Genomic DNA, 47715 nt, shown 5'->3' with positions numbered 1-47715 from the left:
GGTATGATTGGACGTCCACATCCATGCTACTTACCTTCGAGGTGCCTTGGATGCTATTATTAAAAAATGTTGTGGATATTTACAGAGAGAAATTCAGGACTTCTAAGTTCAAAACGCGGAATGTGGGATCTTGGGATCGTTGCAGCGTTGAGGCGATAGAGGGGATTAATCACCTTCTGCTGCCCTTCACACCTCCCCCGCCGCCTCCACCAGCTTCTTTGTGCAGGCGTCCATCAGCTCCGCCGCCTCCCGGACCCTCGCCGCAGCCTTTGGGCTTGTAGCCTCCATCTCATCCGCCCTCGCCCGGAAGCTCTCGCTGTGGCTCCTGTTGTGCTCGATCCAGTGCTCGATGAGGTGCTCGACCTCGTGCTTCTTCAGCCCGTCTCCATGCTTCTGCGACCCGTGCTCGTGATTATGCTCGTCCAATTTGAACGCCTCCTCCCATCCTGCAACTTTATTCCACCGCCGCCGCGACCCCGACGGCGCTTCAGCTACGAATCCCGTCTGTCGTTTGAGAGATTAATAACTTCTGCTTATCATGTAGTCGGAGAGCTTCATCAGCAGACTCTTCGCCTCGGAGTCGGCGAGAACGCCAAGAGCCCCCTTTCCCTCCTCCACCAGCCTCACCGCCCTCTTCCTGGCGTAATCGATGGAGCCGCTCGCCCGCAGGATCGCCAGCGCCGCCTCGATCTCCTCGGTGGAGGCGTTCTTTTTGGCGAATATGGGGATATCGACGCCTTTGGATATCGCATCGATCATGATCAGGGTCTTCTTCCCCTCGGCGAGGTCCCCGCCCCGGGGCTTTCCAAGGATTTCGGCCGGGGCGGTCAGGTCGAGGACGTCGTCCTGGATCTGGAAGGCCATCCCCACCAGCCGGCCGAACCTCTCCAGCCCCTCGACCTCTTCATCCGAAGCTCCGACGAGGCGGGAGCCGATCCAACCGGCGGCACCGTAGAGGACCGCCGTCTTCTTCTCGACCATCTCCAGGTACTCCTCCTCTGTGACCCGCTCTCTCCTCTCAAACTCCATATCCAGCCACTGCCCCTCGCAGATGGCGGCACAGGTCCGGGCGAGCATCGCCACCGACGCGACCATATCCTGGGGGTCGACTCCGCCGACGGCGGTCAGGATCTCGAAGGCCTTGGAGTAGAGGGTGTCCCCAGCGAGGATGGCACCGGCCTCGTCCCACTTGACGTGGACCGCGGGCCTGCCGCGGCGGGTCGCGGCGTTGTCCATGATGTCGTCGTGGATCAGGGTAAAGTTGTGGACGAGCTCTATAGAGACGGCGGCCGGAACTACGGCCTTCGGATCGCCGCCTACGGCCTCGGCCGCCAATAGAAGCATGCACGGCCGGAGCCTCTTTCCCCCGGCATCCACGAGATGCCTCCCGGCAGAGTAGAGCTCCCTCGGATGGACCACGGGCAAGAGCTCCTCGATGGCCCCAGATATCATCCCGGCCCGCCTTCTCAGTTCCTCGTCAAGGATCGCCATAATCTTGTCACGCCTCCTCCTTCCTTCGCATTATTCCTTCGTCTTCCTCTCCCCGTCCTTCTCCCCTCGCCTTCATCCCCGGGATCCCTTCCCCCCTTCTTCGCCATCCTCTCCCGCCCATTCAGGGGAGGACGAGCTCCTGGCCGTTCCTCATGATGTGGAAGGTGTAGCCGAGCTCGTAGCCGGTATCCTCGGCCATGGAGAGGTACTTTCCGTGGCTATCGAAGTTTCCGTGGCTGGGGATGATGTGCTCGGGGTTTACCATCCTCAATAGCTCCCAATGGTCTTCGATGCAGGCGTGGCCCGATACATGGACGTTGTCGTAGACCCTCGCCCCCTTCATCTTCAGCTTCGTCTCCACAATGTGGCGGTTGGACCTGTTGAGGGGCTGGGGTATCACCCCGGCGCTGAATATCACCTTGTCTCCGGACTCGAGCTGATAGTCGGTCTCGCCGCTGGCGAGCCGACTCAGAACCGCTCCCGACTCTCCCTGATGGCCTGTCATGATGGGGAGGTACTTGTCTTTGCCCTCCTGCATCATCCTCTTGAAGAACTTGTCGACGCTCTTTCTCCTGCCGTAGACCTGGAGGTCGTCGGACTTGGGGGCGTACCCCGTCCTCTTCGCCGTACCCCAGTACTTCTCCATCGATCTTCCCAGGAGGACCGGCTTTCTTCCCATCTCGTTGGCTGCCTCGATGATCGACCTGATCCGAGCGATGTGAGACGAGAAGGTGGTCAGGAGAACCCCCGACTTCGTCTCCTCAGTCCCCATCAGAACGTCCCAGACCAGGTCCTTTGCGATCTGCTCCGAGGGGGTCTTCCCCGAGACCCCGGCGTTGGTCGTCTCCGTTATCAGGGCGATGACCCCTTCAGAGCCCAGCTTCTTCAGCCTCGCGAAGTCCGGGGGCTGGCCCAAGGTGGGGCTCCTGTCCATCTTGAAGTCGTTGGCGTAGAGGATCACCCCTTTGGGGGTATGGATGGCGGCGAAGACGCAGTCGACTATGCTGTGCTGAACCCTGATGAACTCCAGCTCGATGTCGGGGGAGATCTGCCTCCGTTTGCCCGCGTTCATCGTCACCACCTCGTTCTTTGTCTGCTGGAGCTTCTCCCCCTCTATCTCCTGTTTGATCAGATCCGCAGTATAGGGGGTCCCGATGATGGGCGCCCTGTACTTGTTGGCGAGCTTCGATATCGCACCGATGTGGTCGAGGTGGCCGTGGGTGCAGGCTATCGCCCTCACCCGACCGTCCACGTCCTTCATGACGCTGTCGTTGGGGATCGCCCCCAGGGATATGAGCTCAGAAGGGCGCAGCCTCTCCAGGTCCGTATCTTCGTGGATCTGAACCCGGTCCAGCCGGATACCCATGTCCATTATCAGTATTTCATGACCGACCCTGATGGCGGTCATATTTCTTCCTATCTCTTCGTAGCCACCGATCGCTACAATTCCAATATCCTTCATCTCGACATCTCTCTATGAACAGCAAACTTTTTCGCACTGAACCCTCTCTGCTCCAGGATCTCCCTCGTCCTCCCAAGGACGACGATCGGCGCGGATCGAAGGTCCGAGACGTCCTTGGAGGCCGTGAGAAACATGGCGGTCAGAAAGGCCCTTCTGTAGACCCGGAGGGCCTCCACCACTTCGGAAGACCCCTCCGTTGCAGGAGCGAGGAACGGGAGAGCAGCCCCCGCCATCATCGCCCCTAGGGCTATGCTCTTTGCAACGTCTATCCCGCTTCGGACACCTCCAGAGGAGATGACCTGTGCTCCGGAAAATGCGCATTCTACGACGCTGACGGGGGTTGGCACCCCCCAGTTCCAGAATACGCGTCCCATCTTAGCGGACTTTAGGTCACCCCGTTCCTCCGCCCGATAGGCTTCAACCCCAGACCAGCTCGTCCCGCCGAGCCCCCCTACGTCGATGATCTCCACCCCCGCCTCCAGCAGGGCGCGGGCATCCTCGCCGGAGATCCCCGCCCCCGTCTCCTTGGCGATGATGGGGACCCTCAAATCGGATGCAGACCTGATGGCCTCGATGGCGCCCTCTGCCTCGGTCTCCCCCTCGGGCTGGACGCTCTCCTGGAGGAAGTTAAGGTGGACGGCTATGGCGTCGGCGTCTATCATCTCCGCCAGCCTGTCTATCACCTCGGCCCCCCCCCGCCGGAGCTGGACAGCCCCGATGTTCCCGACGATGGGGATCATGGGTGCCGCCTCCCTCACCGCCGAGAAGGTCTCCTCCACCTCGGCCCTCTCGAGGGCCGCCCTCTGGGATCCGACCCCCATGGCCACCCCCACCTCCTGGGCCGCCAGAGCCAGGTTGACGTTGATCTCTTTGGTATCGGGATGGCCCCCCGTCATCCCGGAGATCATAAAGGGAAATGCAAGATCCTTCCCGAGAAATCGACAGCTGGTATCTATATCGTCGGCGTCGATACCCGGCAGGGCTCTGTGGACGAGGGAAAGGTCGTCGAAGGGGCGCCATCCCCCCTCCACTTCCTTCTCCAGACAGATCCTGATGTGGTCGAGCTTCCTTTTGGCTGTGGTCACGCCCTCCCCTCCACGAAAGTTCCCGCCCTCTCGCCTCGGAGGGCCCTCTCGATCATCCCCGGCTTCTCGGCGTTGAATATCGTTGAAGATACCCCGTCGTCGGCCAGGTCCAAAAGCTCCTGGAGCTTCCCCCTCATCCCGCCGGTGACATCCACCCCCGCCGAAGGACCCAGATCCGAGCCGATCTTCGATAGGTCGGACCTTCTCACCTCGGCGAGGAGCTCGCCGTTATGGATCACCCCGTCGACGGCGGTCCCGAGGCCCACGATCTCAGGCTTCAATGCCCTCGCCAGATGTGATACCAGCTGATCTCCCGATACGATCCCCGCTCCTTTAACCCGGTCCATGGCCACGTCGCCATGGAGGACGGGGAGCAGGCCCCTATTCACCATCTCCACCACCGGCCCGATCTCCATGAGATCTATCCTCCCATCTTTGAGGATGGTGGAGCTGAGGGGGTGGACGGGGACGGGGTTCGACCCGGCCCCGGTGAGGCTCTCGACCACCAGGTCGTTGAGCCTGACCACAGACCTGTGGGTCTGCAGGACCCCCTCGGGGCTGAACATCTCGACAAGACCAAAATTTTTCGCGTGGATGTGGCCGAAGGATCCGGCACCGTGGACGAGTATCAGCCCTTCTCCGGCCCCGGCGATCTCGGCGGCGATCCTCTCAACAACCTCAAACCTCGCCGATTCCAGGCGGGCCTTGTCGGTGAGGACGCTTCCCCCGATCTTAAGAATTTTGATCCCGGTCATATCTCGCCCGCCGGATCTTCTACCCTCAGCCCCTGGCAGCCCGTCACCACGGAGAAGGGAACCCCTCTCGCCTGAGAGATGGAGGTCATCGTCCTCAGCACGTTCTCCGGATCTGGTCGGGGGAGGGCTATCATGCATCCGCCGCCGCCCGCTCCCGTCAGCTTGGCGCCGAAGGCCCGGCCCGCGCCTCGGGAGGCGTAGACGAGCTCGGAGAGCTCCCGGGTCCCGACTCCGATCGCCTCCAGAAGGCCGTGGTTGGCGTTCAACATCCCTCCCAGCTCCTCCAGGCGACCGTCTCTGATGCACCCGGGCGCAAGCCTCGATATCTCGCCCATCGCCCGAAATATGGGGTCGACGAACTCCGGATACCTGGACCTGAACCTCTGAACCTTCTCCACCTCGGCCCGGGTGTCGTGAGATCTCCCGGTGAACCCCACCACCAGCCTGATCTCGGGGAGGTCCATCGGCCTCGCCGACCCCTCTACGAACTGATATCCGCCCCGGGCTGCGAGGGCGGTGTCAGTCGGCGAGCCTAGCCCGTCCTGGACCTGCCTCTCGATCCTGTAGGCCTCTTCTGCTATATCGTCTATGGAGAGGTCGAGAGCCAGATGGCAGCTCAGAGCACCCAGGGTGGCAACGACTACGGAAGCCGACGACCCGAGGCCCGAGGCGGAGGGGATCTCCGACACCAGGGTGACCCTGAGATCTTTCGCCCCAAACTCCTTCAAAACGGCGGAGACGTACCTTGTGGCATGAGACGCCCTTCTGCTGACCTCTTCTGTAAGGACGGCAGCTGACATGGGGTCTATGGATATCCCCTCCAGAGCGATCCGAAGGTCCGGCGCCGATATCTCAAGCCTTCCCGGAAGATCTTCGACGGTGGCTCTGACCCTCAGATCCACCGCCGCGCCCAGGGCAGCAGCTCCGGAGACGACGGCGTGCTCCCCGAAGAGGATCACCTTGCCGGGGGCGGAAGCGGTGGTCAGATCTTCGCCTCCTAGATGAAGGCTATCGCCCCATAGCCCACCACCTGGCCATAATCTCCGGTGACGTCGCCGCTGGTGGAGTATCGGAGAAGCTTGCCGCTCTCTGCCCCCAGGATCCTGGACGCGGTTATGGCTGCCGATATGGGGCCGTACCCACAGGATGTGAGGTTCAGACCATAGACGGTCCTGTAGATGGCGGGGACGTCCATCCTCAGGATCGCCTCGATCACCTGGGAGTCCTTCCTCCTCGCATCCTCCTGGGGCTCATAATGGGTGAAGTCGCTGCTGGCGATGATGGTGCAGTCTCTGCCGAGCCTCTTCACCGCCTCGCCGACCGCCTCGCCCACCTCAATGGCCGTCTCTTCGTCCTGCAGTCCCATGGATATGGGGAGGATCTTGAACCCCTGGTACCTGGCCTGGAGGAACGGTATCTGGACCTCCAGGGAGTGCTCGTAGAGGTGGGCCGACTCGTCGACCTCGATGATGCCGCCCAAAAGCTCATCCGCCAGCTCCAGGTCGCATCCCACCTCCCCCAGAGGCGTCATCCACGACTCTTTCGAGAGGGCGACGGGAAGGCCGAGGCCGTGGTGGTTGGGGCCGATGAGGACGTAGGTCTCCCTCTCCGGGAGGATCGAATAGACCTCCGCCGCCACGCCTCCAGAGTAGGTGTAGCCAGCATGGGGGACGACCGCCCCCCGGATCGGGAGAGGGCCTCCTCCGGCGGCATCCCTGAAGGCCTCCTCCAGCGCCTTTACCAGGTCCTCGGGGTGGCGGGGGTAAAACTGGCCTGCCACTGCCGGACGTCTCATCTAATCAAAACTCCATCTCGAAGTCTGAAACCGAGTATCTGAACCTATCTTCCTCTCCCCTCTCCTTGAGGACCTCTTTCGCCAGGAGCCAGTAGATCAGAGTGAGGGCCTTTCTCCCTTTATTGTTGGTGGGTATCACCAGATCGACGTTGGAGGTCAGGTTATTGGTATCGCATAGGGCCACCACGGGAATTCCGACGTCGATCGCCTCGTTTATCGCCTGGCTGTCGCCGCTGGGGTCTGTGACCACCACCACGTCGGGCTCGACGTAGTCATAGAATGTGGGGTTTGTCAGAGTGTTGGGTATGAACCGCCCTACTATCGCCCTGGCTCCGACGGATTTGGAGAACATCGTCGCAGGACGCTGGCCGTACTGCCTCGCCGAGACGACCAGAATCCTGCTCGGATCGTATTTGGCGAGGAACTTGGCCGCGAGCCTTATCCTCTTGTCCGTCGACTGGACGTCGAGGACGTAGAGGCCGTCGGTCCGGACCCTGTAGATGTAATCCTTCATGCTCTTCGTCTTCTGCTGAGTGCCTATGTGTATGCCCGCCGCTAGATACTCGTCTATGGGAATAAGGGTCTCGTATTCTTCCGTTGGCGTTATCACTTCATCATCCAAAAATTTCACCTACCTTGAGGTTCTTCGATCCCGTTTTACGGTTATGGGAACAAATCCCAATCTCATCTCTTCAAGAGCAATTTCGAGGGGGTCTATGGACTCGGTCTTGATCAACACCGGGGCGCCCATCAAAATCTGTAAAGCTCGAGCCCCCACAATTCTGGCGCGTTCGTATCGCGTATATTCTTTATCCATCGAATCCGTCAAGTGGCCACCTCAAAAGAAAGGTTGATGGTGGGGTTGCTGAGATTCGAACTCAGGTTACGGCGTCCCGAACGCCGAGGGATGGACCAGGCTACCCCACAACCCCACACCTTTTTACTGGTACCGCCGAAGCACGTCAACGATCTCCACGTGGGTCAGGAGCATACGACGACAGCAGTAACTTTCGATGCCGAGATCGTCCATCACCTTGCCCGGTGGCTCAGAGTTGATCCGCTCCTTGTACTCCTCCCATACATCAGAAATGACGTTTCCGCACGTGAAACATCGGACAGGAATCAAGCTTCTTCACCTGTAAGACTTCTGATATTTGGCTCTTGCACCGGGGCCGCCGACCTTCTTGCGCTCTTTCTGCCGGTGGTCGTTGACCAGAAGAGACCTGTCGTACTCCATATAAGCCTCTTTGAGGGCGGTGTCCCCGGTCCATTCCACTATCCCACGAGCGATGGCGGTCCGTACAGCGGCAGCTTGACCCATGAACCCGCCGCCGCGTACTTTGACGTCAATGTCGATCCCTGAGACCTTGTCCAGGGCGATCATCACCGGCTCTGCGATCTTCTGTCTGACGAGCTCGGGCTCATAGATCTCCAGAGGTTTGCTGTTGATTCTGATCCTGCCCTTCCCTTCCGTCAATGTGGCCCTGGCGATCGCCGTCCTGGTTTTACCCGACGTGTTGGTTATCTTCATGCTGATCCTCTCAGAATTTGGACCCGAACTTTCGGCTCACGTCGCCGAGTTCCACGTATTTGGCGGTGCCCAGCCGCGTCATCTTTGCAGCCTCGGGCCGCTCGATCTTCATCCCCTCGAACTCCGAGGGAACGCCCACGTATATCTTCAGCCTGGACATCGCTTCGCGACCGCGCTTCGTCTTGTGGGGGAGCATCCCGCGGACCGTCCTCTTCATGATCCTCTCGGGCCGCTTGGGGTAGTGAGGTCCTTTCTCTGTGGAGCCCTTGCCCTTCATCTCTTCGTACTCCCGATAAACGCTCTCCCTTCGACCTGAGATTATGGCCTTCTCGGCGTTGACTATGGCGATCTCCTCTCCGGCGAGGAGCTTGGTGGCGGCGAGGCTTGCCAGACGTCCCAGGATCATCCCAGATGCGTCGATAATCATCAGATCACCTTAAAATAATTATGCCGGAACCCTTTGGATTCTTTTCGGCCAGCTCTTCTATCTTGAGACATTCGCCACCGGCCGACTTTATCTTCGATGCTGCCTGCCCACTGAAATGGAGGGCTGCAACTGTCACCTTGTGATCGATATCTCCCGACCCCAGCACATTCCCCGGGACGAGAACCAGGTCATCGGGGACGGTGTGCCTGTTGATCTTGCTGACATTTACGGCGGCGTAATTCCGCCTGGGCTTCTCGAGCCTCGTGGCGACGTCGCGCCAGATCGGCGTCCCGCTCTCCCGGGTGGCGGCCTTGAGATGGCCGATGAGGGCGACCAATCTCGGGTTTGTCTTCTTTATCATCTTCATCCTAATCCTCCGCAAATAGCCTCCTTTCGGGAGGCCGACTCACGCGCTAAGCCCGCGTTCGGACGATCAAGTCCATGCGCCAGAGAGGGGACGAGAGCTCGCTCCCTCTGCGGATCGCTACAACCACCTGATTAACAGTATTTAAGGGTTTTCACCCCCAAAACCCGCCGCACCTCCGGACAGAAGCCGACCGGGCAGAGTACCGAAATTATTTTATCTATATCGAGCGTTAACTTCTACATAAAATGGCTGACATAATCCTGGCATTATCGGTGGCTTTGGGCTTCCTCCTCGGGGTATGCAGCGGCCTGACACCGGGGCTTCACACCAACAATTTTGCAGCCCTGATGCTCGCCCTATCCCCCGCCTTCCTCGAGATGGGTTTTCATCCCTTCGACCTCGCGGCGGCGATCCTGGCGGCTAGCGTAGCCCACACCTTCCTCGACATAATCCCCTCGATATTCATAGGAGCTCCAGACGCCGATACGGCCCTCGCAGTCCTTCCCGGCCACCAGATGATGCTCGACGGGAGGGGGATAGAGGCAGTCCGCCTCTCGGCCCTGGGGAGCGCCTCCTCAATCCTGGTGGCCCTGGCGCTTATAGTTCCCCTCTCCCTCCTCTTCGGAACCTTCTACGAGACCTTCATGGACCACGTTGCCATCGTCCTCCTGGCGATAGCAGCCCTCATGATCCTGACGGAGAGGGGTAGGGTGGTGGAAGGACAGGGTTCTCTCGTACACCTGAAGTACAAGATCTTCGCCCTCGCCCTCTTTTTGACGAGCGGCTACCTAGGCCTATTCGCCTTCGGCCACCAGGACCTCGCCCGCTCGCCATTGGGCTTCCGCCCCGAGGTCCTCCTCCCCCTCCTCGGCGGCCTCTTCGGCGCCTCGATCCTTCTATTGAGCCTGGCCTCAAAATCCGAGATCCCGGCCCAGAGGGAGACGGGCTTCGACCTTCCAGCCCGGACGATCGGAAGGTCGGCCTTCCTCGGAGGGCTGGCGGGGTCGGTGGTGGCCTGGGTCCCGGGGGTGACTCCGGCGGTGGCCACCGTCGTCACCAGGCTCGGGTCCCAGGGGTCGGACCGGGAGTTTCTGGTATCCGTATCCGGGGTGAACACCGCCAACGCCCTCTTCACCCTGGTGGCGCTCCTCGTCGTCGGAAGGGCCAGGAGCGGGGCCGCCGTCGCCGTAGAGGAACTGGTGGAGATGGACGGCCGCATCCTCCTGGTGATGGTGACCATAGTCCTCTTCGTCTCGATCCTCTCCTACTTCGCAACCCACTCCGCCGGAAGGGCGGCGGCGAGGATGGTGAGAAGGCTCAACTACAGGATGATCTGCATCTCGGTCCTGGCCTTTCTGACGGGGATTACCTTCTGCTTTGCAGGCCCCTTCGGCCTCTTCCTCTATTTCGTCTCCGCGGTGGTGGGGCTTGTGGCCCCCTTCGCCGGGATAAGAAAGACCCACGCCATGGGGGTCCTGATGGTGCCGCTCCTCGCCTACTACCTCTGATCTGCGGCCCCGAATCTGCGGGCCTAAAAAGAGTCGTGGACCTCGCTGACGGATATGGAGGCCATCCCCAGCTCCCGGAGGTGGTGGGCCATCATATTCGCCCTCCTCCCCTCGGGATGGTATATCAGGGCAGCCTCGGGGGAGATCTTCTCCACCATCCTCATCAGACCCTTGAAGTCCAGGTGGTCACTGAGCCTGATCTGAGTGAAGGGGAGGTCGCTCCTGCCGGTGAGGACGTACTTTCGGTCCGACTTCACCCTGGAGAGCTCCCAGGGGGTGACGACGTTAAGGTCGGTCCCGTTCTCCTCCATCGGCGAGAGGGGGCCGAAGTCGGGCAATAGCTCCCTGGTGAGGGCAAGGCTCTTATCGTCCATGCCCACCGGATCTTTGCAGCCGAGGGCGCGGATTAGGGATATGGCCCTCTGGGCCTTGCCGAAGGCGTAGGCTCCGAAGGTGGCGCCGCTCTCGACGGCGTCGCCGAAGCCGACGATGTCGTCCTCGAACCTGCATGAAGGGTCCCAGGGGTCGCCGTAGTTCGCCTCCGTCACCAGCAGGTCGCATTTGGGGAGGTTCTCGTAGTTTTTGACGTCCCCGGTGACCAGAACCCGAGTTCCCACCTCCGTCTCCCAGCCGAAGGCGACGGAGCCTATGGTGTGGCCCGTGGAGTAGGTCTTCAACTCCAGCTCGTCGACGACGATGGACCCACCAACCGGGAAGGTCCGCCCCTCGTAATTCCGCTCGTGCCTGATCTCCAGGGCCCGGGCAGTCTCCCGCGAGGCCAGGGAGTCCGGAGATATCATGGCAGATTTTCCGTAATGGTCGCTGTGGGCGTGGGTTATGAGGTAGGCGTCGGGCTGGACGGAGCTTTTGGGCGAGCGGCTGGTGTCGATGGAGAATAGGTGGGAGTCGAACCTGAGGGACAGGTGCGGCGCGGGCCTCCCGCTCCTGTTCAGCCTCCGAAAGGGGACGACCCCCAGGTCCTTGAAGATCTCGTCTTCCGTCAAACTCCCTCCATGTTGATGGGGGTTTGGCCGGAAGGGGATAAATATCTGACCCCCAAATGCCGCCCGAATCCGATAAAAAAATTTTTGGTAATTCCAGGCCCCTAGCCACCTTCCGCCCCCCCCTTCCGGATCCTGCGAGAGATCCTCTAAAACGAACCTCCCGCCCTTCTCCTCATCACCATCTTTCTGATCTCCTCTCCGATGAGGACGGTGCTGGCGACGGCCATCATGGTGATCCAGTCCGCTGCCGAGAGGGATACGGATCCAAGAGCCGTGTTGAAGAACGAGAGCTCCGTTGCCAGGACCTGGAGTACCACGGAGGCGACGATCGCTATTACCAGGTTTCTGTTGCTGAAGAGCCCCAGGCTGAATATAGACTGGGTCTTGGACCTGCAGTTGAGGGCGTTGAAGACCTGGAACATCGCCATGGTGATGAATCCCATCGTCTGGGCCCGGATCAGGTCGCCGTTGTTCCACTCCTGGGTGAATACGTAGAGGGTCCCCACCGCCATGATGAAGGCGATGAAGAGCGTATTCAGGACGATATCTCGATTGATGATATTCTCCGCTGGGTCCCTCGGGGGCTGGTCCATAACATCCCTCTCCTTCGGCTCCATCGCCAGGTTTACGACGAGGATTCCGTCTGTCACCAGGTTCACCCAGAGGATCTGCACAGGGGTGAATATGAGGACGTTCAAAGCGAGGAAGAGGAGCGAGGCCGTTATGGCGAGGACCTCACCGGCGCTGGTGTTGATCAGATACCGGACGACTTTCCTTATGTTCTGGAATATCACCCGCCCCTCTTCGACGGCGTTGACGATGCTCTGGAAGTTGTCGTCGGTGAGGATCATGTCGGCAGTCTCCTTGGTGACGTCCGTCCCGGTGATCCCCATGGCGATGCCGATCTCGGCGACCTTCAGAGCCGGAGCGTCGTTGACCCCATCGCCGGTCATGGCGACGATGTGCCCTTTACGCCTCAGAGACTCGACGATCCTGTGCTTGTGCTCGGGGGAGACCCGAGCGAAGACTGCGGCGTCTTCCATCACCGCGTCCAGCTCGGAATCATCCATCCCGTCGAGGTCGGAGCCTGTATACGCCTTCGAATCGCCCTCGGCGATCCCCATATCCCGGGCGATCGCCTCCGCGGTTATCTTGTGGTCGCCGGTGGCCATGACGATCTTGATCCCCGCCTTCTTGGCGACGGCGATCGCCTCGATTGCCTCGGGCCTGGGGGGGTCCATCATCCCTGAGAGCCCCGAGAAGGTCAGGCCGGAGGGTCCGGCCTCCTTGAACCCGGCGACCTCCTCCTTGCCGATGGTCTTGGAGGCGAAACCCAGGACCCTCAAGGCGTCGGCAGCCATCTGGGAGCTCATATCCAGGATCTTCTCCTTATCCGCCTCCCCCAGATCTCGCTCCTCGCCATCGACGAGGATCGCTGAACAGATCCCCAGGACCGTCTCCGGCGCTCCCTTCAGGCAGACCTCAACGCCGCCCTCGCTCTCATGGAACGTCGCCATGTACCGTTTGTCCGGATCGAAGGGGATCTCGTCGATCCTCGGGGAGGCGTCCTCCAGATCCTCTTTGGGGAGGCCCGCCTTGGCGGCGGCGACGACGAGGGCGCCCTCCGTCGGGTCCCCCTGGATCTCCCAACGCTCGCCGTCTTCGTCCTCCCTGGACCTGAGGCTTGAGTCGTTGCAGAGGGCTGCGATCCGAAGGAACGTCGCTAGACCCCCGTCCTCTTTGGGGTCCACCTCCGAGCCGTCGACCTCGAAGCTCCCCTCGGGCTTGAACCCCACCCCCGTCACCGATACGGTCCGGTCCGAAAGGAAGATCCTCTGGACGGTCATCTGGTTGGTGGTGAGGGTTCCCGTCTTGTCGGTACAGATGGCGGTGACGGAGCCGAGGGTCTCGACGGCGTCGAGCTTCCTCATTATGGCGTGGCGCTTCGCCATCCTGCTCACCCCCACCGCCAGGGCCACCGTAATGGCGGCGGGAAGGGCCGCAGGGATCGCCGAGACGGTCATGGCGAGGGTGAAGAGGAAGGCGTCGATCAGCTCAAAGCCCCGGTAATAGGTTATGGAGAAGGTGAGGCCGCCGGCGAGGATGGCGAGAACCATTATCTTTCTGCCCAGGTCCAATGTCCGCTTCTTCAAGGGGGTCGCCGATTTCTTGGTCTTGGTGAGCATATCGGCGATCTTTCCCATATCCGTCGCCATCCCCGTCGCGAATACGACCGCCTTCGCCCTCCCCCGGGTGACGATCGTCCCCGCGAAGATGATGTTATCGATCTCGACCTCGGATAGCTTCGCCTCCGCCGGGGGATTCAGACATATCTCGGAGTCGACGCACTTCTTGGCGGGGACCGACTCGCCGGTGAGCATCGACTCGTCGATCTCGAGGTTTGCTGCCTCGACGATCCGCGCGTCGGCGGGGACCTTGGAGCCCGCCTCCACCAGGATGACGTCGCCGATGACGATCTCCCTCGCCTTGATCCTGACCTTTCTGCTCTCCCCACCGTACCCTTCCCCGGCTCCCTCCCCGCCCTCGCCGTAGATCCGCAGGACGTCGGCCTCGGGGGCGGCGTGGGACATGAGGGCGGATATCGCCTCTTCGGCCTTGAACTCCTTGAGGAAGCCCAGGGCGGTGTTGAGGACGATGACGGCGAAGATGACGGCGGCGTCTATCCGCTTCCCGGCGAGGAGGGATATGACCACCGCCACCGCCAGGACGATGATGATGGGGTTTTTGATCTGGGAGATGAGGATCTCAAGCCAGGTCGCCCCCTTCCCCTCTTCCAGCTCGTTGGGGCCGTGATCTTGGAGCCTCCTCGTCGCCTCCTCCGAGGTGAGGCCCTTCTCCCTCGATCCCAGCCGCTCGAAGACCTCTTCTATGCCGAGAGCATACCAGCCGTTCTTTTCATCGATACCCATATGAGCAGTCTCCTGATCTGACTATAACCCCAGGATGGGATGCGCCCCCTATCCAGAAAGATGACGGTTTATTTCTAAACATCGACGACGCCGCCCCTCCAGGAAGAGGGATGGCGACCGTCTGAGATACGACCCCGGCCTTTATTGGCTTCTTATGATTTAAATAACTAGCAGAAGGAGGGGGAGGGGCGACGGAGATGCCGTGAATGACGTGATCTTCTGTAGTTAGAGAGTATGGTTCCATTTTGTCTTTCTACAGATGAGAAACTTTTTTTTACCCACAGGGCCAGAGAGATCCGGGCGTTGTTTGAATGAGCGAGCTGAATACTACCGGTGAAAATAGTGTCATACGCTACTGGAAGATAGCACCTGGCGAAGATGCTTGGCAGTGGAAAGATTGTCGAGAAAACGGTTTTATCGCTGTGGGATGGGACGAAATCGGTGACGTCTCGCGACTGAGCAAAACCGAGTTTGAGTCTAAACGAAGCAAACTCGATTCTCAATATGAAGGCTGGGGTAAGGTAGGACTTGAACAGCTGTGGAAATTCGCACATAATATCAAAAAAGGCGATCGAATTGTCGCCAATCGCGGAACCACTACGGTGTTGGGCATAGGTACCGTCGTAGGACCGTACTATTTCGTTAATGACGAGGACTTTGGGCACAGACTGCCGGTAAAATGGGATGATCTTAAGCCACGGCTGGTTAAAGAATCGGGTTGGCGCAGAACTCTGATCGAACTCGACCGTGAAAAGTTTGAGAGAATTCTAAACAGCACATTTAGTCCTCAAATTCAGCAATTGAGCAGATCCTATTGGATCTTTCAGTCTAATCCTAAGTATTATGATCTGGAGAAGAACCTTGAAGGGATAAAAGAAGAAGATCTAGATAATTTTAACTGGACAGTTAATCAATACGCAAATCAAATCCAAACCGGTGATGTAGCTTATCTCTGGACATCGGGGAAAGATGCCGGCATTCTTGCAGTTGCGACGGTGATATCTGATCCATATTACATGTCGGAGGTGGATGAAGAATTCATCAGCGATAAAAAGAAGGAGGAGGGAAAACAGCAGTGGGTCGATCTTCGCATAGACCATATACTGCCTGAAAGGATTAGGCGGGATGACCTTATCGATCATCCTACACTAGGATCAATGCAGATAATAAGGCGACCTCAAGGGACGAACTTCATGGTAACGAATGAAGAAGCAGAAGCTCTTAACGCTTTGATTAATAGAAAGCCTCCTGAAGTGTACTCCTTACACCAACTCGCCGAAGATACCGGCTTCGACCTCGAAACCTTAGACCGCTGGGTCCGCGCCATAAGAAGGAAGGGCCAGGCCGTCCTCTACGGTCCGCCGGGGACGGGAAAAACTTACGTCGCCGAGCATCTCGCAAGATACCTCATCGGCGGAGAAGACGGCTTCACCGACCTCGTCCAGTTCCATCCCGCCTACGCCTACGAGGACTTCATACAGGGGATAAGGCCCCAGTCGGACGACGACGGCGGCCTGAGTTACCCCATCGTTCCAGGGCGGTTCCTGGAGTTCTGCGAGCGGGCCGAATCTCGGCGTGGGACCTGCGTTCTTATCATCGACGAGATCAACAGGGCGAACCTCTCCCAGGTCTTCGGGGAATTGATGTACCTCCTCGAATACCGGAGCCGTTCGATCCCCCTCGCCGGAGGCAGAAGGCTAGGGATTCCCGAGAACGTCCTCATCATCGGGACGATGAACACCGCCGACCGATCGATAGCCCTGGTGGATCACGCCCTCCGGCGGCGCTTCGCATTCCTGCGCCTCCAGCCAAATCACAAGGTTCTGCTCAAGTATCACCAAAGTCGGAATACGGGCTTTCCCGTAGAGGGGCTGATCGGGGTCCTGCGCCGATTGAACGCCCAGATCAATGACCCCCACTATGAAGTCGGGATATCCTTCTTCCTCCAGGACGACCTCGACGAGGAGATCGAAGACATCTGGAAGATGGAGATCGAGCCCTACCTCGACGAGTACTTCTTCGACAGGTCCGATAAGGCCGAAGAGTTCCGGTGGGATAAGGTGGACAGAGAGATCGCCCCATGAGATCAAACGAGCTTCAGCGGATCGAGCTGAAAGAGTACGAGACCCGGAGATTTCCCAAGACAGAGATCTCCGAAGAACTCGGCTTGAAGATCTGGCAGAGCTACGGCAAACAGATATCGATAGATGAGCCGTCCTTCAAGAACGGGAGAGAGTGGGATCTGACAGCCAACGGCTGGGCGGGTCACATACCCCTGACGCCTGAGCTTGAGATCGCCCTATTGCCGAAGGTGGATATAAAGAATCTATTCGGGATGCTGGAGTACGCCTACCGGCTCAAAAGCTTCAAGTTTCTCGATGGCCTAACGGACTGCGATTCTCTGAAGGATTTCTACGAGACCTTGGCCAATTTCCTCGCCCTGCGGGTCCTCGACCGGGGGCGGAAGGGCTTCTTTCGATCTTATCAGCCCCGCAGAGACAAAATCCCCTACGTCCGCGGCCGCTTCGACGTCAGAAGAAGCTGCCAAAAACCCTGGGACGTCTTGCCAGAATGCTCCTACGAGGAGCACACCTCCGACGTCGAGGATAACCAGATCCTCGTCTGGACCCTCCAGCGGATTCTAAAAAGCGGTGCGTGCACCGAGCGATCCCTCCCCCAGGTCCGGAGGGCCTATCAGTCTCTTCGGGGGCTGACGACCCCGGTTCCCTGCGACCCCCAAGATTGCGTGAGTCGGCTTTACAGCCGCCTGAACGAGGACTATCAGCCGATGCACGCCCTATGCCGCTTCTTTTTGGAGCAGAGCGGACCGTCTCACCGGGTCGGAGGCCGTACGATGATCCCCTTCCTGGTGGAGATGGCAAAGCTTTACGAGCTCTTCGTCGCCGAATGGCTGAAAGCGAACACTCCGCCGGATTTTGTTGTCGAACCCCATGATGAAGTCGTCATCGGCCCAGGGGGGAGGATCAGGTTCAACATCGATCTTGTGGTCTATGAAAGAGGATCGCAGAAGGCGCTCTTCGTCCTCGACACCAAATACAAAGCTCCGGACCATCCGGGAAACGACGACATCAGCCAGGTGGTGACATACGCAACCACCAAAGACTGCGATGAGGCGGTGCTGATCTATCCCAAGCCGCTAAACATGGACGTGATGATCGGCAAAATTAGGGTTCGAAGCCTGGCATTCTCCTTGGATGGCCACCTCGAAGTGGCTGGCCGGAGGTTTCTGGAGGACCTATTTTCGGGCGTAGAACGGTGAGCCGACGCCCCAGGCGATCAGCACCGCCGCGCCCCGCCCCTCTTCCTCTCGGCGGTCCGGTCGCGGTAGCGGACCTGGTGCCAGTCGTCGATCTCCCAGAGGTCGAGGGCCCGCTCCTCCTCCTTCAGGTACCCCCGGGCCCTATCCATCAGCTCGTCCCAGTCGACGAGACGGCCGTCGAAATCCGGCCCCTCGACGCAGGCGAGCAACGTCTGCCCGCCGACGTTGACCCGGCAGGCTCCGCACATCCCGGTCCCGTCGATCATGATCGGCATCAGGCTCACCCTCGTCTCGACGCCGGAGGGGGCCGCCGCCCGGGAGCAGGACATCATCATGAAGGTGCAGCCGACGAGGTAGACCCGGTCGACCTCCTCGGAGGCCAGGACCTCCTTCAGGGGGTCTTTCGCCCACCGGGCGGTCCCCGCGGCCCGGTCCCCCGAGGCGACGATCAGCTCGTCGGATACCTCCTCCAGCCTGTCGAGCCAGAAGAGGCTCTCGCTCCAGAGGGCCTCGACGATGTATATCACCCGGTTTCCCGCCTCTTTCAGGGCCTCTGCCAGGGCCCGGCCAGGCCCAGTGCCGAAGCAGCCGCTGACGACGACGACCGTCCCGTACTTGCCCACCTCTGCGGGCCGACCCAGGGGTCCGGCGAGGTTTGCGATATTATCTCCAGCTGAGAGGAGGCCGAGCTTCTTGGTCGAGAGGCCCAGCTCCTGGAAGACGAGGGTCACCGTCCCCTTCTCCCGGTCCCAGTCGGCGGCGCTCATGGGTATCCTCTCTCCGGCCTCGTCGACCCGGAGGATCATGAACTGCCCCGGCAGGATCTTCTCGGCGATCTCCGGCGCCCTGATCTCCATAAGGGTGAATCCGGGGGCCAACGTCTCTTTTCGGAGGATCTCATTCGGGACCGAGCCGACGGACCTTTCGCAATCGGTTTCTTCCATGAAGGTTCACCAGCCTCTCCGGTCCGGACCCTTCGTCGGACCCTTCCGATTGGTAAGGGCGGGTCCGGACCTCATCATAGCTCCATCTGCACTCTTGCTCCACTTTATCTCTCGTCGGTCTCATCGATGGTTGAAATAGTTTCCCAACGATTTCATTCATTTATTCAAAAAAATGATCCCAAAAGGGCTTGTGATCTGAATAATCTCCTTCGGTGCTCGCTACATGTTAAATTGAGATCGCTATTTTTGAACTCGTACCAGGGTGGTGATCGTTCGCCTGGAATGGGGGGACGGGGGGCAGGTACAGGGAGAGGTACGGGGTATGAAGGATGGGGGCAGGGTCTGCCTCTGGAAAAGGTTAATACCGGTGGAGGGGTAAAGTCCTCCCCGTGGGCTCGTAGGGTAGAGGATATCCTAGCGGGCTTCGGAGAGGAGCCTCGAAGAAACCCGCTGACCTGGGTTCGAATCCCAGCGGGTCCGTCCACCTTTTTTCCTCATCCCGATCCATTCGATCCGCGACCGTCGGAGGGGCGCCCCCCCCCAGCAGAAAACCCTTTTTGCCAACAGCTCCATCAGAGTTGCAGAGGTGAGGGTTTGTTCGACCTTCTGGGAAAAAAGAAGCTGGAAGATGAGATAGAGCGGCTGCGGTCCCGGGTGAGAGAGCTACAAGAGGAGAACGGCTCCCTCGCCCTCCAGATCGAGAGGCGGGAGGATAAGATCAGGAAGCTGGCGGCCGCCTCCCAGGAGGCGAGCCTCGCCCTGAAGGCCGCCGAGCAGAGGATCGCCGCTCTCCAGGAGCGGGACGAGAAGGCGGTCGGGAAGGAAGATCTCCCTCGGAGAGAGGATAGGTCGAGCAGCTTCCTTTCGCCGAGAGAGACGGAGCAGCTCCTCGATCGGCTGGACGGCCAGCGGTCGAATTATGACGACCTCCTATCCGCCTACCTGGCCCCCGGATCTGCGGGAGAGGACCTCCCCCCGGAGGTCGGCTATCTGGTGAAGAGGGCCGGCTCCGACCGGGGGGTCGCCGTCTTCACCGATCCCCTCCTCTTCACCGTCGCCCTCGTCCCCCCGTTCCCCATTGAAGAGTCCAAGATCGCATGGGCCGGGTCCTTTCAGACCGGACCCTTGAGAGAGATGCTGGACTGCCCCGTCCTGGTGGTAGCGGCCCATGCCGGGGAGACCCTCCTGGGTCTCGCCCTGGGAAGAGAGGGATTCCAGGAGACCGCCATCGTCAAGAGCACCGTAAAAGAGAAGCACACCAAGGGCGGCTGGTCCCAGAAGAGGTTTGAGCGGCTTAGGGAGGAGGACATCCGACAGCACGCCGACCTCGTCGTCGAGAGGCTCCCTGAGATCCTGAAAGGCCGCCGGTCCATCCCCGCCCGGGCCGTCGTCAGCGGCGAGCCCACACTCTTGAAGATGATAGTTCCCTCTTTGGAGCTGCCGGTCCTCGAGGCGAAGATCGGCCGCTTCGACAGGAAGGACCCGGAGAAGATCCTGGAGGAGGTCTACGGATTCGTCTGCCTCCGGAGATGATACGATTGGGAGGGTTTTATTGATGAGAGACTGGGGAAAGGAGAAGGCCGCATCCGATCCGGACGCTGAGAGGGAGGAGCTGGAACGGCTCGCGAAGGACTGGGACTGGCACGTCCGGAGGGCCGTGGCCTTAAACTCGAGCGCGCCCGTCGAGATCTTGCGAAATCTCGCAAAAGACCAGGTCCAGTGGGTCCGGGAGGCTGTGGCGGCGAGCCCTCGGGCCGATCGGGAGATCCTCGATATCCTCTCTGAAGACGGCGACGGCTTCGTTCGGGCCGCAGTCGCATTGAACCAAGCTGCATCCCCCGAGATCCTATCGAACCTCGCCGAGGACGAGATGATGGACTATGACTACTCCCTCTCGAAGAACCGCTACATCACTCAGGAGGCCGTGGCCAAAAACCCGAACTCCCCAGAGGAGGTGATCGAAAACCTCTCCGAGCACGGAGACGAGGGCGTCCGGACCGCCGCCGTCTCAAATCCGAAAGTACCAAAAGAGATCCTCTTCAAGAGGAAGACCGACCACTCCTGGACCGTCAGGACGGCGGCGGCGAAAAACCCAGCGGTCACCGCCGAGGTACTGGACGATCTCGCCACGGACAGGATTCAGGACGTCCGGGCGGCCGTCGCCAAGAACCCAAAAACCCCGGCCCAGGCCCTCGCCAGCCTCGCCGCCGACCGGGACGTGGAGATTCGGGTCGCCGTCGCCGGAAACCCCAGTGCAGACCCCGATACCCTGAATCTCCTATCCCGGGACTGGGCCTGGAAGGTGAGGGAGACGGTGGCGAAGAACCCGGCGACTCCGGAAGGGGTGGTGAAGACTCTCGCCGGGGACCCAGATCAGAGCGTAAAGAAGGCGGCGAGGTCGAGGCTTGGGGACGGACCCTGAAAGAAAAAGAGAGAGAGATCAAGTGAAGAGAGAGGGTGAAGAGGGCCTTTCCAACCCCATACCTCACCCCACCAGAAGGTCCGCGAGCCGCTCCACCTCCTCCACCTTCATCTGGAACTCCTCTCCGGCGAGCCCCGCCCTGAAGATCTCCTTGGTCTCGGGTATCGCCGCCGCCACCCTCGTTCCGTCGAGAGACTCGAGCATCGCCGCCTTCCTCTCGTCGTCGACCCGGTTGAGGACGAAGTAGAGGGGCTTATTGATCTTCTCGGAGATCTCGGCGATCTTCTTGGAGAGGAGGATCGACTCGAAGGAGGGGTCCAGGACGGCGAGGATGGCATCGCACCCGGCCTCGACGCCCCTGCCGAAGTGCTCGATCCCCGCCTCGGTGTCGACGATCACCATATCCTTCTCGCCGACCGAAAGGTTGTCGAGGAACCTCTTTGCCAAAACTCCCATGGGGCAGGCGCACCCCTCCCCGAAGTCGTGGATCTTCCCGATGGCCAGAAGCCTGATCCCCTCCTTCTCCGTCGTCGCCCCGGCGGGGATCTCGTCCATCGTCCATCTCCCATCGAAGAACCCAGGACTTTCGCCACCTGGAGACCGCCTGCCCATCTTCTCCTTAACACCCCTTTTTCCGCCGAAGTGGTCCATGAGAGTGGGAGGAAGCTCCATCCCCAGCTGCCGGTGGAGGCCGTAGTTCGACTCGTCGCTGTCGACCACCAGAACGTTGTATCCTCTCTGGGCCATGCTCTTGGCGAGAAGGGCAGCGACGGTGCTCTTGCCGCTGCCGCCTTTTCCGCATACCAAAACTTTCATCCTTAGCACATACCGCATTATCCCATAAATCTCGTTCGCTCATCCCTGCCGTTATGCTGCTGGCATCGATTATATTCAAGGGGCAGAATCATTGGATTTAGGCGGATGGAGAAAAATGGCCTTTGACCTCTGGCGGTCCGGATGAAGAGAGGGACGTAGAACGACCTGCTCAGCCCCCCTCTATACCACCCGTTGACGCCAGATCGATCGCTTCCGCCCGTTCGGAGATCATGCTGTAGGAGCGGCGGGATAGGGGCCGAAGATGAGGCTCGGCCCCACCCCCGTCTCCCGGGATTTGAAGGTGACTTTGTAGTCGGTGTCGCCGACGGCCAGGAGGAGGAAGGATATCTTCCCGCCCTCAGCCCCCTTGAGCTGCTCGGAGACGTCGAAGGTGAATACCTCATCGCTGCCGAAGTTCATCCCCACCTGAGCGAGGTCGACGTCCTCGCCGCCGGTGATCAAGAAGAAGGTGGCGAGGATGTTCAACGCCAGGGCCGTAGGGCTGGAGCTCTCGGACCATTCGGAGGTGACCGGCGCCATGAATATCCCGGCCATCTCGTCGCCGATCTTCTCCACCGACTCCGCCTTGAGGACGAGGACGGCGACGTCGTCGGCCCCGACCTCAAGGCCAGATAGATCGAACTGGATCATCACCATCCCGGGGAATTCCTCTTCCAGTCCATCGCCGCCCACAAGGTACATCGATACCAGCCGATCGTCGTTGTAGGCCTTCCCTGCCGTCAGGTCGACGTAGAGGTCGGCGGTGGCGGCAAGGACCTTCATGGAGGTCGAGAAGGAGGAGGGCGCCCCGACGTCAGCCCCCCCGACCGGGGAAGCCAGGGGCAGGGGTTCGGCCTCAGGGGAAAGCTCTTCGGGAGCCGTCTCGCCTTCGCCGTTCTGGATGGCTAAAGCGCCCGCCTCTTCTATCTCGTCAGACTCCATTTCGGCAGCATCATCCTCGATGCTGACGGTCGCGTTGGCGCCATCCACCGAAGAAGCTTCATCTACGAGGGATGAGATATCGTTCTCATCCCCTTCAACGCCTTCCAACAGATCCGTCTCGGGGAGATCGTCCCCTTCTGCCGACGCCATCGATGAGGCGGCAAAGACCGAAAGGACGATCATGATGCGAAATAACTCTCTATACATATCGAACTCATCTCCCTTTATCAGAATTATCAGAGCTTAGCTTGAATAAATCTCTTTCCATAGAAAATGACGGAAGACTGGCACCTTCCCCGAGTCGTCTCAAAAACGCAGCTCCTGGATTCGGTGCCGCCGGTCGGGATACCCCCCGTCTTCGGATCTCCGCATGGCGGCTCGCCGACCCCACCCCCACCCCCCACCCACACCCAAAGAACAAGTAAACTTAAATAAGAACAAAATATTTGTACCAAAAATGTTTGCTATAAGTAAAGATTAATTGATTAAGCGGTGGGATCTCCGAGCCTTCCGACCTTTTCCGCCCGATGGCATCTGGTCAATGCGTCTCGATCCTGCAAGACCGGATCCTGAGCCCTCGTCCTCTGGGATGGGATCGGGGCGCCGGCCTCTGAGGGACTTTTTTCGAGTTAATTGTAACTGATTTAAGAGAAGATATGAACAATTTCCTAATTTTAAGGATAAATCAGACTTAGAAAAACATATATAGCAAAAAATGCCATGTATGCCCCAAATTATAGCAGAAAGAATCGGAGGAGGGATGAAGACGGTAAGTACAGGGACGATTATGAGGATCACGGCGGCGCTCCTGGTGATGCTGGCGGCCACAGCCCCGGCATGGGCAGCGGGAAATCCGGCGGGTTACTACATGAAGAACACACAGACTCTGGAGCAGGACGTGGAGGGAGAGGGTTATGCCATGGTGTATCAGAAGGTGAACACCAATACACTCCAGCTGAAAAACTACATGCACGGCAGCGGGAATATGGACGCTGCGATCCTGTTGAGCTCGAATCAGAGCAAGGGTATGTATTACCCCCAAGACCGGGATACCCTCAGGTATTTGGCCGCGAAGTATCCCGAAATGAGCGATATATCCTTCGTCGAGCAGAACGAGATGACCTACTCGCCGATTGCGATGGTCTACGGGACGGGGTATTACGAGAAGAACCCTATAGTCTACAATTCCAAGCTGAAGGAGAGGACCGAGGCCAAGAACTATGACGGCAGCGCTTGCAGTAGTACTAATAGTCTAGGTGTCTCGATGCTCCACCAGATCGAGTACGCTTCGGCGTTCAAGAAGGACATAGGAGTCGAACTAAAGAACGAAGAAAAGAGCTCCGGATACAGCTCAAGTCCCAAAAATGGACTCACCAGCACCAGCATGAAGATCGAGGAGGAAGTGATCGAAGGAGCTGTGCATATCGGTCAGCTCATGACGAAAGATAGCGAGGGATGGAAGAAACCCCTCATCGAGATCGACGAGAACTACATCGGGACCTTCAGGATCACCAAAGATATGGAGATCAGCACCAGCTGCACGGGCTCCAAACCGAGGGCTGACTGGCTCTCCTGCTGCTTCGGCGGCTACGACGGGATGGACGATGGCGACAAGCTCTGGGGCGAGGAGGAGGTCTTCGACTGCACATGTCGGGACGTCGCCTGGGAAGACGCCTGGAACGACACATCCCAGGCCCAGCACTGCAGAACCTGTTGATCAAAGATCACGATGGTAAACGAGAGGCGCTTGACGCCGATGGCCCAAGCGCCGCTCCCTCCAACTTATTTTTGTCTTCAATTTTTAGCCCGAGGATAGAGCTGCCGCGGGGAGGAAACCTATCTCCTCCACCAGAAACTGGCCGACTTCCCCCAGGAGGAAGTCTATGAAGACCTTCTCGCCGGCGTCGGGCTCGTCCCAGGTGATGACGTAAAGGGGACGGGTGAGGGGATAGGTCCCGTTCCTGATGCTCTCGGCGGTGGGGACGACCCCATCGTAGGCGACCGCCCGGAGGGGGCCGTCCTGGACGTAGTTGAAGCCGAGGTAGCCGATGGCCTTATCGCTCTTGGTTATGGCGGTCTTCATCTCGGCGTTGTTCTGGGTGTATGTGTCGGCTCCCAGGGTCTCCGTCGCCAGGTTCCCCATCACCATCTCGTTGAAGAGGTCGCCGGTCCCCGAGCCGACCATCCGGGCGACGGCGTAGATCTCCAGATCGGGCCCCCCCAGATCCTTCCAGTTCGTAACGTTCCCGTCGTATATCCCCCGGAGCTGTTCCCTCGTCAGGTTCGTAACGCCTCCATCGTATATCGATCGGCTGACGGCGATGCATATGGCGTCGTAGCCTATCAGATATTCCCTGAAGTTGTCGCCGTAGAGGGCGACCTCCTCTTCCCTCACCTCCCGGGAGGACATCCCGATGTCGGAGAAGCCGCTGGCCACGTTCTTTATCCCCACCCCGGAACCGCCGACGCCGCTGACGGTCACCATGATATCGCTATGAAGAATGTTGAACTCCTCGGCGGAGACCTCCACCAGGGGCATCACCGTAGTCGACCCGGTGACGGTGACCGTCTCAAAGCCGATGGCCCAGGAGGTCTCCGCCAGGGCGAATAGTACCACCACTGTGCAGACGAGCGCCAAAGAGGACGGTTTGTTCAATAGATCACTCCCTTCAGTAGAACTGCTCGTACTATATGATATTTGTTGTGGGAGTGGGAGAAAGATAACCGGAGATCTTCCAAAGTTACGACATGCTCTGGGAAAAGAGGGGAGAGGGTTGGAGGAGGTCACCTCACCCGGCGGTAGAGGGTGGTCCTCTCGACGGGGACCCTCCCGTTCCTCTCGATCAAGTCGCAGAACTGGCGGGGGGTCATCCACTCCCCCTCCACCGCCCCCGCGGTCCGGGATATATTCTCCTCCATCAGGGTCCCCCCCAGGTCGTTCACCCCCCAGAAGGTCGCCTTCCCCGCCATCTCCCGTCCCAGCTTCACCCAGCTCGCCTGGATGTTCCCGATGAGGGGGTGGAGGGCGACCCTCGCCAGGGCGTGCATCTTCAGGTTCTCGAAGGGGTCGATCCTCCGGGACGACGGCCCCAATTCGTTGTTTCCCGGCATGAAGGGGAGGAGGACGAACTCGGTGAAGCCGCCGGTCTCGGCCTGGATCTCCCGGAGGAGGAGGAGGTGGCTGATCCGATCCTCCAGCCTCTCCAGGTGGCCGTAGAGGATGGTGGAGGTGGTGGGGACCCCCAGCCGATGGGCGGTGACTATCACGTCCCGCCACTCCGCCGTCGAGAGCTTCGAAGGGCAGATCTCCTCCCTCACCCGGTCCACCAGGATCTCGGCGGCGGTTCCCGGCATCGATCCGAGGCCAGAGGCCTGGAGCTCCCTTACCGACTCCTCCACCGTCGTCCCGGAGTTCTCCGACATGTAGAAGACCTCCATGGGGGAGTAGGCGTGAAGGTGCATCCGGGGATAGTTCTCCCTCACCGCCTCCAGGATCCGGCAGTAGTCCTCCAGGACGAGGCCGGGGGCCAGCCCCCCCTGGATGCAGATCTCCGTGGCCGAAAATCTCTCCGCCTCCTCCACCCGGGCCAGGATCTCCTCCTCGGAGAGGAGGTAGCCGTCGTCCCGCCGAAAGGCACAGAACCTGCAGCTTCCGACGCACCGGTTTGTGAAGTTGACGTTTCTGTTGACGACGTAGGTGACGACGTCGCCGCACCGCTCTTCCCGAAGGAGGTTAGCGAGCCGAAATAGCCTCACCGGCTCCTTCCAGAGGGCGAGGAGAGCGGGTCCATCGAGAGGCCTCCCCGGGGAGAGGAGGCGGTCGTCGGAAGAGGAAACCTCCGCCACCCCAGACGAGATCATCGGCCGCAGCCCTCCGGAGAGCTCTCGATCTCCTTTCCCTCGATCCTCCGCTCCTTGGGAAGCTGGCTGATCAGCTCGCCTCGAGAATATAGACCGCATCCCAGGACATCCCCCCGATGAGATACCACCACGTACCCGTCCTCCAGATCCGCCACAAGGCTCTGCCTCTTCCCGGCTATGAACCTTCTCGCCTCTCCGTCGGAGAGGTCGACGGCGTTCTTAGTTGCGAAGCGGCCAAAGAGCTGGAGGGCGTAGGTCGTGGGCTTTGGGACCCGCCCCCGGACGGAGAGGAACCGGAGGCCCACCGCCTCGAAATCCAGGTCCGGGACCTGGGGGAGGCTGAAGGCCCAGACGTTGCGCCCCCTCAGAAAGAAGCTGACGCCTTCGAAGGCCTCGGGGGGCATCCCGAAACGAGACCCCATCATCTCCGCCACCTCGCCCCCGTCCATCGGCGAGAAGGGCGGCCTATTCCTTAACGAGCTTTGCGACAAAGAATCCTCCCGTATCGTTTTTATGGGGATAGTACCTGGCGCATCGTTTCATCTCATCTCCGAAGAGAGACGCCCCCCAAATAGATAGGCCTGGTGAGCCCTCGAGGTTCGGGACGGAGACCTCCTGGAGGCTCAAACCCCGGACCTGGTCCAGGACCCGAGATACTACTCCCTCGTTCTCCTCGGGGGCGAAGGTGCAGGTGGAGTATACGACCGTCCCACCGGCCTTTGCGACCTCCACCCCCCTTTTTAAAAGGGCGACCTGGAGCCGCTGGAGGCCGAGGGAGCGTTTGAGGCTCCACCGGTCCAGGACTTTTGGGTCTTTCCTCGCCATCCCCTGGCCGGTGCAGGGTCCGTCGACGAGGACCCGGTCGAACTTTTGGGCTGGAAAGCGGCGGCCGTCGTACCTGGTCACCGCGACGTTGATCGCCCCCGCTCTCTCGCAGTTGGAACGGAGGGACGCCACCCTGCCGTTGGCGGGATCGTTCGCCACCACAAGCCCCCGGTTCTCCATCATCATGGCGATCTGGGTCGTCTTGGACCCGGGGGCGGCGCAGAGGTCCAGAACCCGCTCTCCTGGCCTCGGGTCCAGGACGACGGCAGAGACCATCGATATCTCCTCCTGGAGATGGATATGGCCCATCAGGTTCTCGACGAGGTTTCCGGGCTTCTCAGTCTGGAGCATGATGCCGAAGGGATACCAGGTGAAGGGGCGGCAGGCCACCCCAGCCACCTCCAGCCGGCATAAAAGCCGATCCCGGTCGGTCTTGAGGGTGTTGATCCTGGCGGTGGCCGGAAGGGGTCGATAGATCGCCTCCATGAACCGGTCGAACTCCGGGATATCATCCCCGTACCTCGCAAGGCCGTCCATGACGGCGCAATCCGCGTTAATAGGATATATTCCCAGCCGTCGGGGGGATGGAGAGCTGCGACCCGCCGGCGCCGTCGACTTCTCCGGCTCAAGACCCCAGAGGTCTCACCTCGAACGGCGATCCTGCGAAATAAACCCCGACTGCACCGACCTCATGAGCACAAGGGTTTAATAGTCGTAAGGATCTGTGGGCGATGCGGCAGACTGTTCGGCAGTTTTTCGCTAAGGACGGTGAGTTGTTTGTACGGCAATGATAGAGGTTCTTTCCGAGGCGATAGCTTCGCACCCTCAGCACCCGTTGAGGCCGGAAAGGAGTATGATGTTGAGATCGAGGACGTCGCCGAGAAAGGGGACGGAATCGCCAGGGTAGAAGGTTTCGTAATATTCGTCCCGGAGACAAAGGTCGGCGACCAGGTGACGATCGTGGTAGATCGGGTTATGCAGAGGTTCGCCATCGGCCATAAGGCCTGAGCTTTCAGATCATCATATCTCTTTTAATGAGGACGGTGAAGTCTTTTGTACAGAAGTGATAGAGGTTCTTTCCGAGACGAGAGCTTCGAGACGACAGCTCCCGTTGAGGTCGGAAGAGAGTACGACGTGGAGATTGAGGATATCGCAAAGCAGGGCGACGGGATCGCCAGGGTCGAGGGTTTCGTCATATTCGTCCCCGAGACGAAGGTCGGCGACCACGTCACCATCGCCATCGACCGTGTGATGCGAAGGTTCGCCATAGGCCATAAGGTCTGAAGGCGACGGACTCCTATTGATAAAAAGGTTCAGCCCCGGTGGGCTGAAACCCCTTTTATTTTCGGATTTAAAATCGATCGGAGGGGGCGGTCTCAGCCGCGTCTCTTCAACACATCTCGGAGATCTTCTAGGAACAGGTCGACGCTCTCGGCCGTCGAATGGGGCATCAGGATCAGCCTCAAAGCCTTCGGGCACCTCGTCGTCGATACCCTCCACCGCCGTTCCAGGAGGTCGGCTCTGACCCCCTCCGGATCGTCCATCCTCAGGGTGACGACGTTCATCACCGGCTCGATCGCCGGCTCGACCCCGATCTCTCTCGCCCCCGCCACCATCCGCCTCGACAGGTCCATGCATCGATCGATGACCTTCTTAAACCCCTCCCTTCCGAGATGGTTCATAACAGCCCATATGGCGGCGGCGGCGGCCCCGCTCCTCGTCCCCGTCAGGGCCTTGGGCCTCGCCACCGTCAGGTACGGTGCGTAGGCGGCGAGCCGCTCCAGATCTTCGGGACGTCTGAAGAGGAGGCCGCCCCCGGGGATCGTCGCCATCCCCATCTTGTGAGGGTCGATGGTGATGGAGGTGACGGCCTCCACCGTGAAGTCCCACCTCCATTCCCCCTCCAAGAAGGGGAGGACGAAACCCCCAAAGGCTGCGTCGACGTGGAGGTGTATCCCGGAGTCGAGGGCGATCTCTCCCATCTCGCCGATGGGGTCGACCTGACCGAACTCCGTCGTCCCCGCGATCCCCACAAGAGATACTGTCTTATCGTCGATGAGGGACTCCACGGAGGCGAGGTCCGCCTTGAGATCGTCGTCGAGATCCGCCTTTCTGATCTCTATGGATAGAAGGTCGCCGATCTTGTCGAAGGAGAAATGGGCGGACTTTGGGACGACGATGTTTCCGTCCCGAAAGCTGTGGGCGTTCCTCGCCGCCCTGATCGCCTGGATGTTCGACTCCGTCCCCCCCGTAGATAGGTAGCCACACGCATCGGGATATCCCAACAGCTCCGCCATCATCCTCACAGCCTCCGCCTCCAGCTCGGCGGAGCCGGGGAATAGACCCGGATCGCCGAGGTTCGTCTCCTGGAACCTCTCGTGGGCGAGGAGCGCTATCGGGTGGGGTGGGGTGCACATGGAGGAGAAGATCCTATGGTAGGAGAGGTCCTTCTCCCTCATCCTTTGGAGGCCTTCCATGACCTCCTCTTCGGACTTGCCCTGATCTCTCAAAGGTTATCCCTCTATGGGATGATCTGCGCCAAAGATCACTCCTCTCTAGCCGCCCTCAGCATGATGATCTGCTCGGCCCTGGCCACCGTCTCCCGGACGGTGGCGACGGCGTCGATGTTGGCGGAGATGCTGGTGATCCCTATCTCCACCAGCCTCTTGGCCATCTCGGGGTAGGACCCGGCCTGACCGCAGATGGAGCTTTTGACCCCCGCCGCGTTGCACCGCTCGACGACGTACTCGATGAGGGTCAAGACCGCTGGATGGAGCTCGGAGTAGAGGTCGGCGACGTTCTCATTGTTCCTGTCGACGGCGAGGGTGTACTGGGTGAGGTCGTTGGTCCCGAAGGAGACGAAGTCGATGCCGTCCTCGATGAAATCTTCGATGGTGAGGGCGGCCGCCGGGGTCTCCACCATGATCCCGACGTCGATCTTCTCGAGGTCCAGTCCCTCCTCCACCATGAGGGCCTTGGCTCTTCTGAATTCGCTGACATGTTGGACGAGGGGGAGCATGATCCCGACGTTGGAGAGGCCCATATCGTGGAGCTTCTTGAAGGCCTTCATCTCCAGCCGGAAGTGGTCCGTCTCCGTGAGATCCCTTCTGATCCCCCGCCATCCGAGCATCGGGTTGTGCTCGGAAGGCTCCTCCTCTCCCCCCTCCATCCCCCGGAACTCGTCGGTGGGGGCGTCGAGGGTCCTGACCCAGACGGGCTTGGGGTAGAAGGCCTCGGCGACCGTCCTGACGCCGCCGACGAGCTCGTCGATGTACTCATCCTCCTTTCCTGCCTTGATGTAGTACCGGGGGGTCTTGCCGAGCCCCAGGATCATATGCTCGATCCGGAGAAGGCCGACGCCGTCGGCGAGGGTCGCGGCCGCAGCCTCCGCCGCCTCGGGCATGCTGACGTTCACCTTAACCTCCGTCGCAGTTATCGGCTTGTAGGCGAAGGAGACGGTGGTGCCCGCCGATTCCGCCGACTTCGCCCTCTTAAGCCGCCCCTCGTAGACCTTCCCCTTTCCTCCGTCGACGGTTATAATCATCCCGTCGGAGAGGACCTTCGTCCCCTGCTTGGTTCCTACGACGGCCGGAAACCCCAGCTCCCGGCTGACTATGGCGGCGTGGCACGTGAGGCCGCCCTCGTCGGTGACGATCGCCCCGGCCCTCTTCATCGCCGGGACCATATCCGGCTCCGTCATCACCGTGACGAGGATGTCCCCCTCTTTGATCTTATCAAGATCCCCCAACCCCGATACGACCTTCACCTCGCCGGTGGCTACCCCGGGAGATGCCGCAAGGCCCGTGAGGATGACCTCTCCGCTCCCCATCGCCTCCTCATCTTCGCCCTTTGCACCCTTCGTTATCGTGGTGATGGGCCTCGACTGGAGGATGTACATCTTCCCCTTCTCGTAAGCCCACTCGATATCCTGGGGGATGCCGTAGTGCCTCTCCAGGAGGTCCCCCTGGGCTGCAAGCTCCAGGATCTCCTCGTCGGAGAGGACGAGCTTCTCCCTCAGGTCAGGGGGGGTGTTTTCCGTCACCGTCTCACCGGTCTTCTTGTCCCGGAAGATCATCGTCTCCTTTGCGGCGATCGACTTGGAGACTATCCTCGATCCCTTCCTGTCGACGACGTAATGGTCCGGGGATACCGACCCGGAAACGACGGACTCGCCGAGCCCCCAGGCAGCCTCGATGATCACCTCAGGCTCTCCGGTGGTGGGATGAGAGCTGAACATAACCCCCGACTTTTCAGCATCCACCATCTTCTGGACGGTGACGGAGATGTTCACCTTTTCGTGTTCAAAACCCCTGTCTACCCGGTAGAAGATCGCCCTCGCCCCGTAGAGGGAGGCCCAGCACTTCCGGACCGCCTCGAAGACCTGGTCCTCACCCCTCATGTTCAGGAAGGTCTCCTGCTGCCCCGCGAAGCTGGCGTCGGGGAGGTCCTCGGCGGTGGCGCTCGACCTGACGGCGACGAAGACCTCTTCGCCCTCCCGCTCGCACATCTCCCGGTATCTGCTCCGGATCGCCTCTTCGATATCCTCGGGGACCTTCGCCTCCAGCACGAGGCTCTTGGCCTTATCCGCCGCCCCGTTGAGGGCCGCCGGATCGTGGACGTCCACATTCAGCGCCTCGAAGATCCCGTCAGAGATCCCCGATCGGGTAATGAAATCTCTATAAGCCTGCGCGGTGACCGCAAACCCCCCTGGTACGGGAGCGCCCACGTTTATCATCTCGCCGAGGCTTGCGCCCTTACCGCCGACGACGGCGACGTCGTCTTTACCGACTTCTTCCAGCCAAACAACAGCATCCATGGGATATCCACCTTCTTTCTAGGAAGCGAAATTTCGATCTATAATGCACGATCTTGTTGCGGAGAAATGGCGGCGGGACCGTATATATCTGTTTTCACGGGAAGGGGCAGTATACAGATCAGACCGCCGATCCCTGGAATGAAGGCACCCTCCCGACGGAAGGCTAAAGAGAAGGGGATCAATATAGCGTCCACCATGTTCAAAGAGCTTGCCGCCGCCTCCGGGGCCCTGAAAGCCCTCCTGGATAGGTCCGGACCTGTGACGATATCGGAGGCTGTCCATCTCGCCGCCGCCCGGGGGAGGGTTCTTTCGGAGGATTTGACATCTCCGGTGAACCACCCCGCCTTCGAGAGGGCGGCGATGGACGGCTACGCCGTAAGTGCGGCGGATACGAGGGGGGCAACTCCCCTCGCCCCCGTCCTCCTCAATATAGACGAGGTGGCAGGAGGGGGAAGGTGCGTTCCCGTGCGGACGGGAATGGCGGCGCCTCAGGGGGCCGACGCCGTTTTGATGAAGGAGGACGCCATCGTCAGGGGACGGGAGGTAGAGGCGACGGCGGAGCTCCACCCTTACAAGAACATGGCAGCCGTCGGCGAGGACGTCGGCCGGGGGGAGAAGATATTGAATGAAGGCCACCGCCTCAGGCCCCCCGACATCGCCCTCCTGGCGTCCCTGGGCCTCTCGACGGTCCGGGTCTTCGAGAGGCCGAAGGTCGCCATAATCCCCACGGGAAGCGAGCTCGTCCCCCCCTTCTCGGCTAAGGAGCTGAAGCCGGGCGAGGCCCGGGAGACGAACAGCCTGATGATCGGGATGTACGCCGAGATCTGGGGCGGATCGGCGAGGATGAAAAACCTGGTGAGAGACGACCCCCGGCTCATCGGCGAGGCGATCGCCGAGAACCTCGACGCAGACCTGATCCTGATATCCGGGGGCACCTCCGTAGGGGACCAAGACTACGCCCCCCCGATCCTCGCGGAGATGGGCGAGCTGCTCGTCCACGGCGTCCGGATCACCCCCGGAAAGCCGACGGCCCTGGGGATCGTCGACAATAAGCCGGTGATCTGCCTTCCGGGTTATCCGGTCGCCGCCCTCGCCGCCCTCTACATCTTCGCCCGCCCCCTCATCACCATGATGGCCTCCCGGACCGACCTTCCCCGGACCGTCCCGGCAAAGCTCGCCGGAAAGATCGCCTCCCGCCCCGGATACCTCACCTTCGCGCGGGTCGCCCTGGAGGGCGGCGTCGCGACGCCGATCATGACCACCGGGGCCGGGATCTTGAGCTCCGTCGCCCGGGCAGACGGGTACGTCCTGGTGGCCGAGGAGGTGGAGGGCCGGGAGAAGGGGGAGATGGTGGAGGTAAATTTGATCGAGTGATGTTGGGGGGGGACGCAATCGATGTCATCGGCCCACTGTCGAAGATCCTTCGGCAATCTGCCTTAACCGCCGATCAAGTAAAATTTACTTGTTTTAACTCTTCTGGCGTTGAGTTTTTATACCCCGCGAGGCACCAGATTGATCATGCGAGACTGGATATCCCCTCACTTTGATTACCGGCCAGAGAGGCCCCTCTTCCTCTGCGTCCTCTCCAACACCGACACCGGCAAGATCCCCGGGGTGAGCGCCGCCGGCGCCTCTCCCGACCTCACCGACTACACCCCCAGCGCCGACGCGGAGCTCGTGGAGCTCCACAAGATCGTGACCATCCCGGCGATCCCCGAGTCCCCGGAGGGGGCGACGACCCCGGCGGTGGTGACGAAGGCCGCCCTCAGCCTCTCGGGAATCCCCTCCCTCTTTGTGACGAGCGGCCTGCGGAGGAAGCCCGCCGTTCCTTTCGTCGACATGAACGGCTCGGCGGGAAGCGACATCAGGTTTGAGACGGCGATCCCCGACGCCGCCGATATCATGGAGCGGTCTGCTCTTCTGGGAAAGAAGCTCGCCAATTTTTCCGACTGCATCTTCATCGGCGAGTCGATAGCAGGCGGTACGACGACCGCCATGGCGGTTATGCAGGCCCTGGGATACCCCGGGAAGGTCTCCAGCAGCCTTCTGAATCACCCCATGGCCAAGAAGCAGGAGATCGTCGACGCCGCCCTGGAGAGGTGCGGCGCCTCCTTCGGCTCCATGAGGTCAGACCCCCTCAAGGCCGTAAGGGAGGTGGGAGACCCCATGATCCCCGCCGTCCTGGGGCTTCTGAAGGGGCTCGCGGGGACGAAGGTGGTCCTGGCGGGAGGCACCCAGATGGCCGCCGTCCTCTGCGCCGCCGACGCCCTGGGGATCAAAGGCGACGTCTCCATCGCCACCACCAGGTACATCGTGGAGGATCGAAACGCGAGCTTCGTCGAGACGGTGGAGACCCTCGGGAGGGAATGGTACATGGCAGATCCGGGGCTGGAGAGGTCGGCGATACCAGCCCTCAGCTGTTACGCATCCGGATCCGCCAAAGAGGGGGTCGGCGCCGGGGGTGCGGTCCTGGCGGCGAGCCTCCGGGGGATAACCCAGCAGGAGATCGTGGAGAGATCGGACAGGGTCCTTATGACGGTGGAGCTGCCGAAGTGATCATCTATCTCGCGATATCGACCGGCCCACCGTGGCTCACCGCCCCATGAGATCGACCGCTCGATGAGATCAAGGCAGCGATGGCGAGATCCGGGGGGCTTCGGGCGAGGTCTGGGGGTCAGCCACCCCCTCCGGCAAAGCTATTTATCGATACGCCGCCTCAATCTGAGGCGAGGAGAGACCGTTGGAAAGAGACTTCAGATCCCAGATAGCAGAGAACGCCTGGATCCTGATCCCAGTCCTCTTGCTCCTGATCCTGATAACCTACTTTCTCTTCCCCCTGATGGACGGGATCATCCTGGGGGTCGTCTTCGCCTACGTCGGAAGGCCCATAAAGGAGAGGTTCGGCAAGCGCGAGCGGCTCGGGTCGGTCGTCGCCACCACCGCTATCGTCCTTCCCATCGCCCTCATCCTCGGCCTCGGAGGCGTCGAGGTGGTATCCCAGCTCAACTGGGCGGTGGAGAACCAGGCGGAGATCATCCGAAGGGCAGGCTCCTTTTTGGCCGAAGTTGAGACGCCCCTGGCCGGAATCGATATACTCCCGGCGATCTACGAGATACCTCCCGCCATCTACGATGACCTGACCGGGAGCCTGAGGACGATGATCGAGCTTCTGGCGAGGGTCCTATCTAGTTTTCCCATTTTTTCATACGGAATGTCCATAATTCTGACGGGGCTGAACCTCATCGCCTCGATATACGTCTGCTACTTCCTCCTGATGGACGGGAGAAAGCTCGCCGCTGGGATCGCCACGATCCTCCCCACAGAGAACCTGGCGATATACAAGAAGTACGAAGAGAGGATAGACAGCATCCTCTCCGGCATATTCATCGGCGCCATCTACACCTCCATCCTCAGCGGCATCCTCTCGGTGATGGTCTTTTACGCCTTCGGAATCCCCAACCCCTTCGCCCTGGCGGCCCTGGTCTTCATATCGGGGCTGATCCCGGTCCTCTCCTCCTGGCTCGTCATCATACCGATATCCGCCTACAGGTACTTCGATATGAGCCCCTTCGACGGGATCCTATTCTTCGTCGTCTCCTCGGCGATGATATACATCCCTTCAGACCTTATAATAAGGCCCTACATAGTCTCGATGAAGTCGACGATCCATCCCCTCCTGGTGGTCCTCGCCTTTGTCGGTGGCGTTCTGGTGGCGGGGATCGGCGGGTTCTTCCTGGCGCCGGCCCTGATGGGGTTCGTCGTCGGAGTATACCAGATCCACAAGGAAGAAAAGATGTCGATGCAGATCGGCGAAGGGCCGAAGATCGATCTCAAACCCCCAGGATCGGATGCGGACTCCTCCCCTCCGGAGCCTGCCAGAGGGTCGGCTACCGCCGATGATCCTGCATTTGAAGAGAAGGGGAATTGAAGAGGAATTGGACGCGCCTTAGACGCGCCTGGGGCCGAGGCACCAAGACCCGTGGAAAGGTCATAGATGAGATTTTATCTGGAGACTTACGGCTGCGCCGCAAACCGGGGAAACTCTGAGGCGTTCTCCGCCGCCCTCGTCGAGAGGGGGCACCTGCCCGCACCCCTTGAGGAGGCGGATCTGGTGATCGTAAACACCTGCGCCGTCACCGAGAGGACCGAGAGGGATATGAAGAAGAGGCTCTCGCAACTCCAGGGCGAAAGGCTCGTCGTCGCCGGCTGCCTCCCCTCGGCGATCCCCGAAGCGGTCCGGGATATAAGGTGCTGCGAGGTGGTGGGGGTCCTAGGCAGCACATCAGGCCGGAAGATGGCAGAAGGCTTCCGTCCCGAGGGGCCGGGATGCCGCCCCCACAGCCCCCACTGGAGGCTCACCGCCGTCGTCAACATCTCGGAGGGGTGCCTGGGAAGGTGCAGCTACTGCATCGTCAGAGGGGCGAGGGGGGCGCTAGAGAGCAGGACCGTGGATGAGGTCTCCGAGGATGTCCGCAGCCGTCTGAAAGAAGGGGCGGTGGAGATACAGCTCGCCTCCCAGGACGCCGCAGCTTACGGCCTGGACCGGGGGTCGAGCCTCCCGGAGCTCGTCGACGCCGTGGCCGGGATCGGTGGAGACTTCAGGGTGAGGGTAGGGATGATGAACCCGAGCCTGGCAAGGCCGATCCTCGAGGATCTTATCAGATCCTACGAGAACCCCAAGATCTACAAGTTCCTCCATGTCCCCGTCCAGTCGGGGTCCGACCGTGTCTTGGCGGAGATGAAGAGGGGCTATTCGTCCCGGGATTTCCTGGATATGACGGCCCGGCTCAGGGCGGCATTTTCCGATCTCACCGTCTACACCGACGTCATCGCCGGCTTTCCGGGAGAGACGGAGGAGGACTTCGCCGCCACCGAGGCCCTCATCCGAGAGGCGGAGCCGGATAAGGTCAACGTCACCATGTACTCCTCTCGACCGGGAACTGCCGCGTCCAGCCTCCGCGATATGCCCTCCAGGTTCAAGAAGGAACGCTCACGGCGGATCACCCGCCTCTGGCAGGAGATCGCGGGGCTGAGAAACGACAGATACCTGGGTGAGGAGATCGTCGCGCAGGTGACGGAACGGGGGAGGGGGGAAACGGTGATGGCCAGGAGCCAGAACTACAGGAAGATCGCGGCTTGCGAACCCCTCCGTCTCGGAAGCTTCCATCGATTCAGGATCGTGAAGACGACCCCGTTCTACCTTGGGGGAGAGGTCATAATTCGCGAATAGTCCAGACCCGCCGACTCAGCTGTTTTGGATTTTCATCATGCTCGGATGCTGAGTTCTCTACATTTTCAAATCCATAACGATTAAAAAGCCACTAACCTTATTAATCATGAAGATTACTTATGGACATGACCCCGGCGTTAGTTCTCCAGATCGAAACTGAGAGAACGCTGGGCAGATTCTAGATGGATATAAACGGGTTCTAGTCGGACTGCCCAGGGATCTGGGGAGAGAAGTGTGCAAAATATTCGGCGTTTGATTAAGGAGGGTTGAAATTGGCTGAAGCAAAAACCGGAAAGACGAAGGTGTTTCAGGAAGAGACTCGAATCTTTGAGCCGCCAAAGGATCTGGTGGAGAACTCCAACGTGATGAAGTACATGAAGAAGAAGGGGTTCAAGACCGAGAAGGAGCTGCGGGGGTGGTGTTCCAAGAACTACATCGAGTTCTGGGACGAGATGGCGAAGGAGTACATAGACTGGTTCAAGCCCTACACCAAGGTGATGGACGACTCGGATATGCCCTACTTCAAGTGGTTCACCGACGGCGAAGTCAACATCACATACAACTGCGTGGATAGACACGCCAAGGGGGCCAAGAAGGACAAGGTCGCCTACATATGGGTCCCGGAGCCGACGGACCAGGCCACCCAGAAGATCACCTACGGCGACCTATATAAAGAGGTCAACAAGTTCGCCAACGGCCTCAAGAGCCTCGGCCTGAAGAAGGGGGATAGGGCAAGCATATACATGCCGATGATACCCCAGCTCCCCATAGCCGTCCTCGCCTGCGCCAAGATCGGCGTAATCCACAGCGTCGTCTTCTCAGGCTTCAGCTCCAAGGGCCTCTCGGACAGAGCGGCGGACTGCGGCTCCAAAGTCATCATCACGACCGACGGCTTATTCAGGCGCGGAAAGCCGATACCCCTGAAGCCGAACGTCGACGAGGCCCTGGAGGGCGCCCCAACCGTAGAGCACGTGATCGTCTTCAAGCGCGCGGGCTTGGACGTGGCCTGGAAGGAGGGCAGGGACGTCTGGTGGGACGACCTCGTCGCTGACAAGTCCGAAGAGTGCGAACCGGAGAAGCTCGACCCGGAGCACAGGCTCTACATCCTCTACACCTCCGGTACCACCGGAAAGCCGAAGGGGATCGAGCACGCCCAGGGCGGAAATGCCGTAGGACCGGCCCAGACCCTCCACTGGGTATTCGACCTGAAGGAGGACGACGTCTGGTGGTGCACCGCGGATATCGGATGGGTCACAGGCCACTCCTACATAGTCTACGGGCCCCTAACCCTGGGGGTTACGGGGATCATGTACGAAGGCTCTCCTGACTTCCCGGACTTCGGGAGATGGTGGGGGATCATCCAGGAGCACAAGGTGACAAAGTTCTACACCGCCCCCACGGCGATAAGGATGTTCATGAAGCAGGGGGCTGAGTGGCCTGACAAATACGACCTATCGAGCTTGAAGCTCCTCGGGTCCGTCGGCGAGCCGATCAACCCCGAGGCGTGGATGTGGTACCGCGAGCACGTCGGCGGAGGCAAGCTCCAGATCATGGACACCTGGTGGCAGACGGAGACCGGCACTTTCATCTGTTCCCCGCTGCCGATCACGCCGCTGAAGCCCGGATCGTGCACCTTCCCGCTACCCGGATTCAACACCACCATCTACGATGAGGAGGGCAACGAGGTCCCCCTGGGTGAGGGCGGAAACATCGTCAACGAAACTCCGTGGCCCTCGATGCTCAGGGCTTTCTGGGGCGACAAAGAGAGGTTCATGAAGGAGTACTGGCAGTTCTACTGGGACACCCCCAAGCGCGGCACCTACCTCGCCGGCGACAAGGCAACCCGGGACAAAGACGGGTACTTCTGGATCCAGGGTCGTATCGACGACGTCCTCAGCGTCGCAGGCCACAGGATCGCCAACGCCGAGGTGGAGTCTGCCCTCGTCGCTCACCCCAAGATCGCTGAGGCTGCCGTGGTAGGAAAGCCCGACGCGGTCAAGGGCGAGTCGATCGTCGCCTTCGCCGTCTTGAACGTTGGCGTCGAGCAGAGCCCCGAGCTCGCCAAGGATGCGATCTCCTTCGTCAGGAAGACCCTCGGGCCCGTGGCGGCTCCTTCGGAGGTCTACTTCGTCAACGACCTACCGAAGACGAGGTCAGGCAAGATCATGCGCCGTGTCGTCAAGGCGAAGTGCCTGGGCAACCCCACCGGCGACATATCCACCCTCCTGAACCCCGAGGCTGTTGACGGCATACCGCTCATCGTTTAGATGAGCGACTCTTTTTTTATTTTTGATCTTCCCGTCAGAGAGCGAGGGCGTCGATCTTCGACCGCACCCATCTAGTTCACCTCCGGAGTCTAAAGAGGGAGGATGATGAGACGCATAGATGCTGCCCGCAGGAAGGATATAAAAAGATATTATTTATATTTATAAAAATTATAATAAGCGAGGCACCTTTTTATACCTGTATGTCGACGGTTCATCCAGCCTTATGATGGGTTATTCCTCAATTATCAGGGATCCAGATGGGGGCGATCATCGTTGAGGTTGCTGAAAATCTCAATTCTACATTTGGAATTAAGTTTTTTTAATATCCTTAATAATTGAGCAAAAAACATCATGATAAATCATTATAATATTTGTTCTCGATAGATTTATAAACAAAGGAAGTACACGATAGTCAGGTGTTACCAGAGCAGCTCCACGAATTCGAGGGGATATCCTGCCAGAGCCGAATCCTGTCCGCTCAATTGCCCCGAAAGACCGGATCTGAATCTGCACCTATCATCAGACAGGTGATGGGATCGGTCTGCACCTATCATCAGACAGGTGATGGGATCGGTGTGGAGAAGCTGGAACATCCCAATTTGAGGGTTAAAAGGAGGATTTTAATTGGCTGAAGGAAAAACTGGAACGACCAAGGTTCTGATGGAAGAGACGAGGATTTTTGAGCCGCCAAAGGACCTGGCCGAGAACTGCAACGCCTGGCAGTGGGGAAAGAAGAAGGGCTTCAAGACCGAGAAGGAGATGCGGGCCTGGTGCGGCGAGCACTACCTGGAGTTCTGGGACGAGATGGCCAAGACCTACGCCGACTGGTTCAAGCCATACGACAAGGTGATGGACGACTCCGGCATGCCCTACTTCAAGTGGTTCACAGGAGGCAAGATCAACGTCTTCTACAACTCCGTCGAGAGGCACATCAAGGCTGGAAAGGGCGCAAAGGTCGCATATCACTTCATCCCGGAGCCGACCGACCAGGCCGAGAAGGCATACACCTACCAGGAGATCTACGAGACCGTCAACAAGCTGGCCAACGGCCTCAAGGGGCTCGGCGTCGTCAAGGGAGACAGAGTCTCCATCTACATGCCGATGGTCCCCGAGACCGCCATGGCGATGCTCGCCTGCGCCAAGATCGGCGCCATTCACAGCCTGGTCTTCTCTGGTTTCAGCTCCAAGGGGTTCGGAGACAGGGTCGACGACTGCCAGGCGAAGGTCGTCTTCACCTCCGATGGGTTCTACAGGCGCGGCAAGCCTTTGCCCCTCAAGCCCCAGGCAGACGAGGCTATCAAGGAAATAGGCAGCGTCAAGAACGTTATCGTCCTGAAGAGGACCGGCCTTGAGGTCCCATGGAACCAGGGCAAGGATATATGGTTCCACGAGCTCATCAAGGACCAGTCAGCCGAATGCAAGACAGAGGAGCTGGACGCCGAGGACAGGCTCTTCATCCTCTACACCTCCGGAACCACCGGCAAGCCCAAGGGGATCGAGCACGCCCACGGAGGGTACTGCGTCTCCCCACCCCAGACACTCCACTGGGTCTTCGACCTCAAGGAAGGTGACGTATGGTGGTGTACAGCCGACGTTGGCTGGATCACCGGCCATTCGTACGTGGTTTACGCACCCCTTTCTCTTGGAGCAACCAGCATCATGTACGAGGGTTCCCCCGACTTCCCGGACTTCGGCCGCTGGTACAAGATCATCCAGGACCACAAGGTATCCGTCTTCTACACTGCGCCCACAGCCGTCCGAATGCTGATGAAGCAGGGCGAGGAGTGGCCCGAGAAGTACGACCTATCCAGCATAAGGCTGCTGGGATCCGTCGGCGAGCCCCTCAACCCCGAAGCGTACATGTGGTACAGGAAGAACTTCGCCTACGACAAGGCCCCCATCATGGACACCTGGTGGCAGACCGAGACCGGATGCTATGTGATATCCCCGCTGCCCATGACCCCCTGCAAGCCAGGATCCGTGGCGTATCCCCTCCCCGGCTTCAACACCACCATCTTCGACGAGGACGGAAACGAGGTCCCCCTGGGAGAGGGCGGAAACATCGTCAACCCCACCCCCTGGCCCTCGATGCTCAGGGCGTTCTACAAAGACGAGGTCCGGTACAAGAAAGAGTACTGGGAGATGTACTGGAACACCAAGCCCGGCACCTACCTCGCCGGCGACAAGGCGACGAGGGACAAGGATGGCTACTGGTTCGTCCAGGGCAGAATCGACGACGTCCTCAGCGTCGCAGGCCACAGGATCGCCAACGCCGAGGTGGAGTCCTCTCTGGTGGCCCACGCAGCGGTATCCGAGGCTGCGGTCATCGGCAAGCCCGATGAGGTGAAGGGCGAGGCGATCGTCGCCTTCGTCATCTTGAAGAAGGGAGTCAGCCCCTCCGACGACCTAGCCAAAGAGCTGAAGACCCACGTCAGGACCACCATGGGACCCCTGGCGATACCCGCCGGCGTCTTCTTCGTCGACGACGTCCCCAAGACCAGGTCCGGCAAGATCATGCGCCGGGTCATCAAGGCCAAGGCTCTCGGAAACCCCACCGGCGACACTTCAGCCCTCGCCAACCCCGAGGCTGTGGACGGCATCCCCCTCATCTGAGGGAGGCCGGCCACATTCTACCTTTTTTATAATTTTTTTAGATGGCCCTTTATGGCCTCTTTCGGCTTTCTTCGATTTTGATGGATAGATTACGTCATATCTGCTGGTCGCCCCCGTCTCTCTCAAAGACCCACGACCATCCCGCCCCGCCATTCAACCCGCCGCGCGCCGCGAAGAAGTACTAACCCCGATATGCCAGATTACATCCTCATCTTTTCGCCTCGAACCCGTCGGGGAATCAAATCCACTTTTTGAATTAAAAATGTGCAAGATCTTTGACAATTAAACATCATATATCGTTATAATTCCTTATAAAACGGCATTTTTCGACACATTTATAAACGAGAAGAGGAAGATCGCATCAACGTTTCCGAGGATGCCCCGGAATAAAATGAAGATGCTGACTCATGGGCGCGAAAGATAGACGCGAACCCGTGATTCGTGGCTGCCGGGAGGTTTGCGCTTCATTCGACGCAGATAGTAGTTTCGAGGTCGATCTCGTCGCGGAGAGGGGACTATTGCGGAAACGGTTTCAAGCTGAAAGTAGAAAGGAGGTAGAAAAGTGGCTGAAGGAAAGACTGGAACCACAAAGGTTCTGATGGAAGAGACGAGGATTTTTGAGCCGCCAAAAGACCTCGCCGAGAACTGCAACGCGTGGCAGTGGGCGAAGAAGAAGGGCTTCAAGACAGAACAGGAGATGCGAGACTGGTGCGGCGAGAACTACATCGAGTTCTGGGACGAGATGGCCAAGACCTACGCCGACTGGTACGAGCCCTACACTCAGGTGATGGACGACTCGGAGAAGCCCTACTTCAAGTGGTTCGTCGGCGGCAAGATCAACATGTTCTACAACGCCGTCGAGAGGCACATCAAGGCTGGCAAGGGCGACAGGGTAGCATACCACTTCATCCCCGAAGCTACAGACCAGCCCGAGAGGGCATATACATACCAGGAGATCTACGAGACCGTCAACAAGCTGGCAAACGGCCTCAAGAGCCTCGGCGTCGTCAAGGGAGACAGAGTCTCCATCTACATGCCCATGCTCCCCGAGACGGTCATGGCGATGCTGGCATGCGCCAAGATCGGCGCCATCCATAGCCTGGTATTCTCCGGATTCAGCTCCAAGGGGTTCGGCGACCGAGTCCAGGACTGTGAGGCGAAGGTCGTCTTCACCGCCGACGGGTTCTACAGGCGCGGCAAGCCCATGCCCCTCAAGCCCCAGGCCGACGACGGCGTCAAGGACGCAGCAAGCGTCAAGAACGTCATCGTCCTGAAGAGGACCGGCCTTGAGGTCCCATGGACCGAAGGGAGAGACGTCTGGTTCCACGAGCTCGTAGAGAGCCAGTCTGCGGAGTGCGAGACCGAGGTCATGGACGCCGAGGACAGGCTCTTCATCCTCTACACCTCTGGGACCACCGGCAAACCCAAGGGGATCGAGCACGCCCACGGAGGATACTGCGTCGGCCCCGCTTACACCTGCAAGTGGGTCTTCGACCTCAACGAGGATGACGTCTACTGGTGCACCGCCGACGTCGGCTGGATCACCGGCCACTCCTACGTAGCCTACGGCCCCCTCTGCCTCGGGATCACCAGCATCATGTACGAGGGTTCTCCCGACTATCCAGACTTCGGCCGCTGGTACAAGATCATCGAAGACTACAAGGTCACCGTCTTCTACACCGCTCCGACGGCCGTTCGGATGCTGATGAAGCAGGGGACCGAGTGGCCCGAGAAGTACGACAGGTCCAGCGTCAGGCTGCTGGGATCCGTCGGCGAGCCCCTCAACCCCGAGGCGTACATATGGTACCGGAAGTACTTCGGAAACGAAGTCTCCCCCATCATGGACACCTGGTGGCAGACCGAGTCTGGGTGCCACGTAATATCCCCGCTGCCCATGACCCCCTGCAAGCCAGGATCCGTCGCATACCCCTTGCCCGGCTTCAACACCACCCTCTTCGATGAGGACGGAAACGAGGTGCCCCTCGGTTCAGGCGGAAACATCGTCAACCCGACCCCCTGGCCCTCGATGCTCAGAGCCTTCTACAAGGACGAAGTCCGGTACAAGAAGGAGTACTGGGACATGTACTGGAACGTCAAGCCCGGCACCTACCTGGCTGGCGACAAGGCGACGAGGGACAAGGACGGATACTGGTTCATCCAGGGCAGAATCGACGACGTTCTCAGCGTCGCTGGCCACAGGATCGCCAACGCCGAGGTGGAGTCCGCGCTGGTAGCTCACAAGGACGTCGCTGAGGCGGCAGTCATCGGCAAGCCCGACGAGATAAAGGGAGAGGCCATAGTCGCCTTCGTCATCCTGAATACGGGCGTTGAGGCGACCGACGACTTGATGAAGGCCCTGAGGACCCACGTCAGGACTTCACTTGGCCCCCTGGCTATACCCGCGGCAGTCATCCCCGTCCAGGACGTTCCCAAGACCAGGTCCGGCAAGATCATGCGCCGCGTCATCAAGGCCAAGGCCCTCGGAAACCCCACCGGCGATACCTCCGCTCTCGCCAACCCCGAGTCGGTGGACTACATCCCTCTGATCTGAGGGTGATACTCAAAAAAGCAGTATTGAGAGGGGGATTGACCCCTCTCTCAACATTTATTTTCCTAAATCATGGGGTTTAATGTTCAGAGATGTATAAACGCAGCCAATAGATCCTGCCCGGAGGATTTAAAACCGGAATTATCAGCATCCACAACCCCCGTGTTCGTGTTCTTCTCCGTGGTCGTGGCCGCAGCCACAGCCATCCCCCTCTTCAGGCCCCTGAATCAGAAAACCCTTTCCCAGCTCTTCGGTGTCCACATAGTCTATGATCGTCGGGCTGTCTCCCAGAATCTCTGCGTCCTCGGGGGTCATGTGAACATTTATGCCGTTGCTCTCATATATCACATCCTCGTCTTCGGGGTCTCCCCATGCCAGGACGTAGTTTGCGCCGGTGGCGTCGGTGGCGGCCAGGATCATCCTGACGACCCGCCCTTCTATCATGCTCCCTTTCAGAACTTCTGCGGCCACGTCTGTTATATCGATCATCGTCATCACCTACCTACTAGCCTTTATCTACTCCTCGTTCAACGGATATTTAACTTTGGGATCAGAAAGGCGGAACCGATTAGAGGGCGCTGTTGAGAAGGACCGTAGAATTGAACGATTAAAGGGCGGAGTCCTTATGGGAGTCGACTTGGGAGATCTCCTGGAACGGGAGAATATAGAGATAAAGGAGCTTTCGGGGAGTTGGATCGCGGTGGACGCCTTCAACACCCTCTACCAGTTTCTGAGCATCATCAGACAGAAAGACGGAACCCCCCTCAAGGACGGGTCGGGGAGGACCACCTCCCACCTCTCGGGGATCCTCTATAGGATGACAAACCTCCTGGAGGCGGGGGCGAAGGTCGCCTTCGTCTTCGACGGAGAGCCGCCACGATTCAAGAGGGGGACCCTCGACCAGAGGGCTGAGACCCGGTCCAGGGCCCAGGAGATGTGGGAGCGGGCGAGGGAGGAGGGGCTTGACGGCTTCAAGTACGCCCAGGCAGCCACTCGCCTCGGCGACGATATGGTGGCAGACTCTAAGCGGCTCCTTGAAGCGATGGGAATTCCGGTCATTCAGGCACCATCAGAAGGGGAGGCCCAGGCAGCCTTCATGGCGATCCGGGGGGACGTCGATCTCGTAGCAAGCCAGGACTATGACGCCCTCCTCTTCGGCGCGCCACAGGTCGTTCGGAACATGGCGGTCACCGGCAAAAGGAAGCTTCCTGGAAAGAACGTCTACGTCGACGTCCAGCCGGAGGTGATCGACCTCGCCCGGGAGCTTTCCCGCCTCGGGATCGATAGAGAGCAGCTCGTTGATATAGGGATTCTCTGTGGTACCGACTACAACGTTGGGCTGAGACGGGTCGGGCCCAAGACCGCCCTGAAGCTGATAAGAGAGCACGGAACCCTGGAGAGGGTCTTGAAGGCGAGGGGAGAGACGATAGAGGATGCCGTCGAGATCAGGGAGTTATTCCTCCACCCCCCGACAGACAACGATTACGAGATCGAGATGAAACGGCCTGACGCTGATAAGGTGATGGCATTTCTCTGCGATGAGAGGGATTTCTCGCAGGAGAGGGTTGAGAAGGCGGTCAAGAGGCTAGAGGAGGCGGTGAAGGTTGGGCAGAGCACCCTCGACAAGTGGTTCTAGCTCTGAGCTTTACGACCTTGACCTGGATCAGGCCCTGGACCTGATCAAGAGGTCGGGGGCAAGGAAAGTAGGGGTCCAGGTACCAGAGGGGCTTAAGAGGAGGGTCTCGGCGATCGCAAAAGAGATGGAGGAGAAGACCGGCGCCGAGGTGATCATCTCCGGTGACCCGTGCTACGGGGCCTGCGACGTCGACCTCGACCTCTGCAGGGCGACGGATTTGGTCATCCACATCGGCCACTCGGAGATGCTCGTCGGCGACCCCCTCCACGACAAGGTCGTCTACGTCGAGGCGAAGATGGAAGCCGACGTCCGGGAGGCGGTCGAGAGGGCGGCCGACCTCGTCTTAGCCCGGCGGGTCGGCGTCGTCACCACTGTGCAGCACGTCCACCGGATGGAAGATATCGTTGAAGTCCTGGAGAAGAGGGGGATCGAGGCCGTCGTCCGACCAAGAGGAGGCAGGACTCATTATCCGGGACAGGTGCTGGGATGCAACTATGAGGCCGCCCGATATGCGGACGTAGAGGAGTATCTGTTTGTCGGGACAGGTCGATTTCATCCCCTTGGCGTCGCCCTCGCCACGAAAAAGAGGGTGTTGGCTGCAGATCCCGTGACTGGAGAGGTCGCAGTAATCGATCCAACGCCGATGCTGAAGCGTCGCTACGGAGCTATAGCCAGAGCTGGTGACGCCGAAAGGATCGCGGTTATCGTCTCCAAGAAGCCGGGGCAGAAGAGGATGGATCTTGCGAGGAAGATGGCGGCTCTCGGAGAAGAGCACGGAAAGGAGATGGTTCTGGTCTACCTGGACAGAGTGGTGCCCGATGTTCTGGTCAACCTGGGGGTGGATGCCGCCGTCTGCACCGCCTGCCCGAGGATCGCCCTCGACGACCAGGCGAACTATCCAGTCCCGATCCTCACCCCCCCGGAGTTTGAGGCTCTTCTGGGGGTGCTAAAAGGGGACTATCTCCTCGATGAGATCGAGTAGGGTTTCTCGCAATCCCTTTCTTAAGCAAAATAAGCGAATGGGACCAGCTACAAAAGAGCTACCGCTAATAGGATTATCGCCGTTTCAATGAGAGAAGAGATATTAGGTGAATGTGGCAGCGATCCATATTTCCCGAGGGCTCGCGCACCTGAGTACCGTATGGAACGTGGACGGGCTT

Annotated in this window: 42 protein-coding genes and 2 tRNA genes; 18 read left to right on the top strand and 26 right to left on the bottom strand. The window is 59.7% G+C overall.

Translation table 11 applies throughout. From position 1 onward, the window contains the following. Nucleotides 1-186: 186 nt before the first annotated feature. The 14 genes from P0O24_RS07400 to P0O24_RS07335 form a co-directional block, all read right to left on the bottom strand. Entirely contained in the window at nt 187-426 is a 240-nt protein-coding gene (locus P0O24_RS07400; RefSeq protein WP_316969107.1) for a hypothetical protein, read from the bottom strand. A gap of 93 nt (nt 427-519) precedes the next feature. Then, nucleotides 520-1491 (bottom strand): polyprenyl synthetase family protein, encoded by a 972-nt coding sequence (locus tag P0O24_RS07395; protein WP_316969106.1) that lies wholly within the window; start codon nt 1489-1491, stop codon nt 520-522. A gap of 121 nt (nt 1492-1612) precedes the next feature. Further along, entirely contained in the window at nt 1613-2953 is a 1341-nt protein-coding gene (locus tag P0O24_RS07390; RefSeq protein WP_316969105.1) for an RNase J family beta-CASP ribonuclease, read from the bottom strand. Beyond that, on the bottom strand, nt 2950-4038 hold the full coding sequence (gene fni, locus P0O24_RS07385) for a type 2 isopentenyl-diphosphate Delta-isomerase (protein WP_316969104.1): 1089 nt from the start codon (nt 4036-4038) through the stop codon (nt 2950-2952). Before fni ends, P0O24_RS07390 begins: the two co-directional genes overlap by 4 nt. Further along, the gene (locus tag P0O24_RS07380) at nt 4035-4793 is read right to left on the bottom strand and encodes an isopentenyl phosphate kinase (protein WP_316969103.1); all 759 of its coding nucleotides are present in this window, start codon (nt 4791-4793) and stop codon (nt 4035-4037) included. The genes fni and P0O24_RS07380 overlap by 4 nt, the downstream gene beginning before the upstream one ends. After that, entirely contained in the window at nt 4790-5752 is a 963-nt protein-coding gene (gene mvk / locus P0O24_RS07375) for a mevalonate kinase (RefSeq protein WP_316969102.1), read from the bottom strand. Before mvk ends, P0O24_RS07380 begins: the two co-directional genes overlap by 4 nt. 38 nt (nt 5753-5790) lie before the next feature. Beyond that, a complete protein-coding gene (locus P0O24_RS07370; RefSeq protein WP_316969101.1) occupies nt 5791-6588 on the bottom strand; it encodes an MEMO1 family protein in 798 nt (265 codons plus the stop codon). 4 nt (nt 6589-6592) lie between these two features. Further along, nucleotides 6593-7219, bottom strand: a complete 627-nt coding sequence (gene rpsB / locus P0O24_RS07365) for a 30S ribosomal protein S2 (protein WP_316969100.1) — start codon at nt 7217-7219, stop codon at nt 6593-6595. Continuing rightward, nucleotides 7220-7405 carry a DNA-directed RNA polymerase subunit K gene (locus tag P0O24_RS07360; protein WP_214032211.1) on the bottom strand — a complete coding sequence of 62 codons (186 nt, stop codon included), beginning with the start codon at nt 7403-7405 and terminating at the stop codon, nt 7220-7222. It abuts the gene before it with no gap. 37 nt (nt 7406-7442) lie between these two features. Beyond that, nucleotides 7443-7520: transfer RNA gene (locus P0O24_RS07355), tRNA-Pro, on the bottom strand. Between the two features lie 8 nt (nt 7521-7528). Beyond that, entirely contained in the window at nt 7529-7714 is a 186-nt protein-coding gene (locus P0O24_RS07350) for a DNA-directed RNA polymerase subunit N (RefSeq protein WP_316969099.1), read from the bottom strand. Nucleotides 7715-7720: 6 nt separating this feature from the next. Then, nucleotides 7721-8119 (bottom strand): 30S ribosomal protein S9, encoded by a 399-nt coding sequence (locus P0O24_RS07345; RefSeq protein ID WP_316969098.1) that lies wholly within the window; start codon nt 8117-8119, stop codon nt 7721-7723. Nucleotides 8120-8129: 10 nt separating this feature from the next. Continuing rightward, nucleotides 8130-8549, bottom strand: coding sequence for a 50S ribosomal protein L13 (locus P0O24_RS07340; protein ID WP_394356742.1), 420 nt, complete (start codon nt 8547-8549; stop codon nt 8130-8132). 1 nt (nt 8550) lies between these two features. Beyond that, entirely contained in the window at nt 8551-8913 is a 363-nt protein-coding gene (locus P0O24_RS07335; RefSeq protein WP_316969096.1) for a 50S ribosomal protein L18e, read from the bottom strand. A gap of 245 nt (nt 8914-9158) precedes the next feature. On the opposite strand from P0O24_RS07335, the gene P0O24_RS07330 reads away from it, so the two are divergent. Beyond that, entirely contained in the window at nt 9159-10421 is a 1263-nt protein-coding gene (locus P0O24_RS07330) for a tripartite tricarboxylate transporter permease (RefSeq protein WP_316969095.1), read from the top strand. A gap of 23 nt (nt 10422-10444) precedes the next feature. On the opposite strand, the gene P0O24_RS07325 is transcribed toward P0O24_RS07330, so the two are convergent. Together P0O24_RS07325 and P0O24_RS07320 are read right to left on the bottom strand one after the other, a co-directional pair. Further along, nucleotides 10445-11425 carry an MBL fold metallo-hydrolase gene (locus P0O24_RS07325; protein ID WP_316969094.1) on the bottom strand — a complete coding sequence of 327 codons (981 nt, stop codon included), beginning with the start codon at nt 11423-11425 and terminating at the stop codon, nt 10445-10447. 146 nt (nt 11426-11571) lie between these two features. Beyond that, a complete protein-coding gene (locus P0O24_RS07320) occupies nt 11572-14355 on the bottom strand; it encodes a cation-translocating P-type ATPase (protein ID WP_316969093.1) in 2784 nt (927 codons plus the stop codon). 311 nt (nt 14356-14666) lie between these two features. On the opposite strand from P0O24_RS07320, the gene P0O24_RS07315 reads away from it, so the two are divergent. Both P0O24_RS07315 and P0O24_RS07310 read left to right on the top strand, forming a co-directional pair. Further along, nucleotides 14667-16439 carry an AAA family ATPase gene (locus tag P0O24_RS07315; RefSeq protein ID WP_316969092.1) on the top strand — a complete coding sequence of 591 codons (1773 nt, stop codon included), beginning with the start codon at nt 14667-14669 and terminating at the stop codon, nt 16437-16439. Further along, nucleotides 16436-17635, top strand: coding sequence for an McrC family protein (locus P0O24_RS07310; protein ID WP_316969091.1), 1200 nt, complete (start codon nt 16436-16438; stop codon nt 17633-17635). Before P0O24_RS07315 ends, P0O24_RS07310 begins: the two co-directional genes overlap by 4 nt. A gap of 17 nt (nt 17636-17652) precedes the next feature. On the opposite strand, the gene P0O24_RS07305 is transcribed toward P0O24_RS07310, so the two are convergent. Then, nucleotides 17653-18579, bottom strand: a complete 927-nt coding sequence (locus P0O24_RS07305; RefSeq protein WP_316969090.1) for a sulfide/dihydroorotate dehydrogenase-like FAD/NAD-binding protein — start codon at nt 18577-18579, stop codon at nt 17653-17655. 391 nt (nt 18580-18970) lie between these two features. Here P0O24_RS07305 and P0O24_RS07300 point away from each other — a divergent pair. From P0O24_RS07300 to P0O24_RS07290, 3 genes are all read left to right on the top strand, one after another. Beyond that, a tRNA-Arg gene (locus P0O24_RS07300) sits at nt 18971-19059 on the top strand. Between the two features lie 114 nt (nt 19060-19173). Next, complete coding sequence (locus P0O24_RS07295) at nt 19174-20112, top strand: Vms1/Ankzf1 family peptidyl-tRNA hydrolase (RefSeq protein ID WP_316969089.1); 939 nt, start codon at nt 19174-19176, stop codon at nt 20110-20112. A gap of 22 nt (nt 20113-20134) precedes the next feature. Then, a complete protein-coding gene (locus P0O24_RS07290) occupies nt 20135-21001 on the top strand; it encodes a HEAT repeat domain-containing protein (protein WP_316969088.1) in 867 nt (288 codons plus the stop codon). A gap of 63 nt (nt 21002-21064) precedes the next feature. Here P0O24_RS07290 and P0O24_RS07285 read toward each other — a convergent pair whose 3' ends face one another. Together P0O24_RS07285 and P0O24_RS07280 are read right to left on the bottom strand one after the other, a co-directional pair. Continuing rightward, nucleotides 21065-21817 (bottom strand): ATP-binding protein, encoded by a 753-nt coding sequence (locus P0O24_RS07285; protein WP_316969087.1) that lies wholly within the window; start codon nt 21815-21817, stop codon nt 21065-21067. A 228-nt stretch (nt 21818-22045) separates the two neighbouring features. Then, complete coding sequence (locus P0O24_RS07280) at nt 22046-22966, bottom strand: hypothetical protein (protein ID WP_316969086.1); 921 nt, start codon at nt 22964-22966, stop codon at nt 22046-22048. Between the two features lie 553 nt (nt 22967-23519). Between P0O24_RS07280 and P0O24_RS07275 the strand changes: the two genes are divergently transcribed. Beyond that, nucleotides 23520-24476 (top strand): hypothetical protein, encoded by a 957-nt coding sequence (locus P0O24_RS07275; RefSeq protein WP_316969085.1) that lies wholly within the window; start codon nt 23520-23522, stop codon nt 24474-24476. Nucleotides 24477-24560: 84 nt separating this feature from the next. Here the strand turns inward: P0O24_RS07275 and P0O24_RS07270 are convergent, their stop codons facing one another. The 4 genes from P0O24_RS07270 to P0O24_RS07255 all read right to left on the bottom strand — a co-directional run bounded on the left by P0O24_RS07270 (nt 24561) and on the right by P0O24_RS07255 (nt 27982). Continuing rightward, nucleotides 24561-25415 (bottom strand): phosphate ABC transporter substrate-binding protein, encoded by an 855-nt coding sequence (locus tag P0O24_RS07270; RefSeq protein ID WP_316969084.1) that lies wholly within the window; start codon nt 25413-25415, stop codon nt 24561-24563. A gap of 128 nt (nt 25416-25543) precedes the next feature. Continuing rightward, nucleotides 25544-26620, bottom strand: coding sequence for a 5-amino-6-(D-ribitylamino)uracil--L-tyrosine 4-hydroxyphenyl transferase CofH (gene cofH, locus P0O24_RS07265; protein WP_316969083.1), 1077 nt, complete (start codon nt 26618-26620; stop codon nt 25544-25546). After that, nucleotides 26617-27069: a methyltransferase RsmF C-terminal domain-like protein gene (locus tag P0O24_RS07260; protein ID WP_316969082.1), complete on the bottom strand. Its 453-nt coding sequence runs from the start codon at nt 27067-27069 to the stop codon at nt 26617-26619. The genes cofH and P0O24_RS07260 overlap by 4 nt, the downstream gene beginning before the upstream one ends. Before the next feature lie 16 nt (nt 27070-27085). Further along, nucleotides 27086-27982: an RsmB/NOP family class I SAM-dependent RNA methyltransferase gene (locus tag P0O24_RS07255; RefSeq protein WP_316969081.1), complete on the bottom strand. Its 897-nt coding sequence runs from the start codon at nt 27980-27982 to the stop codon at nt 27086-27088. 240 nt (nt 27983-28222) lie between these two features. Between P0O24_RS07255 and P0O24_RS07250 the strand changes: the two genes are divergently transcribed. Together P0O24_RS07250 and P0O24_RS07245 are read left to right on the top strand one after the other, a co-directional pair. After that, the gene (locus tag P0O24_RS07250) at nt 28223-28453 is read left to right on the top strand and encodes a TRAM domain-containing protein (RefSeq protein WP_316969080.1); all 231 of its coding nucleotides are present in this window, start codon (nt 28223-28225) and stop codon (nt 28451-28453) included. A gap of 45 nt (nt 28454-28498) precedes the next feature. Next, entirely contained in the window at nt 28499-28729 is a 231-nt protein-coding gene (locus P0O24_RS07245; RefSeq protein WP_316969079.1) for a TRAM domain-containing protein, read from the top strand. 92 nt (nt 28730-28821) lie between these two features. Here P0O24_RS07245 and mfnA read toward each other — a convergent pair whose 3' ends face one another. Further along, nucleotides 28822-29955, bottom strand: coding sequence for a tyrosine decarboxylase MfnA (gene mfnA / locus P0O24_RS07240; protein WP_316969078.1), 1134 nt, complete (start codon nt 29953-29955; stop codon nt 28822-28824). 35 nt (nt 29956-29990) lie between these two features. After that, nucleotides 29991-32261, bottom strand: a complete 2271-nt coding sequence (gene ppsA / locus P0O24_RS07235) for a phosphoenolpyruvate synthase (protein ID WP_316969077.1) — start codon at nt 32259-32261, stop codon at nt 29991-29993. Nucleotides 32262-32456: 195 nt separating this feature from the next. On the opposite strand from ppsA, the gene P0O24_RS07230 reads away from it, so the two are divergent. The 7 genes from P0O24_RS07230 (at nt 32457) to acs (P0O24_RS07200) (ending at nt 44922) form a co-directional block, all read left to right on the top strand. Further along, nucleotides 32457-33635 carry a molybdopterin molybdotransferase MoeA gene (locus P0O24_RS07230; protein WP_316969076.1) on the top strand — a complete coding sequence of 393 codons (1179 nt, stop codon included), beginning with the start codon at nt 32457-32459 and terminating at the stop codon, nt 33633-33635. Nucleotides 33636-33779: 144 nt separating this feature from the next. Next, entirely contained in the window at nt 33780-34817 is a 1038-nt protein-coding gene (cobT, locus tag P0O24_RS07225) for a nicotinate mononucleotide-dependent phosphoribosyltransferase CobT (protein WP_316969075.1), read from the top strand. Between the two features lie 184 nt (nt 34818-35001). Continuing rightward, on the top strand, nt 35002-36189 hold the full coding sequence (locus P0O24_RS07220) for an AI-2E family transporter (protein WP_316969074.1): 1188 nt from the start codon (nt 35002-35004) through the stop codon (nt 36187-36189). Nucleotides 36190-36255: 66 nt separating this feature from the next. Next, nucleotides 36256-37491, top strand: a complete 1236-nt coding sequence (locus P0O24_RS07215) for a tRNA (N(6)-L-threonylcarbamoyladenosine(37)-C(2))-methylthiotransferase (protein ID WP_316969073.1) — start codon at nt 36256-36258, stop codon at nt 37489-37491. Nucleotides 37492-37763: 272 nt separating this feature from the next. After that, the gene (gene acs, locus P0O24_RS07210; RefSeq protein ID WP_316969072.1) at nt 37764-39758 is read left to right on the top strand and encodes an acetate--CoA ligase; all 1995 of its coding nucleotides are present in this window, start codon (nt 37764-37766) and stop codon (nt 39756-39758) included. A 624-nt stretch (nt 39759-40382) separates the two neighbouring features. After that, nucleotides 40383-42371 (top strand): acetate--CoA ligase, encoded by a 1989-nt coding sequence (gene acs / locus P0O24_RS07205; protein WP_316969071.1) that lies wholly within the window; start codon nt 40383-40385, stop codon nt 42369-42371. Nucleotides 42372-42933: 562 nt separating this feature from the next. Beyond that, nucleotides 42934-44922 (top strand): acetate--CoA ligase, encoded by a 1989-nt coding sequence (acs, locus tag P0O24_RS07200; protein ID WP_316969070.1) that lies wholly within the window; start codon nt 42934-42936, stop codon nt 44920-44922. Nucleotides 44923-45063: 141 nt separating this feature from the next. Here acs (P0O24_RS07200) and P0O24_RS07195 read toward each other — a convergent pair whose 3' ends face one another. Further along, the gene (locus P0O24_RS07195) at nt 45064-45408 is read right to left on the bottom strand and encodes a HesB/IscA family protein (RefSeq protein ID WP_316969069.1); all 345 of its coding nucleotides are present in this window, start codon (nt 45406-45408) and stop codon (nt 45064-45066) included. A 136-nt stretch (nt 45409-45544) separates the two neighbouring features. Between P0O24_RS07195 and fen the strand changes: the two genes are divergently transcribed. Both fen and dph2 read left to right on the top strand, forming a co-directional pair. Then, nucleotides 45545-46555 (top strand): flap endonuclease-1, encoded by a 1011-nt coding sequence (gene fen / locus P0O24_RS07190; protein WP_316969068.1) that lies wholly within the window; start codon nt 45545-45547, stop codon nt 46553-46555. Next, nucleotides 46524-47537: a diphthamide biosynthesis enzyme Dph2 gene (gene dph2 / locus P0O24_RS07185; protein WP_316969067.1), complete on the top strand. Its 1014-nt coding sequence runs from the start codon at nt 46524-46526 to the stop codon at nt 47535-47537. The genes fen and dph2 overlap by 32 nt, the downstream gene beginning before the upstream one ends. Nucleotides 47538-47715 lie beyond the last annotated feature (178 nt).

Source organism: Candidatus Methanocrinis alkalitolerans (genome assembly GCF_029167205.1).
Taxonomy (GTDB): Archaea; Halobacteriota; Methanosarcinia; order Methanotrichales; family Methanotrichaceae; genus Methanocrinis; species Methanocrinis alkalitolerans.
The sequence above is the reverse complement of the archived record's forward strand: the minus strand, read 5'-3'. Positions and strand labels throughout refer to the sequence as shown.

Excerpts from the sequence above, each read along its gene's own strand:
- P0O24_RS07285 (WP_316969087.1), bottom strand. The coding sequence starts at position 21,817 with ATGAAAGTTTTGGTATGCGGAAAAGGCGGCAGCGGCAAGAGCACCGTC.
- fen (WP_316969068.1), top strand. The coding sequence starts at position 45,545 with ATGGGAGTCGACTTGGGAGATCTCCTGGAACGGGAGAATATAGAGATA.
- P0O24_RS07280 (WP_316969086.1), bottom strand. The coding sequence starts at position 22,966 with ATGTATAGAGAGTTATTTCGCATCATGATCGTCCTTTCGGTCTTTGCC.
- cofH (WP_316969083.1), bottom strand. The coding sequence starts at position 26,620 with ATGATCTCGTCTGGGGTGGCGGAGGTTTCCTCTTCCGACGACCGCCTC.
- P0O24_RS07260 (WP_316969082.1), bottom strand. The coding sequence starts at position 27,069 with ATGGACGGGGGCGAGGTGGCGGAGATGATGGGGTCTCGTTTCGGGATG.
- ppsA (WP_316969077.1), bottom strand. The coding sequence starts at position 32,261 with ATGGATGCTGTTGTTTGGCTGGAAGAAGTCGGTAAAGACGACGTCGCC.
- P0O24_RS07230 (WP_316969076.1), top strand. The coding sequence starts at position 32,457 with ATGTTCAAAGAGCTTGCCGCCGCCTCCGGGGCCCTGAAAGCCCTCCTG.
- P0O24_RS07380 (WP_316969103.1), bottom strand. The coding sequence starts at position 4,793 with ATGACCGGGATCAAAATTCTTAAGATCGGGGGAAGCGTCCTCACCGAC.
- P0O24_RS07255 (WP_316969081.1), bottom strand. The coding sequence starts at position 27,982 with ATGGACGGCCTTGCGAGGTACGGGGATGATATCCCGGAGTTCGACCGG.
- P0O24_RS07320 (WP_316969093.1), bottom strand. The coding sequence starts at position 14,355 with ATGGGTATCGATGAAAAGAACGGCTGGTATGCTCTCGGCATAGAAGAG.
- P0O24_RS07345 (WP_316969098.1), bottom strand. The coding sequence starts at position 8,119 with ATGAAGATAACCAACACGTCGGGTAAAACCAGGACGGCGATCGCCAGG.
- P0O24_RS07360 (WP_214032211.1), bottom strand. The coding sequence starts at position 7,405 with ATGGATAAAGAATATACGCGATACGAACGCGCCAGAATTGTGGGGGCT.
- P0O24_RS07395 (WP_316969106.1), bottom strand. The coding sequence starts at position 1,491 with ATGGCGATCCTTGACGAGGAACTGAGAAGGCGGGCCGGGATGATATCT.
- P0O24_RS07195 (WP_316969069.1), bottom strand. The coding sequence starts at position 45,408 with ATGATCGATATAACAGACGTGGCCGCAGAAGTTCTGAAAGGGAGCATG.
- P0O24_RS07275 (WP_316969085.1), top strand. The coding sequence starts at position 23,520 with ATGAAGACGGTAAGTACAGGGACGATTATGAGGATCACGGCGGCGCTC.
- P0O24_RS07310 (WP_316969091.1), top strand. The coding sequence starts at position 16,436 with ATGAGATCAAACGAGCTTCAGCGGATCGAGCTGAAAGAGTACGAGACC.
- P0O24_RS07335 (WP_316969096.1), bottom strand. The coding sequence starts at position 8,913 with ATGAAGATGATAAAGAAGACAAACCCGAGATTGGTCGCCCTCATCGGC.
- P0O24_RS07390 (WP_316969105.1), bottom strand. The coding sequence starts at position 2,953 with ATGAAGGATATTGGAATTGTAGCGATCGGTGGCTACGAAGAGATAGGA.
- P0O24_RS07330 (WP_316969095.1), top strand. The coding sequence starts at position 9,159 with ATGGCTGACATAATCCTGGCATTATCGGTGGCTTTGGGCTTCCTCCTC.
- P0O24_RS07305 (WP_316969090.1), bottom strand. The coding sequence starts at position 18,579 with ATGGAAGAAACCGATTGCGAAAGGTCCGTCGGCTCGGTCCCGAATGAG.
- P0O24_RS07215 (WP_316969073.1), top strand. The coding sequence starts at position 36,256 with ATGAGATTTTATCTGGAGACTTACGGCTGCGCCGCAAACCGGGGAAAC.
- P0O24_RS07315 (WP_316969092.1), top strand. The coding sequence starts at position 14,667 with ATGAGCGAGCTGAATACTACCGGTGAAAATAGTGTCATACGCTACTGG.
- cobT (WP_316969075.1), top strand. The coding sequence starts at position 33,780 with ATGCGAGACTGGATATCCCCTCACTTTGATTACCGGCCAGAGAGGCCC.
- P0O24_RS07370 (WP_316969101.1), bottom strand. The coding sequence starts at position 6,588 with ATGAGACGTCCGGCAGTGGCAGGCCAGTTTTACCCCCGCCACCCCGAG.
- P0O24_RS07290 (WP_316969088.1), top strand. The coding sequence starts at position 20,135 with ATGAGAGACTGGGGAAAGGAGAAGGCCGCATCCGATCCGGACGCTGAG.